Origin of the sequence: Segatella oulorum F0390 (assembly GCF_000224615.1) — a bacterium.
Taxonomy (GTDB): Bacteria; Bacteroidota; Bacteroidia; order Bacteroidales; family Bacteroidaceae; genus Prevotella; species Prevotella oulorum.
Genome location: NZ_JH114215.1, coordinates 460007 through 501756, shown reverse-complemented (window position 1 = coordinate 501756; position 41750 = coordinate 460007). Strand labels below are relative to the sequence as shown.

36 protein-coding genes and 1 pseudogene (1 of these 37 cut by a window edge) are annotated in these 41750 nt (G+C 46.6%); 7 read left to right on the top strand and 30 right to left on the bottom strand.

Translation table 11 applies throughout. The annotated features are described in order from the left end of the window. The 8 genes and pseudogenes from HMPREF9431_RS13345 to map all read right to left on the bottom strand — a co-directional run. A pseudogene (locus HMPREF9431_RS13345) lies at positions 1-341 on the bottom strand (IS256 family transposase, variant Zn-binding type); the annotation flags it as partial. A 307-nt stretch (positions 342-648) separates the two neighbouring features. Further along, positions 649-3369, bottom strand: a complete 2721-nt coding sequence (gene ppdK, locus HMPREF9431_RS02135; protein ID WP_004379432.1) for a pyruvate, phosphate dikinase — start codon at positions 3367-3369, stop codon at positions 649-651. Positions 3370-3629: 260 nt separating this feature from the next. Then, positions 3630-3788: a DUF4295 domain-containing protein gene (locus HMPREF9431_RS12095; RefSeq protein WP_004374897.1), complete on the bottom strand. Its 159-nt coding sequence runs from the start codon at positions 3786-3788 to the stop codon at positions 3630-3632. A gap of 25 nt (positions 3789-3813) precedes the next feature. Beyond that, positions 3814-4002, bottom strand: coding sequence for a 50S ribosomal protein L33 (gene rpmG, locus HMPREF9431_RS02130; protein WP_004379431.1), 189 nt, complete (start codon positions 4000-4002; stop codon positions 3814-3816). Positions 4003-4007: 5 nt separating this feature from the next. Then, positions 4008-4271: a 50S ribosomal protein L28 gene (rpmB, locus tag HMPREF9431_RS02125; protein WP_004379430.1), complete on the bottom strand. Its 264-nt coding sequence runs from the start codon at positions 4269-4271 to the stop codon at positions 4008-4010. 121 nt (positions 4272-4392) lie between these two features. Further along, positions 4393-4905, bottom strand: coding sequence for a CinA family protein (locus HMPREF9431_RS02120; protein WP_004379429.1), 513 nt, complete (start codon positions 4903-4905; stop codon positions 4393-4395). An 11-nt stretch (positions 4906-4916) separates the two neighbouring features. Beyond that, entirely contained in the window at positions 4917-5948 is a 1032-nt protein-coding gene (gene tsaD / locus HMPREF9431_RS02115; RefSeq protein ID WP_404827950.1) for a tRNA (adenosine(37)-N6)-threonylcarbamoyltransferase complex transferase subunit TsaD, read from the bottom strand. Positions 5949-5950: 2 nt separating this feature from the next. Further along, positions 5951-6814 (bottom strand): type I methionyl aminopeptidase, encoded by an 864-nt coding sequence (gene map, locus HMPREF9431_RS02110; RefSeq protein ID WP_004379427.1) that lies wholly within the window; start codon positions 6812-6814, stop codon positions 5951-5953. A 276-nt stretch (positions 6815-7090) separates the two neighbouring features. Here map and HMPREF9431_RS02105 point away from each other — a divergent pair, with 276 nt between their 5' ends. After that, positions 7091-7390: a hypothetical protein gene (locus HMPREF9431_RS02105; RefSeq protein WP_155812915.1), complete on the top strand. Its 300-nt coding sequence runs from the start codon at positions 7091-7093 to the stop codon at positions 7388-7390. Here the strand turns inward: HMPREF9431_RS02105 and HMPREF9431_RS02100 are convergent. The 6 genes from HMPREF9431_RS02100 to proS all read right to left on the bottom strand — a co-directional run bounded on the left by HMPREF9431_RS02100 (position 7387) and on the right by proS (position 14459). Beyond that, positions 7387-9054, bottom strand: coding sequence for an AMP-binding protein (locus HMPREF9431_RS02100; protein ID WP_004379426.1), 1668 nt, complete (start codon positions 9052-9054; stop codon positions 7387-7389). The genes HMPREF9431_RS02105 and HMPREF9431_RS02100 overlap by 4 nt on opposite strands. A gap of 160 nt (positions 9055-9214) precedes the next feature. Then, complete coding sequence (locus HMPREF9431_RS02095; RefSeq protein WP_040560696.1) at positions 9215-10462, bottom strand: ABC transporter permease; 1248 nt, start codon at positions 10460-10462, stop codon at positions 9215-9217. Further along, positions 10459-11673 carry a pyridoxal phosphate-dependent aminotransferase gene (locus HMPREF9431_RS02090; RefSeq protein WP_004379424.1) on the bottom strand — a complete coding sequence of 405 codons (1215 nt, stop codon included), beginning with the start codon at positions 11671-11673 and terminating at the stop codon, positions 10459-10461. The genes HMPREF9431_RS02095 and HMPREF9431_RS02090 overlap by 4 nt, the downstream gene beginning before the upstream one ends. A 66-nt stretch (positions 11674-11739) precedes the next feature. Next, positions 11740-12414 carry a YggS family pyridoxal phosphate-dependent enzyme gene (locus HMPREF9431_RS02085; protein ID WP_004379421.1) on the bottom strand — a complete coding sequence of 225 codons (675 nt, stop codon included), beginning with the start codon at positions 12412-12414 and terminating at the stop codon, positions 11740-11742. 11 nt (positions 12415-12425) lie between these two features. Beyond that, the gene (locus HMPREF9431_RS02080) at positions 12426-12941 is read right to left on the bottom strand and encodes a DUF4494 domain-containing protein (protein ID WP_004379420.1); all 516 of its coding nucleotides are present in this window, start codon (positions 12939-12941) and stop codon (positions 12426-12428) included. A gap of 36 nt (positions 12942-12977) precedes the next feature. Next, a complete protein-coding gene (proS, locus tag HMPREF9431_RS02075; RefSeq protein WP_004379418.1) occupies positions 12978-14459 on the bottom strand; it encodes a proline--tRNA ligase in 1482 nt (493 codons plus the stop codon). A 195-nt stretch (positions 14460-14654) separates the two neighbouring features. Here proS and HMPREF9431_RS02070 point away from each other — a divergent pair, with 195 nt between their 5' ends. The 3 genes from HMPREF9431_RS02070 to HMPREF9431_RS02060 all read left to right on the top strand — a co-directional run bounded on the left by HMPREF9431_RS02070 (position 14655) and on the right by HMPREF9431_RS02060 (position 18785). Then, positions 14655-15338: an OmpA family protein gene (locus HMPREF9431_RS02070; RefSeq protein ID WP_004379416.1), complete on the top strand. Its 684-nt coding sequence runs from the start codon at positions 14655-14657 to the stop codon at positions 15336-15338. Positions 15339-15749: 411 nt separating this feature from the next. Next, positions 15750-16490, top strand: a complete 741-nt coding sequence (mtgA, locus tag HMPREF9431_RS02065) for a monofunctional biosynthetic peptidoglycan transglycosylase (protein WP_004379413.1) — start codon at positions 15750-15752, stop codon at positions 16488-16490. Positions 16491-16502: 12 nt separating this feature from the next. Further along, the gene (locus tag HMPREF9431_RS02060) at positions 16503-18785 is read left to right on the top strand and encodes an ATP-dependent helicase (protein WP_004379412.1); all 2283 of its coding nucleotides are present in this window, start codon (positions 16503-16505) and stop codon (positions 18783-18785) included. A 535-nt stretch (positions 18786-19320) separates the two neighbouring features. On the opposite strand, the gene trmD is transcribed toward HMPREF9431_RS02060, so the two are convergent. From trmD to HMPREF9431_RS02040, 4 genes are all read right to left on the bottom strand, one after another. Then, on the bottom strand, positions 19321-19995 hold the full coding sequence (gene trmD / locus HMPREF9431_RS02055) for a tRNA (guanosine(37)-N1)-methyltransferase TrmD (protein ID WP_004379411.1): 675 nt from the start codon (positions 19993-19995) through the stop codon (positions 19321-19323). An 18-nt stretch (positions 19996-20013) separates the two neighbouring features. Next, positions 20014-22047, bottom strand: coding sequence for an NAD-dependent DNA ligase LigA (ligA, locus tag HMPREF9431_RS02050; protein ID WP_050795603.1), 2034 nt, complete (start codon positions 22045-22047; stop codon positions 20014-20016). Positions 22048-22134: 87 nt separating this feature from the next. Then, on the bottom strand, positions 22135-22752 hold the full coding sequence (locus HMPREF9431_RS02045) for an OmpH/Skp family outer membrane protein (protein ID WP_004379409.1): 618 nt from the start codon (positions 22750-22752) through the stop codon (positions 22135-22137). Positions 22753-22785: 33 nt separating this feature from the next. Continuing rightward, positions 22786-22980, bottom strand: coding sequence for a hypothetical protein (locus tag HMPREF9431_RS02040; protein WP_004379408.1), 195 nt, complete (start codon positions 22978-22980; stop codon positions 22786-22788). Positions 22981-23081: 101 nt separating this feature from the next. Between HMPREF9431_RS02040 and HMPREF9431_RS02035 the strand changes: the two genes are divergently transcribed. Next, complete coding sequence (locus HMPREF9431_RS02035; RefSeq protein WP_004379407.1) at positions 23082-24539, top strand: aminoacyl-histidine dipeptidase; 1458 nt, start codon at positions 23082-23084, stop codon at positions 24537-24539. Positions 24540-24793: 254 nt separating this feature from the next. Next, the gene (locus tag HMPREF9431_RS02030) at positions 24794-25081 is read left to right on the top strand and encodes a hypothetical protein (protein WP_040560691.1); all 288 of its coding nucleotides are present in this window, start codon (positions 24794-24796) and stop codon (positions 25079-25081) included. Between the two features lie 56 nt (positions 25082-25137). Here the strand turns inward: HMPREF9431_RS02030 and mnmE are convergent, their stop codons facing one another. The 7 genes from mnmE to lon form a co-directional block, all read right to left on the bottom strand. After that, positions 25138-26493: a tRNA uridine-5-carboxymethylaminomethyl(34) synthesis GTPase MnmE gene (mnmE, locus tag HMPREF9431_RS02025; RefSeq protein WP_004379405.1), complete on the bottom strand. Its 1356-nt coding sequence runs from the start codon at positions 26491-26493 to the stop codon at positions 25138-25140. A gap of 1 nt (position 26494) precedes the next feature. Then, the gene (locus tag HMPREF9431_RS02020; protein ID WP_004379404.1) at positions 26495-27370 is read right to left on the bottom strand and encodes a nucleoside phosphorylase; all 876 of its coding nucleotides are present in this window, start codon (positions 27368-27370) and stop codon (positions 26495-26497) included. A gap of 12 nt (positions 27371-27382) precedes the next feature. Next, entirely contained in the window at positions 27383-28255 is an 873-nt protein-coding gene (locus tag HMPREF9431_RS02015) for a hypothetical protein (protein WP_155812914.1), read from the bottom strand. Between the two features lie 695 nt (positions 28256-28950). Beyond that, positions 28951-30585, bottom strand: coding sequence for a DEAD/DEAH box helicase (locus tag HMPREF9431_RS02010; protein WP_004379402.1), 1635 nt, complete (start codon positions 30583-30585; stop codon positions 28951-28953). Positions 30586-30593: 8 nt separating this feature from the next. After that, the gene (locus tag HMPREF9431_RS02005; RefSeq protein WP_004379401.1) at positions 30594-31868 is read right to left on the bottom strand and encodes an LptF/LptG family permease; all 1275 of its coding nucleotides are present in this window, start codon (positions 31866-31868) and stop codon (positions 30594-30596) included. A 6-nt stretch (positions 31869-31874) separates the two neighbouring features. Then, positions 31875-33002, bottom strand: coding sequence for a tRNA guanosine(34) transglycosylase Tgt (gene tgt / locus HMPREF9431_RS02000; protein WP_004379400.1), 1128 nt, complete (start codon positions 33000-33002; stop codon positions 31875-31877). Next, positions 32999-35458 carry an endopeptidase La gene (gene lon / locus HMPREF9431_RS01995; RefSeq protein WP_040560689.1) on the bottom strand — a complete coding sequence of 820 codons (2460 nt, stop codon included), beginning with the start codon at positions 35456-35458 and terminating at the stop codon, positions 32999-33001. Before lon ends, tgt begins: the two co-directional genes overlap by 4 nt. A 144-nt stretch (positions 35459-35602) precedes the next feature. On the opposite strand from lon, the gene HMPREF9431_RS01990 reads away from it, so the two are divergent. Continuing rightward, complete coding sequence (locus tag HMPREF9431_RS01990; protein WP_004379398.1) at positions 35603-36301, top strand: tRNA1(Val) (adenine(37)-N6)-methyltransferase; 699 nt, start codon at positions 35603-35605, stop codon at positions 36299-36301. 117 nt (positions 36302-36418) lie between these two features. Here HMPREF9431_RS01990 and HMPREF9431_RS01985 read toward each other — a convergent pair whose 3' ends face one another. The 5 genes in view from HMPREF9431_RS01985 to HMPREF9431_RS01965 are tightly spaced (at most 22 nt apart) and all read right to left on the bottom strand, a layout consistent with a single transcriptional unit that may run on beyond the window. Continuing rightward, on the bottom strand, positions 36419-38410 hold the full coding sequence (locus HMPREF9431_RS01985; RefSeq protein WP_004379397.1) for a fructose-1,6-bisphosphatase: 1992 nt from the start codon (positions 38408-38410) through the stop codon (positions 36419-36421). Beyond that, the gene (locus HMPREF9431_RS01980; RefSeq protein ID WP_040560688.1) at positions 38407-39186 is read right to left on the bottom strand and encodes a hypothetical protein; all 780 of its coding nucleotides are present in this window, start codon (positions 39184-39186) and stop codon (positions 38407-38409) included. The genes HMPREF9431_RS01985 and HMPREF9431_RS01980 overlap by 4 nt, the downstream gene beginning before the upstream one ends. 7 nt (positions 39187-39193) lie before the next feature. Beyond that, entirely contained in the window at positions 39194-40360 is a 1167-nt protein-coding gene (locus HMPREF9431_RS01975; protein WP_004379395.1) for a glycosyltransferase, read from the bottom strand. A gap of 2 nt (positions 40361-40362) precedes the next feature. Next, positions 40363-41538: a diaminopimelate decarboxylase gene (gene lysA / locus HMPREF9431_RS01970; protein WP_004379394.1), complete on the bottom strand. Its 1176-nt coding sequence runs from the start codon at positions 41536-41538 to the stop codon at positions 40363-40365. Positions 41539-41560: 22 nt separating this feature from the next. After that, a protein-coding gene (locus HMPREF9431_RS01965) for an aspartate kinase (RefSeq protein ID WP_040560687.1) crosses the window boundary here: on the bottom strand, positions 41561-41750 show its end. The gene runs 1133 nt beyond the window's last position; only the last 190 of its 1323 coding nucleotides appear in the window; the start codon falls outside the window, past its right edge; the stop codon is at positions 41561-41563.

Genomic DNA, 41750 nt, shown 5'->3' with positions numbered 1-41750 from the left:
CCGCAATATACCGAAGTCCGTCAAGATAATCTCTGTTGGTTCGTTTTTGACAAACTTGCGATAGAGTATTTGCCTGATGAAGCATCCTGAAACAGCATCACACCAAATGTCCTGGAAAAGTATGTTGTATCCAGTATTATTACTGCAGATTTGGGGTAAGTAGCAGTAAAGCTATCTACTACTAAGCTCAACCTACGTCGTATGGTTCGCTTTGAACATTTATAAAGAGTGGATAGATCAGAAATCGTTCGATTTGCCGTCAGATAGTCATTCCATAGAGAAATATTATTTATACGCAGATCACCTTGAAATTGTCTACCACAATCCTTGCAAAAATACATCTGAACAGTACGTCGATGCCCATTTTTTTTAACATTTGAGCTATTACAGAAGACACAGTTTTTTTATTCATAGGTTTTCAAATGCTGCAAAGGTAGTAAATTAAAGGATGCAGAGAGGTTTTCAGCCTACCAAATGTCCATTACGCCGAAAATTATGGTTACACATTTTTTAGGACAATACCTAAATGTTGCAGCGAGGACACTAAGATTGATGGTGGGTACGTATCCATATAAGGAAAATAGCGGAATACCATTGTATGAAATGGTATTCCGCTAACCTGTTATTACTCCTAATAAAGGTGATGGGTTACTCTTCAACAGCTGCTTGGGCAGCCGCTAAGCGCGCAATGGGCACACGGAAAGGCGAACAGCTTACATAGTCGAGTCCCACGCGATGACAGAACTTCACCGAGCTGGGTTCCCCCCCATGCTCACCACAGATGCCACATTTGAGGTCGGGGCGGGTAGAGCGACCTTTCTTCACAGCCATTTCTACCAATTGCCCAACGCCTGTTTGGTCTAAAACCTGGAAGGGGTCGACCTTTAGAATTTTCTTTTCTAAGTAAACGGGCAAGAAGCTGGAAATGTCGTCGCGACTGTAACCGAAGGTCATCTGCGTGAGGTCGTTTGTTCCAAAACTGAAGTATTCGGCCTTCTTGGCAATATTTTCTGCGGTAAGAGCTGCACGGGGAATTTCAATCATCGTTCCGACTTTGAACGGAATCTCGGTTCCCTCCTTCTCGAATAGCTCTTTTGCCGTAGCACGAATGACTTGTTCCTGTGCATCGAACTCATTAACAATACCAATCAACGGCACCATGATCTCCGGTTTCGGATTATAGCCTTCCTTTTTCAAGTCGATGGCCGCACCCAAAATGGCGCGTGTTTGCATGGCCGTAATCTCGGGATAAGTATTACCTAATCGACAGCCACGATGTCCCAACATCGGGTTATGTTCGCTTAGTGAATTGACACGCCGTTGAATTTCTTCAATTGAAACACCCATTTCATCGGCCATGACGCGTTGACCTTCTAAATCATGGGGCACAAATTCGTGAAGAGGGGGGTCTAAGAGGCGCACATTTACCGGATAGCCATCCATTGCTTTCAAAATGCCATAGAAGTCTTGCCGCTGATAGGGGAGTAGCTTTTCGAGTGCTCGCTCACGTCCTTCCTTGCTGTCTGCAAGAATCATTTCGCGCATCGCTTTTATTTTCTCGTTTTCGAAGAACATGTGTTCCGTGCGACACAGACCAATGCCCTCTGCACCAAAGTTGCGCGCCACCTCAGCATCATGTGGCGTGTCGGCGTTGGTTCTCACTTTGAGTCGGCTATATTTGTGGCATAAATCCATGAGTTGTGCGAAGTCTCCCGTAACTTCGGCAGGCTTTGTCGTTACTTCTCCTAAATAAACTTCTCCCGTAGAGCCATTGATGGAGAGATAATCGCCCTCGTGAATGACGTTACCATCGATTTCGGCCGTGCGTGCTTTGTAGTTGATGTTGAGTGCTCCAGCACCGCTCACACAGCATTTACCCATGCCACGTGCAACCACAGCTGCATGGCTTGTCATGCCACCTCGTGCTGTTAAAATTCCCTCGGCAGCGCTCATGCCTGCTAAATCTTCAGGACTGGTTTCTATACGCACCATCACCACTTGCTTGCCCTCTTCGTGCCAGCGTTCAGCATCGTCAGCAAAGAATACCACTTGACCGCAAGCAGCACCAGGGCTGGCAGGCAAACCGCGCGTCAGAGTTTTAGCTTTTGCCAATGCTTCTTTGTCGAACACAGGGTGGAGCAATTCATCTAATTTATTGGGCTCGCAGCGTTCCAAAGCTGTCTTTTCATCGATTTCGCCTTCATGCAACAAGTCCATAGCGATCTTCACCATGGCCGTACCAGTACGTTTGCCATTACGGGTTTGTAAAAACCACAGGTGACCTTCCTGCACGGTGAATTCCATATCTTGCATGTCGTGATAGTGGCGTTCGAGCTTTGCTTGAATGTTGTCGAGCTGTGCAAAAATCTCGGGCATTGTTTCTTCCATTGAGGGATATTTCGTTACACGAATTTCTTCGTCAATGCCTTGCAGATGTGCCCAACGAATAGAACCTTCTTTGGTGATTTGCTGTGGTGTGCGGATGCCCGCCACGACATCTTCACCCTGTGCATTAACCAAATATTCACCATTGAAAATATTTTCGCCTGTTGCGGCGTCACGGCTGAAGCAAACACCCGTTGCCGACGTGTTTCCCATATTTCCAAAGACCATAGCCATGACGCTGACAGCCGTTCCCCATTCTGCAGGGATGCCTTCCATCTTGCGGTAGAGAATAGCACGCTCGTTCATCCACGAATCGAACACGGCGCAGATTGCTCCCCATAATTGTTCCATGGGGTCGGTGGGAAAGTCTTTTCCTGTCTGCTGTTTGATAGCCTCTTTGAAGCGTTTCACCAGCAGTTTGAGTTCGTCAACATTCATCTCATTGTCAAGGGAAATGCCACGCATGCCTTTCACATCAATGATGATGGCTTCGAAGGGATCGATATCCTCTTTGTTCACGGGTTTCATACCCAGAACAACGTCGCCATACATCTGCACGAAACGGCGGTAGCTGTCGTAGGCAAATCGCTCATTACCCGTTTTGCGTGCCAGGCCCTCAACCACTTTGTCGTTTAAACCGAGGTTTAGGATGGTGTCCATCATGCCGGGCATGCTGGCTCGTGCACCTGAGCGCACGCTCACCAATAAAGGATTTTCAACGTCGCCAAACTTTGATTTCATGAGGCCTTCAACATGTTTTACAGCCTGTTCGACTTCGTTTTTCAATAACGCAACAACCTTTTCTTTTCCTTTTTCGAAATACTCGTTGCATACATCTGTTGTGATGGTAAATCCTGGAGGAACAGGAATGCCAATCAAATTCATTTCGGCTAAGTTAGCGCCTTTTCCACCGAGCAGATTTCTCATGTCGGCTCTTCCCTCAGCTTTGCCGTTGCCAAACGTATAAACTCTTTTCTCGCTCATAGTAGCTTAGGTGTATAAAAATGTTTTATATTGTTTTATTTAATTAGTTGCAAATATACACATTTATGGAAAGCCCCCCAACTTTTTGGGCTGTTTTTGTAAGGTAGAGCTTGCATTTTTTGTGTGTTTTAAGAAAAATAGTAGGGAAGCGGAGGAGTATTCAGCATCACGATAGCTTCAGCTGTAGATTTATCTGAGATAAGAACATAAAAAAGGTTGCGATGGAATTCGCAACCTTCTTTTATTATATAGTTGAAAAATTATTTCTTAAAGAAATCTTTTACAGCCTCATTCGGAACCATCTGCTCATCGAAAACATAGGCACCGGTCTTTGGGCTCTTAACCATTTTGATAACTTTTGAATATGCGCGACCATCCGTAGAACCTTCGTGGAGGGTAGCGACTGCTTTCTTTGCCATTTCTTATCGAATTTAAGAGGTGATTTTACTTAATTTCCTTGTGAAGTGTCATCTTTTTCAAGATGGGATTATACTTCTTCAGTTCGAGGCGCTCAGGAGTGTTCTTACGATTTTTTGTTGTAACGTAACGACTTGTTCCTGGCATTCCGCTATCTTTCATTTCGGTGCACTCTAACACTACCTGCACTCTGTTGCCTTTAGCTTTCTTTGCCATGATAATTATTCTCCTATGACTTTAATGTCTTTCCAATCGCAATAACCTTTAGAAACGGCTTGCTTCAGTGCTGCGTCAAGACCAACTTTATTAATGAGACGAAGACCAGCTGCACTGATCTTAAGACTAATCCAGCAACTTTCTTCTACATAGTAGAATTTTTTGCTGAAGAGGTTAACATCAAAGCTTCTCTTTGTGCGGTGCTTTGAGTGAGACACATTACAACCTAATTGTGCCTTCTTACCTGTAATCTGACAAATCTTAGACATTGCTATCTTTAACTTTTTGTTTTCGTTTATGATACTTATTCCAAACAGGTTGCAAAATTACAATTATTTTTGAATTATACAAAATAATCAAATGAAGAATGGTTGGAATTAAGCATTTTTTTTAATTTTCAGCCTGCTCGTGGGGATGTTTTTCCTTGAGGTAGTCAATGAACAGACGTAGGGCGCGATTGGTTGCAACCGCCAAATTGATGTCTCGGCCATAGTCGGCTTCGAGCTTCAAGGTGTGCACATCGTCAGCATTTCCGCATGCGAGCCAAATAGTTCCCACAGGAATATCGGGTGTGCCACCGGATGGTCCTGCACAGCCTGTAGCAGCTATCGCATAATCGGTGTGAAGCGTCTCGCAGGCACCCACGACCATTTGTTTAGCCACGGCCTCACTCACAGCAGTCTCTTGTTCCAATGTCTCATGACTCACGTGAAGCAGATTTTCTTTCACTTCATTGGTGTAGGAGACCACACCGCCCTTGAAATAATCGCTTGCTCCGGGCACGGCAATGATAGCTGTGGCAATGCGGCCGCCCGTACAGCTTTCAGCGGTTGCCACAGTGCATTTGATGTCGTAGAGATATTGCTGAATATCCTTGCTTAATATTTTTGTTTCTAATTCCATAACGTTTGAATTTATTGAAATGTTACTTTTGAAAAGGCAGGCGCATTAAGCGTGCCAAACTCTTGATGTGCATATTTAAATTGGCCGACGATGGCAATCATGGCCGCATTGTCGGTGGTGTAGCTGAACTTTGGAATATAGATGGTCCAGCCGTACTTCCGGGCATGCTCGTGAAAAGCGTTGCGCAGTCCGTTATTTGCCGACACCCCACCCGCCACGGCCACGTGGGTAATGCCTGTGGCCTTTACAGCCAAGCGCAGTTTCTTCATCAAGATGTCTACGATGGTATGCTCTAAGCTGGCGGCCAAATCGTTTTTGTGGTGCTCCACAAAGTCGGGATCTTCGTTCACCCAATCGCGCAGATGGTAGAGAAACGAAGTCTTCAGCCCTGAGAACGAATAGTCGAAGCCGGCTACCTGTGGCTCTGCAAATTGATAAGCGTGAGGATTGCCTTGTCGCGCTAATTTATCGATGACAGGCCCTCCGGGGTAGCCTAAGCCCATAACTTTCGAGCATTTGTCAATCGCTTCGCCCGCGGCATCGTCAATGGTTTGCCCCAGCACTTTGATGTCGTTGTAAGCATTTACTTGCACGATTTGTGAATTTCCGCCCGAAACGAGCAGGCAGATGAAGGGTAGGGGTGGCGCACTGGTGTCGTCGTCGCTTTCTTTAATGAAATGTGCCAAGACGTGGCCTTGCAGATGGTTCACGTCTAACAAGGGTATGTTGAGCGCACGTGCAAAACCTTTGGCAAAATTCACTCCCACCAGCAGCGAGCCCATGAGGCCGGGGCCACGTGTGTAAGCCACAGCGCTGAGCTTTTCTTTGGTGATGCCTGCCCGCTTGATGGCTTGATCGACCACAGGAACAATATTTTGCTGATGGGCACGCGAGGCCAGTTCGGGCACTACACCACCGTAGGCACGATGCACATCTTGCGAAGCGGTGACATTGGAGAGGATGACGCCATTTTTGAGCACGGCGGCAGAGGTGTCATCGCACGAGCTCTCTATACCTAATATATATATATCCTTTTCCATCATTGTTAATACGAAAGCACTTCAACGCCGGTTTCGGTCATGAGGAATGTGTGTTCCCACTGTGCGCTGGGTTTCTCGTCGCCCGAAATCACCTCCCAGCCATAAGGGTCGTCGGCATCGATAAACACTTTCCACGTGCCCATGTTAATCATCGGCTCGATGGTGAACACCATGCCCGGCACCAGCAGCATGCCCGTGCCTTGATGACCATAGTGCAGCACTTCGGGCTCCTCGTGCATGGCCAATCCCACGCCGTGGCCGCAAAGGTCGCGCACCACACCATAATGATATTTCTCGGCATGTTTTTGAATGGCATGTCCAATGTCGCCCACAAAGCAATAGGGTTTGGCTGCCTCGGCTCCAATTTCCAAGCACTCTTTAGCCACGCGCACTAACTGTTCCTTCTCGGGCGTGGTCTTTCCGCCAACGATAAACATGCGCGAAGCATCGCCAAAATAATTGTTCACGCTCAAGGTCATGTCGACATTCACGATGTCGCCCTCACGCAAGATGTCCTCTTTCTTGGGAATGCCGTGGCAAACCACCTCGTTGATGCTCGTGCACACGCTCTTCGGAAATCCTTCATAATTCAGACAGGCCGGAACCGCGTTGTTATCCTTGCAATATTGCATGCAAACGTCATCGATATCTTGGGTCGAGATGCCGGGACGGATGATGGCTGCCACAGCATCCAAACAGCCCGTGTTCACTTTGCCGGCAATGCGAATGCCGGCAATCTGCTCGGGCGTTTTAATCATATCGCGCGTGGGCACCAACTTTCCCTTGTTTTCCCAGTACATCACCTGCTTATCAAGCGCTGTAATGGGCTGTCCCGGAAGACAGTGCCATCTTTTTTTCTTGAAATTCATATCCTGCTTTTTAAACTCGTGCAAAAATACAACATATATTCGAGACCCACATCATTTATAATCAATATTTTCGGTTGGCAGCTGTTCCGCGCGCAGTAGAAAACCGTTGTTTTTTGACGAACGAGCCTCCGGCGCAGAAAAAACTCGTTGTTTTTTGACGTGCAACCCTCCGGCGCAGAAAAAATCCATTATCTTTTGACGAACGAGCCTCCGGTGCAGAAAAAACTCGTTGTTTTTTGACGCGCGACCCTCCGGCGCAGAAAAAATCCATTATTTTTGGACATGCAACCCTGCGGCGCAGAAAAAATCCATTATTTTTGGACATGCAACCCTGCGGCGCAGAAAAAATCCATTATTTTTGGACATGCAATCCTGCGGCGCAGAAAAAATCCATTATTTTTGGACATGCAACCCTGCGGCGCAGAAAAAATCCATTATTTTTGGACATGCAACCCTGCGGCGCAGAAAAAACTCGGTTTTTTTGGACGTGCAACCCTGCGGCGCAGAAAATCCAGAGGCGCTACTGCCAATCGACCCTGCGGCGCAGAAAATTCTAAGGAAATTCGTGCCGACTAAGCTTTTTGGTAAAGGTAGCGTTTGATGCTTTTCTTGGGCGTCTTCTCAAACTCCTCGCTGCGCAGCCGTATGCTGGACAGGCGACAGTAGGCGGGTTGCGATTGGTTGAGCTCGGCGCGGTTTTGCTCCATCACCTTCTCAATGTCGCTGTTGGAGAGGCCTAAACTTTGGGCTTCATCATAATCGGGGTAAACCAAGCCGACGAGCTTGTCGCCTTCTTGAATGACGATGCACTCGCTGACCAATTCCATCGAATTGAGCTTATCTTCAATTTCCTCGGGATAGATGTTTTGCCCGCTGGCACCCAACAGCATGTTCTTCGAACGGCCTTTGATGAACACGTTGCCTTGCGCATCCATCGTGCCTAAATCGCCCGTGTGGTACCACCCCTCGGCATCGAGCGCCTGACGCGTGGCTTCTTCGTTTTTGTAATAGCCCAACATGACGTTCATGCCCTTGGCCAAGATTTCGCCGGGGATGCGTTCGGGGTCGGGGCTGTCGATTTCCACTTGCATGTTGACCACGGGGCGGCCGCAACTGCCCGGCACGTAGGTGTGGTAGTCGGCATAGCAAATGATGGGGGCGCACTCCGTGGCACCATAACCCACGGTGTATTTAAAGCCAATGCGATGGAGAAACTTCTCGACCTCTTGATTGAAAGCCGCACCGCCGATGATGACCTCGTAGAACTGGCCGCCAAAGGCATCGCTCACTTGCTGACAGATTTTGTCGCCCAGTTTCTTTGCAATCACGGGCATGTGCATGAGCAGGCGGATGGCATTGTTTTGCAGTTTGGGGAACACGCGTTTGCGGATGATTTTCTCGATCACGAGGGGCACGCTGATGATGACTCTCGGTTTGATTTCGCTGAAGGCCTGCGCAATAATTGCCGGGCTCGGAATGCGCGTGAGGAAATAGATGTGGCAGCCCGTAAGGAATTCAAAGATGAATTCGAAGGCCATGCCATACATGTGGGCCATGGGGAGGATGCTGATGATGCGGTCGCCGCTTTTCACCTCGCTTCCCAACACGCTCTGTGCGAAATAGGCATTGCTCCAAAGGGCGCGATAGGGCAGCATCACGCCTTTCGAGAAGCCCGTCGTTCCACTTGTGTAGTTGATGAGGGCCAACTCGTCGGGGCTTTGCTCAATATGGTAGTTCACATGTTCTTTGCGGAAATATTTCGGGAAGCGCTGACCAAACATCTCATTCAGGTGCTCGCGTGCAAACGTTAGTTTCTCCGTGCGCGAAAGCACCAATGAATAGTCGGGGATGTAGATGATGCCTTCGAGTTGGGGCATCTTTGTTGCGTCGATCTGCGTAGCCACCACGTCGCCCACAAACAGGAGGCGTGCTTCGCTGTGGTTGACGATGTTGTGCATCTGGTCGGGTGTGAATTCATGCAAAATGGGAACGGCCACGCAACCATAAGTGAGTGTGGCAAGAAATGCTACGGCCCAGTGTGCACTGTTGCGACCGGCGAGCGCTATTTTGTCACCCTTCACGATGCCGCTGTTTTCAAACATGATGTGGAGTTTCTCTATCTTCCGTGCAACGTCGTGATATTGAAGTGTTGCACCTTGAAAGTCGGTCAAGGCATCCTTGTCCCAGTTGTCTATAATCGACTGTTGTATCAGACTATTGAAATGCTGTGTTTGATCCATAATCTTGTTTTTGCTTTTATGCTTTTAATTCGTTTATTGTTGCGTGTAGGTTCTTCTGGGATGTGTTTTGTGAAGCACCTTGCACAAATCCAAAAATTCTGTGCAAAGATAGCGCATTCTTTGCACATTCCAAAACTTTATGTGCACTTAATTGGCTGTTTTATTCGTAGCGCATTGATTTTGCCGGATGAATGTGCGATATGAAATAGCTCGGCGCAATGAGCACCGCTACGCAGATGAGTAAGGTGGCAAGATTGAGCAGTGCGAACAGCACAAAATTATATTCAACAGGCACGGTGCTTACATAATAGGTCTGCGGATTTAATTTCACTAAGCCTGTGAAGCGTTGCAGGCTAATGAGGCCTAAAGCAACGAGATTGCCTATCAGCATGCCACGTCCTATAATGAATGCGGCAAACCAAATGAAGGTGTGGCGAATGGTTTTATTCCGTGCACCAAGTGCTTTGAGTATGCCTATCATTACGGTGCGCTCGAGAATAATAATCAGCAATCCCGAAATCATGGTCACGCCCGCAACAGCCATCATCAATGCCAAAATAATCCAAACATTGAGGTCTAACAAGTCGAGCCAGGAGAATAGTTGTGGCGCAATGTCACGAATCGTTTTTGATGAATAAGTCTCGCCATAATGGTCGGTCGTCCGATTTACATACTTCACGAATCGGCTCTCTACCAAGTCGGCATCTTTGAAATCCTTCAAACTGATTTCGGCTCCGGTCGCTTGGTCATCGTTCCATCCATTAAGTTTCCTTGCGGTATACAAATCAGTGAAGCTGGTCACATCATCATATTGTGCGAGGTTGGTTTGGTAGATGCCGCAGATTGTAAACCGTCGCATGCGCACTCCACCTTGATTAATGAAATAGGCGAAGAGCTTATCGCCAACTTTTATACCTAACTTGTTGGCTATGCTTTGTGAGATAACAAGTTTGTTGCTGCCTTGATGATCAGAGAACTTGGGTAGCTCGCCTGCTTTCAAGTAATGCTGAAGGAAAGTTGTGTCGTATTCCGGCCCAATCCCTTTCAGCATCACCCCCAAAAAGTCGTGATTCGTTTTGAGAATGCCTTGTATATAGGTATAGCGCTGCACATGCTTTACCCCTTCTGTGGCACGCAACACAGCCATCATAGAGTCATCCATCTCAATGGGATAGTTGTCGCCCGTCTGTAGTGTTAGGAAATTAGCTACCTGAATTTGTCCGCCAAAGCCAATTACTTTATCACGGATTGTATGCTTAAATCCTAAAACAACGCTCACTGAAATCATCATCACAGCTAAACCAATGGCAACACCGGCCATGGCAATTCTGATAGTAGGTCGTGATACTGTCCTGCCATCTCCAGCATGATGTGCTATTCGTTTAGCTAAAAACAGAGGTAAATTCACAGCGATTTTTCTTGTAGCGTTCTTCCGGGATAAGCCTCAAGTGCTTTTCTAAGCACCTCAAGAGCCCGTTCCAAATCGGCTTTTTTCAATACGTAGGCGATGCGCACTTGATTTTGTCCTGCACCGGGCGTAGTGTAAAATCCAGACGCAGGCGCCATCATCACCGTTTCACCATTATCATTGAATGATTCTAAGCACCAACGACAGAACTTTTCACTATCGTCGATAGGAAGTTGGGCTACAGTGTAGAATGCACCCATTGGAATGGGAGAGTATACGCCAGGGATGCGGTTTAATCCATCAATTAAACACTTTCTGCGTTCTACATATTCATCATAAACATCACGATAATAAGATTCTGGCGCATCTAAAGAGGCTTCAGCAACAATTTGACCTATCAGAGGCGGAGATAATCGTGCCTGACAAAACTTCATAACAGCGTTCCTTACTTGCTCGTTTTTCGTAATAAGTGCACCTATTCGAATGCCGCATTCAGAATAACGCTTCGAGACAGAGTCTATGAGAATAACATTGTTTTCGATACCTTCCAAGTGGCAGGCACTAATATAGGGTGACCCCGTATAGATATATTCACGATATACTTCGTCCGAGAACAGATAAAGATCATACTTCTTGACTAAATCCCTAATCTGATTCATCTCCCGTCGCGTGTAAAGATAACCTGTAGGGTTGTTAGGGTTGCATATCATGATGGCTCGTGTATGTTCGTTTATCAACTCTTCAAACTTTTCAACTTTCGGAAGAGAGAAACCTTCTTCTATCGTTGTTGCTATTGTTCGAATGCGCGCACCTGCACTGATAGCAAAAGCCATATAATTTGCATAAGCCGGTTCTGGAACAATGATTTCATCACCAGGATTTAAACAGCTCATGAAAGCAAATAAAACAGCTTCACTTCCACCGGATGTAATGATAATGTCATCGGGAGAGACATGGATATTATATTTCTCATAATATCCCACTAATTTCTTGCGATAACTCAAATAGCCTTGGCTTGGTGAATATTCAAGGATGGTGCGATCTATCTTTTTGAGGGCATCCAAACCACATTGTGGAGTGGGGAGATCGGGCTGACCAATATTCAGGTGATAAACTTTTATACCTCTTTCTTTTGCAGCATTAGCCAATGGAGCTAATTTGCGAATGGGCGATTGAGGCATTTCCAAACCACGAACAGATATTTCGGGCATATTTATTTTAAATTAAAGTAGCAGTTGATCAACCGCTACTTTGTGATGATACATTTTATGAGACTATTAATAAACACGAGGGCCAAAGATGTTCGTTCCAACGCGTACCATTGTTGAGCCATGCTGAACGGCAATCTGATAATCGTGGCTCATTCCCCATGAACGTTGGCAAAAGGCATCGTCATTGGCAAAATATTGCTGCTTTATCTCATCGAAGAAGTGCCAGGCGGCATCAAATTCTTGTGCTATCTTGACAGCATCATCGGTATTGGTGGCCATCATCATGATGCCACAAATTTGAACATGATTCAGTTGACGCCACTCCCCTTCATCTAAAAGCGCACGACATGCGTCGAAAGATAGGCCAGATTTCGTCTCTTCTTCAGCCACATGAAGCTCTAAAAGCACTTGAATTGTACGGTCGTGTTTAGTTGCCTGTTTATCAATCTCTTTGAGGAGTTTCAAACTGTCTACCGACTCAATCATCGAAATATAGGGGGCAATATATTTCACCTTATTGGTTTGCAAGTGCCCGATAAAGTGCCATTTAATATCCTTAGGCAGTGTGGCGACCTTTTGTTTGAGCTCTTGTTCATGACTCTCACCAAAAACACGCTGCCCTTCAGCATAGGCTGCTTCAATATACTCTACAGGATGATATTTGCTGATGGCTACTAATTGCACTTGCTTTGGCAATGCTTGCAATACAGTCTTAAGATTTTTCGCTACATCAACTTCCATACTTTCCTTGCTTATTGATTTTCTCTCGTCGAAGTAGCCTCGTATTCGGGAACATCATTGTGCGCCTCGCCCTTTGCTTTGGTGCTATTGTGTTCAAACACATCCATAATTTGTGTTTCTTGCACAGTAACAATCGCATAGTCGATCATTGTGCCATTCATGACCTCATCGACATGTTTCACGGCCACAGGCAAGTTGTTGGCTTGTACCAAATAGGTTACGTTGGAGCGCTTTTCCTTCTCTGTTTTCTCATCAATGGTGATAAATTGCAACTTGCATTTATACCACTTATCGTCACTATCTGCATCGCTGAAGAAAATCTCACCATAGCTGGCTTGTTTTAAGTCGGTCACTTTAAAGTCGCCGCTGATGTATGCGCTCATCTCTTCTATGATTGTATTTTCAGCTTCTGTGAAACTCAGCGCATCTACAACATAACTTTCAGAAACTTTCTTTTGCGAACCATCGTCAATGGTTTTCTCATAACGTATCTTGGTTTCAAACCAAGTTGCTGTTCTACTTCTCATATTCTTCTTTCTTTATGGGTCAATCCTATCCATTCATTAATAACTACGTGCTATGATGACACGACATTTTGCAGGTTTCCCTGACACCATGTCTACGCCTTCTGTTTGTTCATATCCAAACGGGATACAGCGAATGGTAGCCTGTGTTTCTTCTTTAATTTTTGCTTCGGTCTCTGCAGTGCCATCCCAATGGCAAAGGAAGAAACCACCATCTTTTACTTTTGTTTTAAACTCATCGTAGTTATCGCACTCGTAAATATGAGCATCACGATAACGGCGTGCTTTCTCGAAAAGATTATTTTGGATGTCTGCCAGCAGTTCTGTCACATGTTGAGCGATGTTATCGAAGCTCACATTCTCTTTTTCGAGTGTGTCACGTCGCATCAGTTCGATGGTGTTGTTTTCTAAATCGCGCGCACCCATAGCCAAACGCACGGGAACTCCCTTCAATTCGTAGTCAGCAAATTTAAATCCAGGACGTTTATTGTCCGAATCATCTAATTTCACCGAAACGCCTGCTGCCTGCAATTCGCGAATGACGGGTTGCAACTTCTCACAGATGGCATTCAGCTGTTCGTCGTTCTTGTAGATGGGAATCATCACCACCTGAATAGGTGCGAGGTTGGGTGGCAACACCAAACCATTGTCATCGCTGTGCACCATGATAAGTGCACCCATCAAACGCGTGCTCACCCCCCATGACGTTGCCCAAACATATTCAGGCTTATTCTCTTTATTTAAAAAGGTGACATCAAAACTCTTGGCAAAGTTTTGACCAAGGAAATGGCTCGTTCCGCTTTGCAATGCCTTGCCATCTTGCATCATCGCCTCAATCGTGTAAGTATCGAGAGCACCGGCAAAGCGTTCTGTTTCGCTCTTCACCCCTTGTATCACGGGCACAGCCATCCATTTCTCTGCAAAGTCGGCATAAACCTTGAGCATCTTCTGTGCTTCGGCTTCGGCCTCTTCTTTTGTGGCGTGTGCCGTGTGGCCTTCTTGCCAAAGAAATTCTGATGTGCGAAGGAATGGGCGTGTACGCATTTCCCAGCGCATCACGTTGCACCATTGGTTGCACATGATGGGCAGATCGCGCCACGATTTAATCCATCCTTTATAGGTATTCCAGATAATGGTTTCCGAAGTAGGCCGAATAATCAACTCTTCTTCTAACTTAGCCGACGGGTCGACTACAACATCGCTACCATCCTCGTTCTCTTTCAAACGATAGTGCGTCACCACGGCACACTCCTTAGCAAAGCCTTGCACATGTTCGGCCTCACGACTAAAGAAACTTTTTGGAATTAACAGTGGAAAGTAGGCATTTTGCACACCCGCCTTTTTAAATTCCTTATCGAGTTGTTGCTGCATTTTTTCCCAAATGGCATAACCATAAGGTTTAATTACCATGCAACCGCGCACGGGCGACTGCTCAGCCAAATCAGCTTTCACCACTAAATCATTATACCATTGGCTGTAGTTTTCAGCCCGTTTGGTAAGTTCTTTGAGTTCTTTTGCCATTATCTTTCTTCTAATTTTGTTGCGTTCTACTTAGGGAAACCCCTAATTAAAATAGGTGCATTCCACAGAGAAATGCTCCCAAGAAATTCTAAATTTGCCTGCAAAATTACAAAAAAATAGTTGGTTTGCAATCGTTCGTGTTGGAAAAACAACTACCTTTGCAGCGATAACATTTCATCAAAAATTATTAGAGATATGAAAAATTTAAAAACAGTAGTAGCAGGATTATGTGTGCTTTCCGTTTTTGGTTGTGCAACCAAGCAAGGCACAGGAGCTTTGGCCGGCGGCGGTGCTGGCGCAGTTTTAGGTGGTATTGTGGGTAACATCATCGGTAAGGACACAAAGAGCACGGCTATTGGTGCAGCTATTGGCGGAGCCATTGGCTCGGGTGCAGGCGCACTCATTGGCCGTCACATGGATAAAGTTGCGGCGCAAGCTGCACAAATCAAGAATGCTAAGGTCGACGAGGTGACCGATGCTAATGGTTTGAAGGCTGTCAGAGTGACGTTTGATAGCGGCATTCTTTTCGCTACCAACAAAGCTGATTTGACGGCAGGTTCAAGGAACGATTTGTCGAAGTTCTCAACCGTGTTGAAGAACAACAACGATTGCCACGTAGACATTTATGGTTACACCGATTCAACGGGCAACGATGGCATCAACATTCCTTTGAGCAATAATCGCGCCCACAGCGTAGTGAGCTATTTAAAGAGCTGTGGCGTTTCTTCTTCGCAATTTAAGAATGTAGAAGGCAAGGGTAGCGAAAATCCTGTTGCAAGCAATTCAACCGCAGCCGGTCGCAAACAAAACCGTCGTGTTGAAGTTTATTTGTATGCTTCACCAGCCATGGTTGAAAAAGCAAATAAGGGAACGCTCTAAGCGCACCGTTTATTTCAAAATAATAGTGGAGAGGGGATGCCGAAAGGCAGGCTCCCTCTCTTTTTGAAGTAAAAGAGACTTGCCGACATTCCGGCAAATGCAAAAAAATAAATTTGAGCCTTGCCGAGGTTCCAGCAAACGTCAAAAAATAAATTTGAGACTTGCCCAGAGTTGGGCAAACGGCAAAAAATAAATTTGAGACTTGCCCAGAGTTGGGCAAACGGCAAAAAATAAATTTGAGACTTGCCCAAAGTTGGGCAAACGTCAAAAAAATAATTTGAGACTTGCCCAGGGTTGGGCAAACGTCAAAAAAATAATTTGAGACTTGCCCAGGGTTGGGCAAACGTCAACAAAATAATTTGAGACTTGCCCACGGCTGGGCAAACGATATAAAACAAAAAACGCTTGTAAATGGCACTAAAAAGCATCATTTGGAAAGTCGTTCGATGGGGTGGGGCTTTGTTTTTCGCCTCGTCCATCCTTTCTGTCATCCTGTTGCGCTTCCTTCCGGTTTATGTCACGCCGCTCATGTTCATTCGCACCTTTCAACAATTAGGCAGTGGCGAGTCGGTGGTTTGGCATCACCATTGGGTTCCGTTAGACGAAATTTCGCCCCATCTCCCCGTGGCGGTGATGGCCAGCGAAGACCAGCGCTTTTTGTTGCACCATGGTTTTGATTATGACGCCATTGAAAAGGCGGCCAAGCGCAACATGAAAGGTGGCAAGCGCAAGCTCGGTGCCAGCACCATTAGTCAGCAGACGGCCAAGAATGTGTTTTTGTGGCCGGGGCGGTCGTGGGTGAGAAAAGGTTTTGAGGTTTATTTCACGGCCTTGATTGAGGTGCTTTGGAGCAAGCAGCGCATCATGGAAGTTTATCTCAATTCAATCGAGATGGGCAAAGGAATTTATGGTGCCGATGCCGTGGCCGAATATCATTTTGGGAAAGACGCACTCGATTTGTCGCGCCGCGATTGTGCCACGATTGCCGCCACGTTGCCCAATCCCATTCGCTTTAATAGTGCGCAGCCCGATAGCTATGTTTTCAAGCGGCGCGGCCAAATTTTACAAAACATGCGTTTCATGCCTGCCTTTCCGAAAGAGGGCGAAGATTATGATCCACGAACAGCATCGGGTGGGGTTTATGCGCGATAAAAACAAAGTGACATGCAGTTAGATTTAAATCCAAGTCAGCTCGAAGCTGTAAAATATTGTGACGGTCCACAATTAGTGATAGCCGGTGCGGGTTCGGGCAAGACCCGTGTGCTCACCTATAAGATTGCCTATCTCATGGAGGAGTTGCATTATGAACCTTGGAGCATTTTGGCCTTAACGTTCACCAACAAAGCGGCGGGCGAAATGCGTCAACGCATAGCCACCATGGTGGACGAGAATCGCGCGCACTATCTTTACATGGGTACCTTCCATAGCATCTTTTCGCGCATCCTGCGTGTCGAGGCCGAGCATGTGGGCTATCAACGCAATTTCACCATTTACGATGAGTCGGATAGTCGTTCGTTGCTGAAAAACATCACCAAGGAGCTTGGCTTTGATGAGAAAGTCTATAAGCCATCGTCGGTGCACGCCTGCATCAGCATGGCCAAGAACCATCTTATCTCGGCCAGTGATTATGCCACGCGTGTGAATCTGCGCAAGCGCGACAACATGAATAAGCAGAGCTATCTTTATAAAATCTATCAGGTTTATGAGCAGCGATGTGTGCAAGCCAATGCAATGGATTTCGACGATTTGCTGGTGCTCACCTGGAAGTTGTTTCATGAACACGAAGACATCCGGCAGAAATATGCTGCGCGCTTCCGCTATGTGTTGGTCGATGAGTTTCAAGACACCAATGCCGTGCAGCAAGAGATTGTCACGCAACTCACCCGTGAGCAGCAACACATCTGTGTGGTGGGCGACGATGCGCAGAGCATTTATGGTTTTCGTGGTGCGAACATCGATAACATTCTTAACTTTCAGAACATCTATCCTCAGTGCAAGCTCTTTAAGTTGGAGCAGAATTATCGTTCGACACAAAATATTGTTCAAGCGGCCAACAGCCTCATTCGCCATAACGAGCGGCAGATTCCCAAAGCATCGTTCAGCGAAAATGCCCTCGGCGAAAAGCTTATTTATGAGCCGCTGCACAGCGATCGGGAAGAGGCTACGGTCGTGGGGCATCACATTGCCGACATCGTGCGGCAGGAACATTGCGACTACACCCAGTTTGCCATTCTCTACCGCACCAACGCGCAGAGCAGAGTTTTGGAAGAGGAACTGCTCAAGCAAGAAATTCCTTATCGCATCTTCGGCGGAATGAGTTTCTATCAGCGCAAGGTCATCAAGGACGTGCTGGCCTATTTCCGCATGGTGGCCAATCCCGACGACGAAGAGGCACTGCGTCGAATTATCAACTATCCGAAGCGCGGCATTGGTGACACCACCGTGAGCAAAATCGCTGTTTGTGCACAAACCCACCAAACGAGCCTGTGGAATGTGATTGTTAATCCGCTGGCCTACAATTTGGATGTGAGCGGCAGCGTGGCTACCAAACTGCACAACTTTGCAACGCTCATCACGTCGTTCATGGCGCAGGTAGCCGAAAAAGATGCCTACGAATTGGGTACGACAATCATCAAGGAATCGGGTATCAGCACCGATATCTTCTCGTCGAAAGACCAAGAAGCGCTCGACAGGCAAGACAACCTGAAGGAGTTGCTCAACGGCTTGCAAGATTTTGTGGCCTCGCAAAAGGAGGAAGGCAATGCCGACGAAATCTATCTGGTGGACTTCTTGCAGGAGGTGTCGCTGCTCACCGACCAAGACCGCAACAATCCCGATGACAACAACCGCGTTTCGTTGATGACCATTCACTCGGCCAAGGGATTGGAGTTTGCCAATGTTTTCATCGTGGGCTTAGAGGAAAACATCTTTCCCAGTCCGATGTGCACCACCACAGCACGCGAATTAGAAGAGGAGCGCCGATTGCTCTATGTCGCCATCACGCGTGCCGGAAAGCGCTGTTTCATCACCAATGCCAAGAGCCGATGGCGTTATGGCAAATTGGTGTTTAGCTCGCCCAGCCGTTTTATTCGCGACATCGATGCGCGCTATATGGCTTTGCACGAGAACGACACCTTATTCAATGAAACCGAAACAGCAGATTTCGAACGTCCTGTGGCTCGCATCTCTCCCTCACCGCTTCAATCGCACAGCAGGTTGCAAGCGCTCCACACGCCTTCAACCACCATTTCATCGGGCGGCAACAACGCTGTTGTTGCAAGCGATGACCTGAAAAGTGGTAGCATCATCGAACACCAGCGATTTGGCATTGGCACGGTTGACTTTTTAGAGGGTGAAGGCGACAACTTGAAAGCCACTGTCACGTTTGAGAACGTAGGCCGAAAAGTGCTCTTGCTGAAATTTGCGCGCTACAAAATTAAATCTTGAATGGTGCACAACCGCCATTCGATACCTTCCATTCTACACGAGTTTCTGTTGCACCGCATTCGTTTTGAGGTAGATTTGCAAAGAAACGCTTTCTCCCAAAACGAGGAACGCCAGCCATAACCTTATGCCGCGCTCATCCTGTTTTGGGAACAGCTGTCATAACCTTATGCCTGCTTCATCCTGTTTTGGGAACAGCTGTCATAACCTTATGCCTGCTTCATCCTGTTTTGGGAACAGCTGTCATAACCTTATGCCAGCTCCAACCTGTTTGGGGAACAATAGGCATAAGCTTATGCCTGCTCCATCCTGTTTGGGGAACGGCTGTCATAACGTTATGCCTGCTTCACCCTGTTTAGGGAACGGCAGTCATAACCTTATGCCAGCTTCATCCTGTTTGGGGAATGGTAGGCATAACCTTATGCCAGCTTCATCCTGTTTGGGGAACGGCTGTCATAACTTTATGCCAGCTTCATCCTGTTTGGGGAACGGCTGTCATAACCTTATGCCACCTTCAACCGAAATGCGGAGAGGAAGATTATTTCAGCAAGTCGGGGCGCAAGCGTTTGGTTCGCTCCATGGCTTGCTCAAATTCCCATTGGCGTATTTTGGCTTCGTTGCCACTCAGCAAAATCTCGGGCACGCGCCATCCTTTATAGTCTGCAGGACGCGTGTAGATGGGAGCGGCCAAGAGGTCGTCTTGAAAACAGTCGCTCAGCGCACTTTGTTCGTCGCTGATGCTGCCCGGGATGAGCCTCACAATGGCATCGGTGATAGCGGCCGCAGCCAGTTCGCCTCCCGTGAGCACATAGTCGCCAATGCTGAGTTCGCGTGTGATGAGGTGCTCGCGTATGCGCTGGTCAATGCCTTTGTAATGACCGCAAAGCATGATGAGGTTTCCTTTGAGCGAGAGCTCGTTAGCGATGTGCTGATTGAAGGTTTCTCCATCGGGGCTCATGTAAATCACCTCGTCATAGTGGCGCTGGGCTTGCAAGGCCGAGATGCACCGGTCGATGGGCTCGCATTGCATCACCATGCCGGCGCTGCCACCATAGGGATAATCGTCAACGCGGCGCCATTTGTCGGTGGAATAGTCACGCAGATTGTGCAACTGAATGTCGACGAGCCCTTTCTTTTGTGCCCGCGCCAAGATGGATTCTTGGAAAAAGCCCTCCATCATGGTGGGCAGAACGGAGATAATATCGATTCGCATGTTTGCAAGAATTTCGTTTTATTTTGAATACTGAAGGGATGCCGATACGTTGTCGTCGTGCTCGTCGGCTGCCGTGAACTTCGCCATAAATTCGTCCTCGGTGATGATGGGGATAGCCAACTGGTGGGCCTTTTGATTTTTGGCACTGGTCGACGTTGCGTCGTTATTGATGAGGTAGTGCGTTGATTTGCTCACACTTCCCGTCACCTTTCCGCCCTGACTTTCGATATAGGCCTTGAGCGCATTGCGGTTCTTATAATGAACGACATCGCCTGTGATGACGAAGGTGAGCCCGGCACAACGGTTGCCTTGCTGTGTCACAGGTGGCTGTGAGATGTGCAGCTGTTGCATCAGACGAGTTACGATGTTGAAATGCTCTTCATCGCGAAACCAACGCTCGAACTGGCTACTCTTTTCGGGACCAATGCCTGCAATCTCGGCCAACAGAGAATGGCCCGGCTCGGCATTCGGTTGGCGTGCGATAGCCATCAAATCGGTTAGCGGATAAGCCTGTAATAGGCGGCGGCAAACGTCTTGCCCACAAAGCGGAATGCTCAAGGCGAAGAGAAAATGCTGTGCATCGACAGTGCGTGCCCGTTCGATGGAGGCCAGCAATTTCTGCGTGCTGCGCAAGCCAAAGCCATCTAATTGTGCCATCGCTTCAGCATAATCCTTCAACAGGAACAGGTCGGTATAGGTCTTAATCCAGCCTAAATTCATAAACTTCACGACGGTTTGCTCGGACATTCCTTCAATGTTAATTCCTTCCTTGCTTACAAAGCGGGCAAACTTTTTTAACTGTTTAGCCGGACAATCTTTGTTTGTGCAATGCAAGGTCTTGGTGTTGCTGACCTCGCTCACTGAAATTTGGGTGGGCAATTGGCAAACTGGGCATGTACACGGCACTTGAAGTGTGCCCACCGTTTCAATCACCTCGATAACCTTGGGTATAATCTTATTCGCCTTGATGACACGCAGCTTCGTACCCTGTTCGCCGATGCCTAATCGCTCGCATTCGCTGATATTGCAAAGCGATGCGCGCTTCACGGTGGTTCCCTCAAGCTCTACGGGCGAGAAAATGGCCACGGGCGAGATGGTGCTGGCTGCACAACTCCATTCCACATGGTCTAAGGTGGTGTCGGCATGCTCGTCCTGCCATTTAAATGCGTAGCCGGCGCGGGTGGCATGATGTCCTGTCACGCTGCCCGTTTGTGCATATTGCGTGTCATCATACGTAATTACCAAGCCGTCGACAGGGTAGGGGTTAATCTTCTGCGTCACCTGTTCTGTCCAATGCGCAATGGTTTGCTCAATATTTTGCAGCGTCGGGTTCAGAATCTCTTCGTGCGCAACAGGGTGCATTCCGTTTTGGCGCAGCCATTCTATGCGCGCACCCCAAGAACGAATTTCGTTGTCGGTGTACACCAAGGTGAATGGAATCCATTGTAAATGGCGTGACCTTACTTCGTCCACATCTTTTAGCGTGAGCGATCCCGAAGCCAAATTGCGTGGGTTGGCATATTCTTCGTCACTCTCGATATTGAATTGTTCGAAATCGGCATAACTGATGACGCACTCGCCGCGCACCACTGCGTGCCCCTGATAGGGGATGGTTTCTGGGATGCCTTGAATGGCATTGGCCAAATGCGTGATATTGGTGCCGATGTGCCCATTGCCGCGCGTGACAACCTTGGTCAATCTCCCTGCATCGAATGTCACGACGAGGGTTAATCCATCAAGTTTCCAGCTCATCCAAATAGGGCGGCCTTCAGCCCACTTCGCCAAATCTATAGGCTGTTTTGTCTTGGCTAAGGATAGAGCAGGAAACTCGTGTGCCTCTTTTGCGCCGCTGATATTATCGGCAGAAACTTTATTGGTGGGTGAGTCGGGCAAAACAACTCCTATTTCCTCTTCTAAGCGTTTCAACTGGTCGAAGCGCGCGTCCCATTCATAGTCGGTAAGCAACTCGCCTTGTCCATTATAATAGGCATCGGCTGCCTGATTGAGCTGTTCGACCCACTCGCGCATTTGCTGAATCTTATCTGTTGTCATAAGCGTCGTCCGTGTGAAGAAAAAATGCTACTACCCAACGCGATGCCGGATAGTAGCATGATTTAGAAATCGTTTGTTGCAATGCGATTACTTCTTAGCTGCAGCTGCGGTCATTTTAGCTGAGGGTTTATAGGCCTTGTTCAAACCTGCAACCACCTCGTTCGTGATGTCAAATGCCTTGTCGGCATAAAGTAAATTGTCGCCGGCCTTACTCAAAATCAAACTATAATGCTTGTCCTGATTATAGATTTTGAGATAATGCTGTATGCTGTCGCGCAATGCATTGTTATATTTCTCGGTTTCGTTTTGAAATTCGTTTGTCAAGCGCTGATCCAACATTTGCAAGTCAGCATTCTGCTTTTGCAAATTCGCATTAATCGCTTCAGCTTGATCGCGCGTGTAGGCATTTTGCTGCATCTTTTGTTGGAAATTGGCGGCAGCGGCTTGTAATTGCTGCTGTTTAGCAGCCAATGTGCTCTTGATATTTTGACCCTTGCGCTGCAAAATGAGCGAATAATCCTTGCAAAATTTATACTGGCTCATGATGCTGTCCACCTCAACGTAGGCAATTTTCAGCGACGCAGGCACTTTTTGCGATGTATCAGATTTAGCATCTACCTTTGGCGCAGACTGGTTACAACTTGACAACGCAGCCATGGTGGCAGCCGTTATCGTCAACACTTTCAGAATGTTTTTCTTATTCATATTTTCATTTATAAATCTAAATTCAACATTTTATTAATAGGCTTTCCCCGCACGACGTGCTTCTTTATCTTGGTCAATGACGCAATGAATGCCTTGTTTGCGCAGTGCGGCATTGTCGTGAATATGTTGCGACGAAAACTTACCATTCTTCCGAAGAAGCAACTTAATTCCCAATAATGCGAAAGCTATTGCAATTATTAACATAGACAAGAGAAGAGTCTTGATCATTTTTATTACTTTTGTGCGTACCTTTTTTGATATTTTATCGCGAGCAAAGGTAATATAAATCGAATAAAGGACAAAACAAAACGAAATAAAAAGATATTAAAATGAGTAATGTAGAATTAAAACCAGCACGGGTGTTTGAGCAGTTTGCTGCCATTAATCAAATACCTCGTCCTTCGAAACACGAAGAAAAGATGGCTGCTTATCTAAAGAAATTTGCCGCCAATCGGGGCCTTGCATGCAAGGAAGATGAAACGGGTAATATCCTAATCAGTAAACCCGCTACGAAAGGAATGGAGCACATGGGCACAACCATTTTGCAAAGCCACATGGATATGGTTTGCGACAAGTTGGTGGATGTCGAATTCGATTTTCACAACAATGCAATCCAAACCTATGTTGATGGCGAATGGTTGAAGGCAAAAGGTACGACGTTGGGTGCCGATGATGGTATTGGATGCGCCATTGAGTTGGCCATTTTGGACAGCGACGACATCGCCCATGGTCCCATCGAGTGTGTGTTCACGCGTGATGAAGAAACGGGGCTTACGGGTGCATTTGGCATGAAAGCCGGCTTTATGAGCGGAAAATATCTCATCAATCTCGATTCAGAGGATGAAGGTCAGATCTTTGTATCGTGTGCTGGTGGTATTAATACAACAGCTACGTTCACGTTTACGCGCGAAGCTGCTCCTGCAGACTACACATTCATGGAGGCTTCGCTAAAGGGACTCACTGGCGGACATTCGGGCGACGACATCAACAAGAAGCGTGCGAATGCCATTAAAATCATGGCGCGCTTCCTCTATTTGCTGCAAAGCCAGATGCCACTGCGTTTAGCGCAATGGAATTCGGGGCGTATGCACAACGCGATTCCGCGCGACGGAAAGATTATCTTTGCCGTGCCCACAGACCAAAGGGCCGAAGTGGAGCAAGTGTGGAAAAAGCTGATTGCAGGTGTTGAAGAAGAATTCCATGTGACCGATCCCGTTATGCACTGGAATTTGGCCGAGACACAAGCACAAACCGTTTTGCCAGCTACCGTCTCACAAAACCTCATCCGCAGTTTGCAGGCTTTAGACAACGGTCCACTCACATTCTGCCAAGACAAGGCGCTCGAAAACATGGTCGAAACCTCAAGCAATGTGGCCAGTGTGCAAAGCGAAGAAAATAAGGTGGTGATCGTAGCCAGCCAGCGCAGCAACGTGATGAGCAACCTTAAAAACATGGCCAACACCGTGAAAGCCGCGTTTGAATTGGGCGGTGCTGACGTGTTGCAAAACGATGGCTATCCCGCTTGGAAGATGAATCCTAACAGCAAATTGGTTAAGGTAACCGTCGATTCCTATAAAAAGCTGTTTGGCAAAACGCCCGTCGTGCGTGGCATCCATGCTGGCTTAGAGTGCGGTCTGTTCTCCGAGAAATATCCCGAGTTAGACATGGTTAGCTTTGGCCCTACCCTGCGCTACGTCCACACTCCTGACGAGCGTTTGCTCATTCCAACGGTGCAAATGGTTTGGGATCATTTGTTGGATGTTTTGAAGAATATTCCGCAGGATTAATCCTGCAAACCTTATCGAAAAGAATGGGTGCACCAACACATCGGTGCACCCATTCTTTGTTTTCATTCAACGGACAAAAAGAGAGAAATTATCGTAGGATTTGACATTCATTTGAAAATGCGAAAAGTTACAAAGTTTCTTGTTTATAAAAGTCTGCTTTAAACCATTCTGCGTCATTCCGAATTTGATGCGAAGCCCAACCGGACGTAAACTCCCTGTTGGGGGAATGACAATCGCTTGTTTTTGATAAAAACATGCGAGATGCCGGGGGAGTTTCGACTGTTTTTGGTAAAAACATGCGAGATACCAGGGGAATTTCGGCTGTTTTTGGTAAAAACATGCGAGATACCAGGGGAATTTCGGCTGTTTTTGATAAAAACACACGAGATACCGGGGGTGTTTCGATTGTTTTTGATAAAAATGCACGAGATGCCGGGGGAGTTTCGACTGTTTTTGGTAAAAACGCACGAGATACCAGGGGAGTTTCGATTGTTTTTGATAAAAACGCACGAGATGCCGGGGGAGTTTCGACTGTTTTTTGATAAAAATGCAAGAGATATGGGCGTGATAAGAGGCTGTTGGACCGTTGGGGTAGGGGCTATTTACCGATACAGAAGTGTTTGAATATATTGCCAAGCACTTCGTTGGGTGTGATTTGGCCACCAGTTATTTCGGCTAATTGGCTCAGGCACACTCTTAAATCCTCGCTGATAAGATCGCCACTGATTCCTGTGTTGAGGGCTTCTATGACCCGAATAATCATTTCGTCGGATCGAGTGAGTGCTTCGTAGTGGCGCGCATTGGTTAGGATGACGCTATTTTCGTTGATTTCTGGCAGATGGGCAGCCTGAAAAATGAGCTGTTCCAATGCTTGAATGTTTTGTTGGTATTTTGCCGATATTGCGATGTCTGTTGGTGGATTCGGCTGACTGTGGGGCGGATTGAGGTCGGCTTTATTGTGCACCATGATGAGCTGCTTTCCTTCCGTGCGGCTCTGCATCTGCTTAAACTCTTCCTTTGTTGGAGTCTGGTCGACAATCCACAGAATGATTGCCGCCTCGTTGAGCTTCATGTAGGTGCGCTCAATGCCCATTTGTTCGATCGTGTTGTCGGTGTGACGAATTCCCGCAGTGTCAATGAATCTAAACGTTATTCCATTTATCTCGGTAGTGTCTTCTATCACATCCCGCGTTGTCCCATGGATATCGCTCACAATAGCCTTTTCTTCATGAAGCAAACAGTTGAGTAGCGTGCTTTTCCCAACGTTTGTTTTCCCGACGATGGCCACCGGAACACCTTCCTTTACGGCCTTTCCCGTCTCGAAGGATTTTGTGAGGGCTGCTATTCGTTGGTGAATTGTTTCGGCGAGATTTTTGAGCTCTTTTCGGTCAGCAAATTCCAATTCTTCGTGGTCAGAGAAGTCCAGTTCAAGTTCGAGTAGCGATGTGATGTGGAGCAACATGTTGCGCAGTTGGGATAGCTCATTGCTGAAATGTCCTCTGATTTGGCTGAGTGCCAGTTGGTGAGAGGCTTTGTTGCTTGCGGAAACTAAGTCGGCAACAGCTTCTGCCTGACTTAAATCCATCTTCCCATTGAGATAGGCTCGTTGCGTGTATTCACCAGGTTGTGCCGACCTGCATCCTTTATCGATGAGAGCTTGCATCACTCGCTTGAGGATGTAGGCCGAACCGTGACACGAAATCTCTGTGCTATCTTCACCCGTATAGCTGTGCGGAGCTTTGTAGACGCTAACGACAACCTCATCAATGGGCTGCTGTTTTGCATCACAGAATTCTCCATAGTGCAATGTGTTTCCTTTAGCGTCGGAAAGATGTTTTTTGTTTTTTGCTTTAAAAAGCTCATCGGTGATGCGGACGGCCTTATCGCCGCTCACTCTGATAATGCCGATGGCTCCTCCTGCAGGTGTGGCGAGGGCACAGATGGTGTCGTTCATTTTAAATTCGGTCTAAAACGAGTTCAATGAGTCCGTTGATGCTATTTTTGTAATTCGCATTCACTTCTTTTGCCAATCGGTTGGCAATCACCATGCAGCATGTCATGGCTTTGTGCCCCAAGAGGGCAGAAAGACCTGCCAAGGCCGAACTTTCCATTTCGAAGTTTGTGATGTGCAGTCCCTGATAAACAAACGATTCTACTTTCTCATTCTGCTTGGGATCAGCGAGTGGAATGCGCAATTCGCGTCCTTGCGGTCCGAAGAAACCTCCGCATGCAATGGTAATTCCGTGCACCATATCGTTGGCAGCGATGCGGTCAATCAGTTCGGCATTGGCATCGATGACATAAGGTGCAGCCAGCAATGGGCTCCAGTTCATGTGTGCTTTGAATGCCTCTTCTAAGGGCAGGTCGCACACCTCGTTTCGGCCGGCATAGAAGTTGAGTAGACCGTCGAAACCAATGCTTTTCACACTGGCGATGTAAGTGCCCGTCGGCGTGTTGGGCTGCAATCCGCCGCAGGTTCCAATTCTCACCAGTGTGAGTGTGCGATGCTCGTCTTTCTCCGTGCGCGTTTCGAAATCAATATTGGCCAGGGCATCAAGCTCATTCATCACAATGTCGATGTTGTCGCAGCCGATACCTGTGCTCAACACCGTGAGCCGTTTCCCTTTATAAGTACCCGTGATGGTTTTAAACTCGCGACTTTCCACTTCAAATTCTTTCTCATCGAAGTAGGAAGCCACTAAACTCACGCGTCCCGGATCGCCCACAAGCATAATCTTGTCGGCAATCTGTTGCGATGTCAGATGCAAATGGAAAATGCTCCCATCTTCGTTGATGATGAGCTCTGAGGGTGCAAAAGTCTTTTTGTTCATAAGTGATGATTTTTATTTTTTGTTTTTAGATTTCATTAAATTCTTCAGCCGCAAAAGTGCAGCGTTGCGATTGCCGTTCATCCAAGTGTCTTTAATCGATGCGATTTGCGCAAACGACTCCAATTTTGTTTTGGGTAGCTGCATGTCGGCGTAGGTGAGCCGCTGACTTTTCGGTTCGAAGACATAGATGCACACCTTGTCGGCCGGCTGATTTCTATCGGTGACGAGCCAGCCCAACTCGTGAAATTCGTCGATGGCCAGCAGGTAGTCGTTGGCTTTAGAATTGTAGGGAAACCCCATGTTCTCGGGTGGCATAAATTTTTGTTCATCGAGGTTGTAACGCGTCATGAACAGGTCATATCCACCCACGCTCTTACTGCCTTTGGCGCCAAAATAAAGTGTCACCCCATCGCTCTGCATAAAAGGATTGTTGGGCACCAAAAACTCGTCGGTGACGCCCGCCAACCGCTCTGGAATAGTCCATTTTCCTTGAAGTCTATCGCTGCTGTACAGGGCGGAATGAGTAGAATCGCCCTGCGCCAGAATGGCATAATTGCCAAAGCCATTGACGAAGGTGGTAAACGACTCATCGATTTTCTTCTTCACGAATGTTGCAGTGGCGCCCATCGTGCCCATTTCTTCGTTGAACGGAATGTGTTGCAAGAAAGTGGCCTTATCGACCACTAAGCTATCAATGAACATGAGTTTGGCCGTGGCAGGCAGCAGTTCTTGGTAGAGCAGGCTCTCTGGCGAGGGCTGTTGCTTCGTACCGGTGCTTTTACCACCTTTCGGTAATTGCGCTTTACCGCGTTTCTGTGCCCATGCTGGTTGTAGGCAAACCATGGCCATGGCGAGGATTACAATGAATAAACGTTGCTGTTTCATTTCTTTTTCTGTGAAGCACAAAGTTAGTGAAAAATGTGCAGAAACGCCACGTTTGTGTGCATAATTTGTGTGTGGGAGTGACTTTCCACTGATCTGTGCCATACATTGAAACGGATATTTTTATCAAAAATGGTTGTTCCCGTATCCCGGAACGCTTGTTTTTCTCAAAAATGCTTGTTCCCGACCCCGGGAACGCTTGTTTTTCTCAAAAACGGTTGTTCCCGCATCCCGGAACGCTTGTTTTTCTCAAAAATGACTGTTCCCGGATCCCGGAACGCTTGTTTTTCTCAAAAACAGTTGTTCCGCACCTGCTGAACACATATTTTTCTCAAAATAGTTGTCCCGCACCTGCTGAACCTATATTTTTCCCAAAAATGGTTGTTCCGCACCTGCTGAACGCATATTTTTCTCGAAAACAGTTGTTCCGCACCTGCTGAACGTATATTTTTCTCAAAAACAGTTGTTCCGCACCTGCTGAACGCATATTTTTCTCAAAAATGGTTGTTCCGCACCCGGGAATACAGTCAGGAGGTTCGGACAGCCGTTTCCCGAATGCGATTCTTCGTGGCGAGTGGCTTTCCATGCACTCTCGGGGGGTAGGGAGAAAATAATCTGCCGAGCAGAACAAGGGTTCGTTCTGCCCGGCAAACTATTTGTCGTATCTAAAAATGATTTTATGCCTGTTCTGACTGTGATTAGAGCTTGAGCAGGCGCTTGATGAATTTGCGCACGATGTTCTCTTTCCTCACAGGCTTGGGGGCAATGTTAGCTGCCACCTTCTTGGGTTCAACCGTGGCATTGGGCCTTGCATTGCGCTTTTTGTAGTTGCCTTCAACGTTGCCTCGACGCTTGTTGCGCGGGCGTTGTTCACCGTTCTTAGGCTGGCGCTCGGCAGCATTTGCCTTGCGCTCGTTGTGCTTGTGAGGCTGGTTTTCGGCTGTTGCCGCTTGCGCGTTGTTGTCTCGACGTGGCTGATTTCTGTGGCGATTGTTTGTTGACGGAGCCTTATTCTCGTCCTTCGTCTCATGCTGTTCGCGCTGTTCCGGCCTGTTTTGCGCTTCTTGCTGCTGGTTGCGCTGTCGCCTGTTTTGCTGTTTCTTGTCCTTGTGTGCCGTTTGGTTGCGGTCGTTGCGGCGACGATTCTTGGCCGAGTTGTTTTTCCGCGGACGCTCCTCTGTGTTGTATTCGGGCGCTTGTCCGAGTGCTTCGGGCAGGGGCAGCTTCTCCACCTCGCTGCCCAAGAATTTTTCGATTTGCTGAAAATAGTGGGCATCGTCTTCTGAAACAAAGGTGATGGCTGTGCCGGTGCGGGCAGCGCGAGCCGTGCGGCCAATGCGGTGCACATAGTCTTCGGCATCGTGGGGCACGTCGTAGTTGATGACCATGGTGATGTCGTCGATATCGATGCCGCGCGAAATCACGTCGGTGGCCACGAGCACATCAAATTGGCCGCTTTTGAACTTGAACATCACGTCGTCACGGGTGGCTTGGTCGAGGTCTGAGTGCATCTCGCCACAATTGATGTGCTTGCGTTGCAGTGCTCCGGCCACTTGTTTCACCTTCATTTTGCTGCCGCAGAAGATGATGACGCGTTGCAAATCGTTATTCTTGAACAGCTGGTTGATGATGCCAATCTTCTGTCCTTCATGGCACACGTAGGCGCTCTGATGAATTTTTTCAGCCGGTTTGCTCACAGCCAATTTAATCACCTTGGGCTGCTTGAGCAAAGTTTTGGCCAGCTCTTCAATCTTCTTGGGCATCGTGGCCGAGAACATAATGGTTTGGCAATTCTTGGGCAGTTTCTTAGCGATTTTCAGAATGTCGTCCGAGAAGCCCATGTCCAACATGCGGTCGGCCTCGTCTAAAATGAAGAACGACACCTTGCTCAAATCGACGTTGCCCAAACTAATATGGGAAATTAAACGGCCCGGTGTGGCGATGACAACGTCAGCTCCCAACTGCAGGCTCTTGAGCTCTTGGTCGTAGCGGTTGCCATCGTTTCCGCCATAAACAGCCACGCTGCTCACGCCGTTGAGATAGTAGCCAAAGCCTTGCATGGCCTGATCAATCTGTTGTGCCAGCTCGCGGGTGGGACTCATGATGAGGCAGTTGATGGCTCTCTCGGGGTAGCCGCCATCGTCGAGCTTGCTTAGAATGGGCAGCAAATAGGCTGCTGTTTTTCCTGTTCCCGTTTGTGCAACGCCCAAAATGTCGTTGCCATTTAAAATTTCTGGTATACACTTTTCCTGTACAGGCGTGCATTTCTCGAACCTCATATCATAGAGCGCATCGAGTACATTGTTGTTTAAATTTAATTCGTCGAAATACATAATTTTGTTTATTTGGGTGCATGTCGGTAGCAAAAATAGGCTACGACAGCAAAAATAATATTGGGTATCCAGGCCGCAATGATGGGTGGAAGGTTGGCGTTGATGGCGAATGTCGAGGAAACGGTTTGCAGCATGATGTAAATGAAGCTTAGGGCTAAACCGATTCCTAAATACAAGCCCATGCCTCCCTTGCGTTTCTTGGCCGAGAGCGAAAGCCCTATGATGGTGAGAATGAATGAGGCAAAACTGGCTGCTATTCGCTTGTGATATTCCACTTGATATTGCACCACGTTGCTGGAACCCCTGTTTATTTGTTTTGAAATGTAATCACTTAATTGTGGACTGGTGAACGTCTCTTGCTGTCCTTTTGAATAAATCAGGTCGGTGGGCTCCATGAGAATGAGTGAGTCTTTCTTAGCACCGCTCTCAATCACTTCGCGATAGCCGTTGAACTTCCTGATTTTATAGTTTTGCAATGTCCAGTGATATTTGGCATCGCTGATGGTGTCGTATTGAATTTCCATTGCCGTCAGGTGGCTGATGAGTTTCTTGCCATAAAATTTGTCCAGCGAGAAACCGTAACCACGTTTGGCGTTGTTATCGTAGTGTTGGATGTAGGCAACCGTACCACGTCCCACTTGCAGCATCACGTTGTCGGCAGCTGTGTTGAGCTTTTTGTTCTTATAGAGCGACTCGAAGTTCTGTTTGATAATGTTGCTGTGAGGAATAACGTAGCCACTGAGATAGAACGAAACGGCAGAGATGAGGATGCACGAGAGCATGTAGGGGCGCATGAGCCGTTTAAATGAAACGCCTGCAGCCAACATTGAAATGATTTCGCTGTTGCCAGCCAATTTTGATGTGAAGAAGATGACGGCAATGAAGACAAATAGTGGGCTGAAGAGGTTGGCAAAGTAGGGAATGAAATTAAGATAGTAGTCGAAGATAATCGCTTTGAGCGGTGCATGATACTCGGTGAATTTTGCTAAGTTCTCGTTGACGTCGACAACAATGGAGATGCTAATGATGAGCGCAATCGAATAGATGTAGGTGCCGATAAACTTCTTGATGATGTACCAATCTAACCGCTTGATGTAGCGTAACGGGTTGATAAAGTACAACCGTGAGAGGTGGCGCGCAACGAAAGCCATCATCCTGAAAAGCCATGGCAAATGCTGCTTAAACCAGGCTATGAGGTGTTGCGTCCATGCAGTGCGTTGTCCAATCCAACGCAACATACGATAACGCTTGTGATGTTTTCTTAATTCGCTAAAATCAATCATGTCTGTCTATAAACGTTGCCCAAGACGCTCAATAACCGATTTCTTCCAATTGATAAAGTCGCCTTGTTGGATGTGCTGGCGTGCGTCGGTTACTAAGCGCAGATAGAATGCCAAATTGTGGATGCTACCAATCTGCATGGCCAACAATTCCTTTGCTTTAAAAAGATGGTGAAGATAGGCTTTGGAGGTGCATTTGTCGATGTCGCAACCATTGGCGTCAAGTGGCAAAAAGTCCTCTTCCCATTTCTTGTTGCGCATGTTCATCGTCCCTTCATAGGTGAAGAGTAGCGCATTCCGTCCGTTTCGTGTGGGCATAACGCAATCAAACATATCAACACCACGTTCGATAGCCTCTAAGATATTTTGTGGCGTACCCACGCCCATGAGATAACGTGGCTTATCTTTTGGCAAGATGTCGTTCACCACTTCTATCATCTCATACATCACTTCCGTAGGTTCACCAACAGCTAATCCGCCAATGGCGTTACCGTCGGCACCCTTGTCAGCAATGAATTTTGCAGCCTCTTGGCGCAAATCCTTGTAAGTGCATCCCTGTACAATGGGGAAGAGGCTCTGCTGGTGACCATAGAGAGGTTGGGTCTCTTGAAATCTTTTCAAACATCTGTCGAGCCAGCGTTGTGTGAGTTGTAAGCTCTTTTTAGCATAGTGATAATCGCTCTTTCCAGGAGGACATTCATCAAAAGCCATCATGATGTCGGCACCAATGATGCGTTCGGTGTCCATCACATTCTCGGGTGTGAAGAAGTGCTTGCTTCCATCAATGTGTGATTGAAACACGCACCCCTCTTCGGTCAACTTGCGGATGCCAGTGAGCGAGAACACCTGAAAACCACCACTATCGGTTAGGATAGGATACTGCCAACCATTGAAACCATGTAGACCACCGGCTTTCTGCAAGATGTCAAGCCCCGGGCGTAGGTAAAGGTGATAGGTGTTACCCAAAATGATTTGTGCCTTTACTTGTTCGATGAGCTCGCTGAAGTGTACTCCTTTCACGGTGCCCGCTGTACCAACGGGCATGAAAATTGGGGTCAGAATCTGCCCGTGGTCCGTAGTGATAACACCAGCTCTGGCATTGCTTGATGAGTCGCTGTATTGGACATCAAATGTCATTTCTTCTCTTCTTTTTCGTCGGGAACGGTGAAGGCCACGGCATTCTCCACGCGTTCGTCAGTCAATGCAATGTCCCATACCTCAAGAATGGTGTCGACATAGTGGAACGTTAGTCCTTCCAAATATTTAGCAGGAATTTCTTCAACATCCTTTCGATTGTCTTTGCACATGATGATGTCGGTGATGCCCGCACGCTTTGCGGCTAAAATCTTCTCCTTTATTCCACCCACAGGAAGCACCTTCCCGCGCAATGTAATCTCACCCGTCATGGCCAAGTTCTTGCGTACTTTACGTTGCGTGATGGCCGAAGCAATAGACGTTGCGATGGTGATACCGGCCGAAGGACCATCTTTAGGCGTAGCACCTTCGGGCACGTGGATGTGGATATTCCAATAGTCAAACAGCCGGTAATCAATGTTGAGTTGTGCCACGTGGGCTTTCACATACTGCAAGGCAATCATGGCGGACTCTTTCATGACATCGCCGAGATTTCCTGTGAGTGTGAGTTTGCCGCCTCTCCCTTGGTTGAGCGATGTTTCGATGAACAGAATTTCACCGCCGACACTGGTCCAAGCTAAGCCTGTCACAACTCCCGCGTCGCTGTTGCCTTGATAGATGTCGCGATAGAAGGGAGCTTTACCTAAAAGAGCTTCGACACGAGTGGGGTCAATGTTTGTGTTACCAATGGAACTCGTCACTTCTCCTTCATAAACCAGTTTACGCAACGCCTTATTGATTTGCTTTTCTAATTGGCGCACACCACTCTCACGGGTATAGCGTTCAATCATAAATTCCAATGCAGCTTTGTTGAATTTGATGTGTGGTACGAAAGTATCTAAGCCTGTGTTTTTGAGTTCTTTGGGTATGAGGTGGCGCTTAGCAATCTCAATCTTCTCTTCGGTGATGTAACCACTCACTTCAATCAGTTCCATACGGTCTAATAAGGGACGCGGGATGGTGTTAAGGTCATTTGCGGTGGCAATGAACAGCACCTTTGAGAGGTCGTAGTCTACGTCTAAGTAATTGTCGTGGAATGCGTTATTCTGCTCAGGATCCAACACCTCTAACAAGGCTGACGAGGGATCGCCGTTGATGGTGTTCTGGCTCACTTTGTCAATCTCATCTAAGATGAAAACAGGATTGCTTGCTCCTGCCTTTTGTATGCTCTTGATGATGCGGCCTGGCATGGCACCGATATATGTACGGCGATGTCCGCGGATTTCTGCCTCATCGTGCACGCCGCCCAATGACACCCGCACATATTTGCGGTTCATGGCAGCTGCGATGCTCTTGCCCAATGATGTTTTGCCGACACCTGGAGGACCGTAAAGGCAGAGGATGGGCGATTTCAAATCGCCGCGCCGCTTCAACACTGAGATGTATTCGAGGATGCGCTCCTTCACTTTCTCCATGCCATAGTGGTCGTGGTCAAGTACTTTGGTAGCTTTTTTAATATTGAGGTCGTCTTTGGTGTAGATGCCCCATGGCAGATTGACCATGTTTTGGAGATAGTTAAGCTGCACGCTGTACTCAGGACTTTGTGGATTGTAGAGTTCCAACTTGTCGAGTTCGCGTTCAAAGATAGTTGCTACATTGTCGTTCCATTTTTTCTCGGCAGCTTTCTCACGCAGCTCTTTCACTTCGGGTGACCCTTCACCGTGGCCAAGTTCTTCTTTAATATTTTTAATTTGCTGCTGCAAGAAGTATTCGCGCTGCTGCTCGTCAAGATCCATGCGCGTCTTCTGCTGAATATCTTGCTTGAGCTTCAGCAGTTGGATTTCTCGTTCGAGGGCTTTCAGCAAGCTGAATGCACGCTCAGCGATGTCATCTTTCTCGAGCAGTTTAATTTTGTTTTTGATGGGGAGCGGCAGATTGCAGCAAATGTAGTTGATGCCAATCACGCTGTGCCGGATGCTTGAGAGAGCATATTGTGCTTCGTCGGGCATCTCGTCATTGAGACTGATATAATTGCTGGCCCTCTTCTTCACGGTTTCATAGAGCGCATTGAACTCTTTGTTGAGGGTGGGCATTTGGTCGGCATAGGGCACCACTTCGCCCAAATAGAACTTTTTTCCTTTGTTGAGCGAAGCCAAATGACAGCGTCCTAAAGCCTGAACGATAGCAGTAAAGTTGCCGCCAGGACCAGGCATATCGATGAGCTTCACGAGCTTTCCATAGACACCCGTGTGGTAAACATCCTTGTAGGCGGGAGTGTCGACATTGGAGTCGCGTTGGCACACAATGGCACAAACAGCATCGGGGTGTTTATCTAAATACTTCACTAATTGCACACTTGACTCGCGCCCCACTAAAATTGGCGTTACAACGCCGGGGAAGACGATAAGATTGCGCGTGGTCAGCACAGGAATCTCTCCTGTTATCTCGGTGTTGAGAAGGTTTGAAATGTCGCCATCATAATCGGCAATCATTTGTATCAATGTATTTTTATTGCTCATTCGTGATTAAAATAACTATTGCGTGCAAAGGTACGTATTTTAATTAGATTTTCAGCTTGCGCACAATGATTTTCCTTGCGTCGGTTGGCAAAATACGACAAAAGTATAAAATAATCGGCCGTTTTTGGCGTTAGGGAATTAGATATGAGCAATTCTTATTTTCAATTCAAGCAGTTTACGGTTCATCAGGAGGCTTGTGGTATGAAGGTGGGCACCGATGGTGTGTTATTGGGCGCATGGGCACAAGGCGGACAGCGCATGTTAGACATCGGCACGGGCACGGGTCTGGTGGCGTTGATGTTGGCACAACGCTACAAGCAGTCGCGCGTGGTAGGCATTGAGATTGATGAGGCCTCGTTTCAACAGGCACAACGCAACGTCATGGATAGTCCGTTTGCTTCACGCGTAACGGTGATGCACGAGGCTTTGCAGCAGTTTTCGTCCGACGAAACGTTCGACAGCATTGTGAGCAATCCACCATTCTTTGTCGATGCATTACGGGCTTCGGGAACGAGCCGCTGTGTGGCGCGCCATACCGATACACTATCTTATGCCGATTTGTTTGCGGGTGTGGTTCGGTTACTGTCTGCAGCAGGATACTTTTCGGCCATTATCCCAGCCGATTGTGCCGTAGCTTTTGTGGCTGAGGGCTATCATCATGGTTTGGTGCCCACGCGGCGATGCGGTATAAAAACGTCAGAATACAAGCCTGTGAAACGTTATCTGTTACAGTTTGGCCGCAAGGCCGCTCACCCCTTGACCGAAGAAACGGTGGTCATGATGACTGGCGGCCAACGTTCGCCTTGGTATGCGACACTCACGAATGACTTTTATGTGCGCTGATGGCTCCATGAAGTGATTTTGTGATGCGATACACTGAATTTAGCTTTATCAGACAAAACGAAGAAAAGTTGTAATCTCTCACAAGGGATTAGGAATGTGGGCGCAGCGAAAAAGAAGCTATTTTTTCTGTTCCTGTTCGCTGATGATGCCGTGGCGGTAGGCATAGAGCAATTCCTCCAAATCGGCAATCTGCTTTTTCAACTCTGCACCTTTATCGGTGTCGGCCACCAGCATACGATGACTGCTCATTTCAACAATCTGAATGGTTGATTTGATGTCGGTTCCGCGTAACACGGCATCGGCTGCACTAGTGAAAGGCTCGTGCTGAACCAGTTGAAATCCACGACTGTGGAATACGAGTGTGTAGCCGGCTATGCCCGTCTCTTTATGGTAGGCTTGTGAGAATCCTCCGTCAATGACCATCAGTTTTCCATTGGCCTTGATGGGGTTTTCTCCGTTGGCCACATGCACCGGCACATGACCATTGATGATGTGCCGATTGTCTCCAGTCACCTCAAAGGCATCGAGGATGTGGTCGACAATAGCTTCGTCGTCGCGTAGCAGAAAGTAGTTTCCTTTCTCTTCTTTGTGTGTTGCTTTATCGGTAATAAAATAGCGTTCGAAAGTGGCCATCTTGCTTTTGTCGAAGAGTGGACTGTCTGGGCCGCACCACAGATAAAGAAAATAGTCAATGGCATATTTCCGCTCTTCTGGCGTGCTGTCGTCTTGAAATGCCGAACGTATGATCATGCCTATATTTTCGAATAATTTTTTGCCTTTGTAAAATTTCTCTGGTGTGACCATCACTTCTTTCAATTCTCCTTTTTCGTCAAGCGGAATGGAGGCGTGGAAGAGTAGATTTTTGTTTCTCACAGCATACATGCAACCATGTTGCAGGAGTAAGCGGATGTGCTTATTGAGTTTCTCGCTCACGTGGAATGAGTGGTGGAGCTTGCCCATGAGCGTTTTTTCTTCGAAAGTAAGCTGACAGGGATGCTTGGGGTCGATGGTTGGGAAATGGCAGCTGGTCAGTGGATAGTCCTTTCCGTCGACATGAATTGTGTACTTGTCGTAGTCTATGTGCTTAAACAGTTCACGGTCATGCATGTTCCATTCAGGATGCGCCTCATAGAGTTGTGCTTCTTCCTTAAATTGTATCACGGCTATGGCTTTATGCATTTGTGCTGTCAGGCGCATCGTCTTCTCATCAACCTTCTTTGCACCTCCACTCAACCGCGGCATAAACTCTTCGCATGGGTCGTCTTTATAGACCTCCATGGCGAAAGTGGCCAATGGGACGAGATTGATGCCATAGCCTTCTTCTAAGGTAGTGAGATTGGCATAGCGCAGGCTCAATCGGATGACATTACAGATGCAAGCGTTATTGCCTGCACAAGCTCCCATCCATAAGATGTCGTGATTGCCCCATTGAATGTCCCAGCTATGATAGTGAGCCATCGTGTCCATGATAATGTGTGCGCCGGGGCCTCTATCGTAGATATCACCTAAAATGTGGAGCTGGTCAATCGCTAATCGCTGAATGACGTTACAGATGGCAATAATGAAATCGTCTGCGCGGCCTGTAGAGATAATGGTGTCAATAATAACATTCACATAGGCCGTTTTGTTAGAGTTGTTCTCCGTGTGTTCGTGGAGCAACTCCTGAATGATATACGAGAACTCTGTAGGTAATGATTTACGTACTTTCGAGCGTGTATATTTGCTTGAAACGGTGCGGCAGACAGCTACTAATTGGTGGAGTGTGATGTGATACCAGTCTTTGATGTCAGTCTCTGTCTCTTTCACCAATTCAAGTTTCTGCTCAGGATAATAAATCAGCGAGCAAAGTTCGCGTTTCTCTTGCTCGCGCAAAGTATTTCCAAAAAGTTCATTCACTTTGCGCTTGATGTTTCCTGAAGCATTCTTGAGCACATGTTGAAAGGCTTCATACTCACCATGGATGTCAGCTAAAAAGTGCTCTGTCCCTTTAGGCAAATTCATAATTGCCTGTAGATTGATAATCTCTGTACTTGCATCGGCAATTGTAGGGAAGGAGTTCGACAGTAATTGCAGATAGCGAATGTCTTTCTCTATATTATATTTCTTCATATGATAGTTTTATTTATATTCTTTGTAAGGCGGTTTTGTAGAGGCGGAATGGGCATAAAGCCTTCGGAAAGCAGTTGTCGTTCCTCCATAACCTGTTCTAAGCTGGCCATAAAACCATGAACTTTTAATAGTTGAAGGTTTTTAGCCAATTCGTCTTCATCATAATTTGTTTCGTGCATCAAACGCCCCAACTCTTCTATATTCGACGAAAGAATTTGTTTACGCTTGAACTTATATTCCACATAGAGAATTTGTTGTAGCACCAAACAGAGCGTATGTTGCTCTTCTTGCAAATGTAATTGGCTCATGCGTTGATGAATCATGTGCCACACATATTCCTCGTGGTGATCCAATACTTCCTGATAAAATCCCTGCATGGCAGAAGCAAACTCTGCCATAGTAAGGCCTGTTGTTGTCACAGGGTTTTTTAACCATGTGATGGTTGTTGGGGTAAACTGTTGTTGTAAATATTCATATTCATGTTTACCACAAGCATGCCAAGCAACATATTTACCCAGCGTCTTGGGAAATGAGGCTTTACTCCATGGGGCGATTGTGCCTAATGGAGAATAAGCTATAGGAATAAGCTTCGATTTCTCTTGTTGTAAGTTGCGTATGACCGTAGGAGTTGATACCCCTATGACATGAAGAAGATCATAATATCCATCTGTAACAATCGTAACATTACCATCTTTCCACCTTTCTTCAAGGAGATTAAAGAAAGATGTCTCTTGCAAAACATCTTGTTGCAATGATGTTAAGATTTTTATTCTCATATTTGCATTAAAGCTTGTGGCTGCTGAAACTAACCTTGTCTGCACGCCAATATTGGAAGCGGTAGCTAATGCTATGCCAACAATAGGCTATCTCGTGAAAGAATAAACTTGCTGTTCCGATGGAATTTTCAAGAAGTTTATTCACGCGTTTAGCTAATAGAGTTCGTAGAATGATCAGCAGAAGTAATGCCAAGACAGAAGCACATAAAAGTATCCATTGCTGCCGCATAATTCCACCTGCAATTCCCAAGAATGAGGTTATGATGCTGATATATGGCAACAAACTATAAAAAAACATCTTTGTGCAATATCCTACATGTCCATGAAGTTTGGAACGGATAGCCAAGAAATTTGTATGGAGATTTCTCCATTCCTCTTTGCTTTGTTCGTCTTCGTATAGCCATTCCTCTTTGGCAATAGCAATGTCTGTCGTGGTTTTACATGCGTATTCGTTTACAAGGAAATCATATTCACCACGAGCAAATCGGAGATTATTCCTAAATCCATCATTCTCCATAAACATACTTTTCCTCAACGCTATATTGGGTGAATTTGTACTCCAAGCGTGCTGGTGCTTTGCAGCACATAAACGATGGTAGGCTTGCATGGCATGTTCAAACTGCCAGAACTTAGGAGTATCATTAGACAAGGCTGCATATCCCATAACAAAGCCTACAGAGTCATTGAAATGATATGCCATTGCAGTCAACCAGTTCGTATGATGAGGTTTACATGTGGGTTCTGTTATCACTATCCATTCCGTTTGTGCTGCTTTCACTCCAAGTGTTATCGCTAATTTCCTACGGCTCATGTAGCGCGAAGAAGTTGGCAAATAGATGACATACAAATGAGGATATTTCGAACATAATTGTTTCATTAAATCCTCTGTCCCAAGATTATCTTTATCTGTAACAACGATAACCTGATAGGAAGATGGATATGTTTGTTCGAGCAAAACAGGCAAATTTTGTGCTAAAGTTGTTGTCTGCTCATGCGCATATAGAACAATACTAATTGGGGGAAGATTTTCTTTCTGCTTTTGAATATCTTCTGTTCTCCCCATTTTTAGCTTATTCAAAAAAGGACTTGTCAGCACAGCAAGTATTGCTATCAATATGATAGTAACACTTATACCGATGATGATAGGATTAAAAAATAGATTTAAATTATCCATACCTATGATTTTATGTCTGGGAGTTCCTCTGAAGTATAGCTTTGAGGTAATGCTCGACAATTATATTGACTGGCCATAATTTCTCCATACGCTCCTGCACTATGAAGTGCTATCAAGTCTCCACGATGCGTCTTGGGCAATAGAATATCCTTTGCAAAGACATCACTTGATTCGCAAATAGGCCCAACTACATCATATTTTTCTAATACTTCTCTACTGTTGAGATTCTCTATTTGGTGCTGAGCCTGATAGAGTGCCGGACGAATTAAATCGGTCATCCCTGCATCAACAATGATAAACTGTTTTGTAGCTCCCTGTTTCACATAGAGCACCCGCGTAACAAGGCTACCACATTGTCCAACAACAGCTCGCCCTAATTCAAAATGTAACTGTTGTCCATCAGACAAATTTAAATATTTTGCGTAGGTGTTGAAATAGAATGAGAAGTTGGGTATGGGATGCTTGTCAGGGTGTTCATAATCAATTCCTAAGCCGCCACCAACATTGATATGCTCAACCTGATGATGAGCTTGCCTTAACTGTTCTATAAGCTGATTGATGCGCTGGCAGAGTGCTATGAAATCATCCATTTCTAAAATTTGACTTCCAATGTGAAAGTGCAGTCCTAAAACACGGATATGACAAAGTTGCTCAGCTTTTTGAATGATATGCTCCATATCCTTCATAGCTATTCCAAATTTATTTTCAGCTAAGCCTGTTGTAATGTTGGCATGTGTATGTGCACCAATATTGGGATTAATTCTAAAAGCTACGGATGCGATTTTTCCCTTTGCTTTAGCTAATTCATTGATAACTTCTAATTCGGGCTCACTTTCTACGTTAAAACAAAATATATCATTGTCTAAGCCTAAATTTATTTCCCAATCGCTTTTCCCTACACCGGCAAATACAATCTTTGATGCCAGAAATCCTGTATCCAAAGCTCTTTCTATTTCTCCACCGCTTACACAATCAGCACCGAAACCTGCTTGCGCTATTAAGCGGAGTAGCTTTGGGTTTGCGTTTGCCTTAATTGCGTAATGAACAATATAGTTTTTATGCGCAGAAATCTCTTTTTTTATTTTTTGAAGCGTTTCCTTCAATAGCGCTGTATTGTAGAAATAAAATGGCGTATGTACCTCTTTAAACCTCAGGATGTTTTCTTGATCTATAAGCATTTATTTTTCTTTTAATAAAAAGCTATTGATGCTGAAAAAGCACGTCACTAAGTTGTTGCAGTGCGCGCTGCTTGTCTTGCGCATTGATGAGAAATGAAATGTTGTAGTTACTTCCGCCATAAGAAATCATGCGAACGGAAATTGATTTCATGGCCTCGAGTACTAATGCCTCAAACCCTAAGTTTTTCCAATCTAAGTCTCCTACAACACAA

Coding starts and splice junctions, on each gene's coding strand:
- ppdK (WP_004379432.1), bottom strand. CDS start 3,369: ATGAGCGAGAAAAGAGTTTATACGTTTGGCAACGGCAAAGCTGAGGGA.
- HMPREF9431_RS12095 (WP_004374897.1), bottom strand. CDS start 3,788: ATGGCAAAGAAAGCAGTCGCTACCCTCCACGAAGGTTCTACGGATGGT.
- rpmG (WP_004379431.1), bottom strand. CDS start 4,002: ATGGCAAAGAAAGCTAAAGGCAACAGAGTGCAGGTAGTGTTAGAGTGC.
- rpmB (WP_004379430.1), bottom strand. CDS start 4,271: ATGTCTAAGATTTGTCAGATTACAGGTAAGAAGGCACAATTAGGTTGT.
- HMPREF9431_RS02120 (WP_004379429.1), bottom strand. CDS start 4,905: ATGGAATTAGAAACAAAAATATTAAGCAAGGATATTCAGCAATATCTC.
- tsaD (WP_404827950.1), bottom strand. CDS start 5,948: ATGATGGAAAAGGATATATATATATTAGGTATAGAGAGCTCGTGCGAT.
- map (WP_004379427.1), bottom strand. CDS start 6,814: ATGAATTTCAAGAAAAAAAGATGGCACTGTCTTCCGGGACAGCCCATT.
- HMPREF9431_RS02100 (WP_004379426.1), bottom strand. CDS start 9,054: ATGGATCAAACACAGCATTTCAATAGTCTGATACAACAGTCGATTATA.
- HMPREF9431_RS02090 (WP_004379424.1), bottom strand. CDS start 11,673: ATGCCCGAAATATCTGTTCGTGGTTTGGAAATGCCTCAATCGCCCATT.
- HMPREF9431_RS02085 (WP_004379421.1), bottom strand. CDS start 12,414: ATGGAAGTTGATGTAGCGAAAAATCTTAAGACTGTATTGCAAGCATTG.
- HMPREF9431_RS02080 (WP_004379420.1), bottom strand. CDS start 12,941: ATGAGAAGTAGAACAGCAACTTGGTTTGAAACCAAGATACGTTATGAG.
- proS (WP_004379418.1), bottom strand. CDS start 14,459: ATGGCAAAAGAACTCAAAGAACTTACCAAACGGGCTGAAAACTACAGC.
- HMPREF9431_RS02070 (WP_004379416.1), top strand. CDS start 14,655: ATGAAAAATTTAAAAACAGTAGTAGCAGGATTATGTGTGCTTTCCGTT.
- mtgA (WP_004379413.1), top strand. CDS start 15,750: ATGGCACTAAAAAGCATCATTTGGAAAGTCGTTCGATGGGGTGGGGCT.
- HMPREF9431_RS02060 (WP_004379412.1), top strand. CDS start 16,503: ATGCAGTTAGATTTAAATCCAAGTCAGCTCGAAGCTGTAAAATATTGT.
- trmD (WP_004379411.1), bottom strand. CDS start 19,995: ATGCGAATCGATATTATCTCCGTTCTGCCCACCATGATGGAGGGCTTT.
- ligA (WP_050795603.1), bottom strand. CDS start 22,047: ATGACAACAGATAAGATTCAGCAAATGCGCGAGTGGGTCGAACAGCTC.
- HMPREF9431_RS02045 (WP_004379409.1), bottom strand. CDS start 22,752: ATGAATAAGAAAAACATTCTGAAAGTGTTGACGATAACGGCTGCCACC.
- HMPREF9431_RS02040 (WP_004379408.1), bottom strand. CDS start 22,980: ATGATCAAGACTCTTCTCTTGTCTATGTTAATAATTGCAATAGCTTTC.
- HMPREF9431_RS02035 (WP_004379407.1), top strand. CDS start 23,082: ATGAGTAATGTAGAATTAAAACCAGCACGGGTGTTTGAGCAGTTTGCT.
- HMPREF9431_RS02030 (WP_040560691.1), top strand. CDS start 24,794: ATGCGAGATGCCGGGGGAGTTTCGACTGTTTTTGGTAAAAACATGCGA.
- mnmE (WP_004379405.1), bottom strand. CDS start 26,493: ATGAACGACACCATCTGTGCCCTCGCCACACCTGCAGGAGGAGCCATC.
- HMPREF9431_RS02020 (WP_004379404.1), bottom strand. CDS start 27,370: ATGAACAAAAAGACTTTTGCACCCTCAGAGCTCATCATCAACGAAGAT.
- HMPREF9431_RS02015 (WP_155812914.1), bottom strand. CDS start 28,255: ATGAAACAGCAACGTTTATTCATTGTAATCCTCGCCATGGCCATGGTT.
- HMPREF9431_RS02010 (WP_004379402.1), bottom strand. CDS start 30,585: ATGTATTTCGACGAATTAAATTTAAACAACAATGTACTCGATGCGCTC.
- HMPREF9431_RS02005 (WP_004379401.1), bottom strand. CDS start 31,868: ATGATTGATTTTAGCGAATTAAGAAAACATCACAAGCGTTATCGTATG.
- tgt (WP_004379400.1), bottom strand. CDS start 33,002: ATGACATTTGATGTCCAATACAGCGACTCATCAAGCAATGCCAGAGCT.
- lon (WP_040560689.1), bottom strand. CDS start 35,458: ATGAGCAATAAAAATACATTGATACAAATGATTGCCGATTATGATGGC.
- HMPREF9431_RS01990 (WP_004379398.1), top strand. CDS start 35,603: ATGAGCAATTCTTATTTTCAATTCAAGCAGTTTACGGTTCATCAGGAG.
- HMPREF9431_RS01985 (WP_004379397.1), bottom strand. CDS start 38,410: ATGAAGAAATATAATATAGAGAAAGACATTCGCTATCTGCAATTACTG.
- HMPREF9431_RS01980 (WP_040560688.1), bottom strand. CDS start 39,186: ATGAGAATAAAAATCTTAACATCATTGCAACAAGATGTTTTGCAAGAG.
- HMPREF9431_RS01975 (WP_004379395.1), bottom strand. CDS start 40,360: ATGGATAATTTAAATCTATTTTTTAATCCTATCATCATCGGTATAAGT.
- lysA (WP_004379394.1), bottom strand. CDS start 41,538: ATGCTTATAGATCAAGAAAACATCCTGAGGTTTAAAGAGGTACATACG.